The organism is Longimycelium tulufanense (assembly GCF_014645795.1).
Lineage (GTDB): Bacteria > Actinomycetota > Actinomycetes > Mycobacteriales > Pseudonocardiaceae > Longimycelium > Longimycelium tulufanense.
The window spans coordinates 24,553-81,964 of record NZ_BMMK01000026.1 but is presented as its reverse complement, the minus strand read 5'-3'; the positions used below and the strand labels follow the sequence as shown (position 1 = coordinate 81,964).

Sequence of the window (57,412 nt, the reverse complement as noted above, 5' to 3'; positions counted from 1 at the left end):
GTCGGCCTGCAGCAGGGAGGAGCCCACCTCGTGGCCCTGAGCCTTCAGGAAGGTGTAGGCCATGCCGCCGCCTACCACGAGCCGGTCGACCTTGGTCAGCAGGTTGGCGATCACGCCGAGCTTGTCCGACACCTTGGCGCCGCCGAGCACGACCACGTAGGGCCGGGCCGGGTTCTCGGTGAGCCGGCGCAGCACCTCGACCTCGGCGAGCACGAGGCCGCCGGCGTAGTGCGGCAGCCGCTGGGCCACGTCGTAGACCGAGGCCTGCTTGCGGTGCACCACGCCGAAGCCGTCGGAGACGAAGGCACCGTCGGCACCCACCAGGGCGGCCAGCTCCTCGGCGAACGCGCCGCGCTCGGTGTCGTCCTTGCTGGTCTCCCGGGGGTCGAAACGGACGTTCTCCAGCACCGCCACCCCGCCATCGGCCAGCCCGGCCACGGTCGACCGCGCCGAGTCGCCGACCACGTCGGTGGCGAAGGCGACCTCGCCGCCCAGCAGCTCGCCGAGCCGGCGGGCCACCGGGGCCAGCGAGAACGCCGGGTCCGGGGCGCCCTTGGGCCGGCCCAGGTGCGCGGTCACCACCACGCGGGCGCCGGCCGCGGCCAGGGCCCTCAGGGTGGGCAGCGAGGCCCGGACGCGGCCGTCGTCGGTGATCCGGTCCCCGTCGAGCGGAACGTTCAGGTCGGCGCGCACCAGGACGCGGCGACCCCGTACGCCGCTCGCGAGCAGGTCGTCGAGCGTCTTCACGCCGCGGCTCCCCTTCTCGTCAGAGCTTGGAGCCGACCAGCGCGACCACGTCGACCAGGCGGTTCGAGTAGCCCCACTCGTTGTCGTACCAGCCGACGACCTTCACCTGGGTGCCGATGGCCTTGGTCAGCGGGGCGTCGTAGATGCAGGACGCCGGGTCGGTGACGATGTCGGCGGAGACGATGGGCTCGTCGCTGTAGCGCAGGATGCCCTTCAGCGGGCCCTCGGCGGCGGCCTTGTACGCGGCGTTGACCTCGTCCACGGTGACCTCGCGGCTCAGCGTCACCGTCAGGTCGGTGGTGGAGCCGGTGGGCACCGGCACGCGCAGCGCGTAGCCGTCGAGCTTGCCGTTGAGGTCGGGCAGGACCAAGCCGATGGCCTTGGCGGCGCCGGTGGAGGTCGGCACGATGTTCAGCGCGGCGGCACGGGCGCGGCGCAGGTCCTTGTGCGGGCCGTCCTGCAGGTTCTGGTCCTGGGTGTAGGCGTGGATGGTGGTCATCAGGCCCTGCTCGATGCCGAAGCTGTCGTGCAGCACCTTGGCCAGCGGCGCCAGGCAGTTGGTGGTGCAGGAGGCGTTGGAGATGACCGTCTGCGAGCCGTCGTAGCGGTCCTCGTTCACGCCCAGCACGACGGTGAGGTCCTCGCCCTTGGCCGGGGCGGAGATGATGACCTTCTTGGCGCCGCCCTCGTCGACGTGCCTGCGCGCGTCGGCGGCGTTGGTGAAGAAGCCGGTGGACTCCAGGACGACGTCGACGCCGAGGTCCTTCCACGGCAGCTTGCCCGGGTCCCGCTCGGCCAGGGCCTTGATGGTCCGGCCGTTGACCGAGATGCCGTCCTCGGTCACCGTCACGTCGGCGTCGAGCCTGCCGAGCACGCTGTCGTACTTGAGCAGGTGCGCCATGGTCGCGACGTCGCCCAGGTCGTTGAACGCCACGATCTCGATGTCGTGGGAGCTGGCCTGGGCCGCACGGAAGAAGTTGCGGCCGATCCGGCCGAAGCCGTTGACACCTACGCGAACCGTCACGGTGTGTCTCCCTCGGGGCTCGACCCCGCCGATGCGGCGGGTAGGGCGTTTTCCGTTGTCACCAGTCACCCTATCGACCAACGGGAGCCGCTGGTCACACGGGATACCGGCGGGCTGAATCGAACCAGTTCACGCGCCGGGTCGCCACCCCGGTTCTGGTCTGCACCACTTACCGGGGCGGCGACCCTGCGTCTGGCTGCTGGAACCGTTCCGGCCGGTGGGGCGTGAGCGCGGGCACGCCCCACCGGTGCGGAACCGGTCATCGTGAGCAGGGCGACACTGCCCTCATGCGACCGCGGTCCGGGAACCGTGCGCGGCCAGCATCCCGGCCACTCGGTCGCGAACCTCCGGGGTGTCCAGGCCCCGCACCGAGACCGTGGTGCGGCGGCGCAGCACGTCCTCGACCTCGAAGGCCCACTCGTGCTCGATCGCGTGCACGACCTGGGCCCAGATGTCCGGGCCGTCGGGGTGCACCCGCTCCAGCAGCATCGGGTCGGCCGCACCGAGCGCGATGACCTCGTGCGCGTGCGTGCCGTAGTGAGTGGCCAGGTGGGAGGCCACGTCGTCGGGCAGCTCCGGGGCGGCGGCGAGCAGCACGCGGCTGACGTTGTCCGGCCGGGCCGCGCCGGGCAGCGGGGCGACCGGGGAGTCCAGCGCCTTCTCCAGGCCGGGCACGCCCAGCTGCTGGGCGACGCGGGCCAGCACGGTGCCGCCGATCTTGCGGAACGTGGTCCACTTGCCGCCGGCGACGCTGACCATGCCGCCGGGGCCGACGGTGATCACCGTCTCCCGCTTGGCGTTCTTGGTGTCGCCCGGACCGCCGGGCAGCACGCGCAGGCCCGCGAAGGTGTAGGCGATGCGGTCGCGGCGCAGCGCGTCGGACTCGATGCCCAGTCCGGCCTCGCCCAGGATCTGGTCGATGTCGGCCTCGGTACACGCCACCTTCGCCGGGTCGCCCTCGTAGGCCTCGTCGGTGGTGCCCAGCAGCAGCTGGCCCTCCCACGGGATCGCGAAGGACACCCGCACGTCGTCGATCGGGGTGGTCACGGCGGCGTGCCACGGCTTGTCGGTGCGCAGCACCAGGTGCGAGCCCTTGGACAGTCGGATGCTGGGCGCGGCCTTGGGGTCCTCCATGCGGCGCAGGTGGTCCAGCCACGGCCCCGTCGCGTTGACCACGACGCGGGCGTTGACGCCGAACTCGGTGCCGTCGACGAGGTCGCGCAGCTCGACGCCGGTGACCCGGCCGTGGGTGCGCCGCACGTCGCGGACCTCGGCGTGGTTGAGCAGCACCGCGCCCGACTCGGCGGCGGCGCGCGCCGACATCACGGCCACCCGGCTGTCGTTCATCTGGTGGTCGTAGTAGAGGGCGCATCCCCGCAGGCCCTTCGCCCTCAGCGCGGGGGCCAGCTCGCGCGCCTTGGCGACCGACACGATCTTGCCGGCGCCGTCGCCGAACCGGGACAGGGCGCTGTAGAGCAGCACGCCCGCGCCCAGCTTGAGCCGGGAGTGCGGGCCGCGGTCGAAGACGGGCACCAGGAACGGCAGCGGCCGCACCAGGTGCGGGGCCAGCCGGTCACCCAGCGCGCGGCGTTCGACGTGGTTCTCGTGGACCAGCCGCACGTCGCCCATGGCCAGGTAGCGCAGGCCACCGTGAACCAGCTTGGACGAGGCGCTGGAGGTGGCGCCGGCGAAGTCGCCGCGCTCCAGCAGCGCCACCCGCAGGCCCGCCCGGGCCGCGGCCCAGGCGGTGGCGATGCCGAGAATGCCGCCACCCACGATCGCCACGTCGAACGTTCCGTGGGTGAGCTGCTCCCTGGTCTGTGCGCGCCGGTCGACGAACAACGCACCCTCCGACTCGGACATCGGAGATCTCCCTCCACAAATCTTGCCGTGAACTGACGGTGCCGCCGGCGCGGTGGGTGACACCGCGCCGGCGGCCGGGCTTTACTCGTCGTCCTCGTCGATCCAGTCCATCGTGCGTTGGACCGCCTTGCGCCACTTGCGATAACCGCGGTCGCGGGTCTTGGCATCCATTGCCGGCAGCCATTCGGCCGCCCGGTGCCAGTTCTGCCGGAGCGCATCGACGTCCGGCCAGAACCCGACGGCCAGGCCGGCCGCGTAGGCGGCGCCCAGGCAGGTGGTCTCGGCGATGATCGGCCGGACCACCGGGACGTCGAGGACGTCGGAGAGGAACTGCATGAGCATGTTGTTGGCGGTCATCCCGCCGTCGACCTTGAGGGTGGACAGCTCGACGCCGGAGTCGGCGTTCATCGCGTCCACCACCTCGCGGGTCTGCCAGGCGGTGGCCTCCAGCACCGCCCTGGCCAGGTGGCCCTTGGTGATGTAGCCGGTCAGGCCGGCGATCACGCCGCGGGCGTCGCTGCGCCAGTGCGGGGCGAACAGGCCGGCGAAGGCCGGGACGAAGTAGCAGCCGCCGTTGTCCTCCACGGTCAGCGCCAGCGTCTCGATCTCCGGGGCACTGGTGATCAGGCCGACGTTGTCCCGCAGCCACTGGACCAGCGAGCCGGTGACGGCGATGGCGCCCTCCAGGGCGTAGGTCACCGGCTGGTCGCCGATCCGGTAGCCGACCGTGGTGATCAGGCCGTTGGCGGAGGTCACCGGCTCGGTGCCGGTGTTGAGCAGCAGGAAGCTACCGGTGCCGTAGGTGCACTTGCCCTCGCCGGGGGCGTAGCAGGTCTGCCCGAACAGGGCGGCCTGCTGGTCACCGAGGGCGGAGGCGACGGGCAGGCCCTGCAGGGTGCCGGTGGCCTGGCCGTAGACCTCCGCGGAGGAGCGGATCTCCGGCAGCATGGCGCGCGGCACGTCCATGGCCGCCAGCAGCTCGTCGTCCCAGTCCAGCGTGCGCAGGTTCATCAGCATGGTGCGGCTGGCATTGGTGACGTCGGTGACGTGCTTGCCGGTCAGCTTCCAGATCAGCCAGGTGTCCATGGTGCCGAACAGCACCTTGCCGGCCTCGGCCAGCTCACGGACGCCGGGCACGTTGTCCAGCAGCCAACGGATCTTGGGGCCGGAGAAGTAGGTGGCCAGCGGCAGGCCGGACTTCTCCCGGAACCGGTCCTGCCCGCCGTCGGCGGCCAGCTCGCGGACCAGCTGGTCGGTGCGGGTGTCCTGCCAGACGATCGCGTTGTGCACGGGGCGGCCGGTCTCGGCGTCCCACAGCACCGTGGTCTCGCGCTGGTTGGTGATGCCCACCGCGGCGAGGTCGTGGACGGTGATGGACATCTTCTGCAGCGCGCCGTGCACCACGTCCAGGACGTTGGCCCAGATCTCCTCGGCGTCGTGCTCGACCCAGCCCGGTCGGGGGAAGATCTGCCGGTGCTCCTTCTGCGCGACCGAGACGATGCTGCCGGAGGAGTCGAAGACGATACAGCGGGACGAGGTCGTGCCCTGGTCGATGGCTGCGATGTAGCGATGGCTCACGGGGTTCCTCGGGTTCGACGTCATTGGCGGCTTCCGGGGTCAGAAGGCGGCGGTAGCGACGAGGCCGGCGACGGTGCCACCGGCGAGCGGGGCCAGGACCGGGACCCAGGAATAGCCCCAGTCTGAGCCACCCTTGCCCGGGATGGGCAGCACCGCGTGCGCGATGCGGGGGCCGAGGTCGCGGGCGGGGTTGATGGCGTAGCCGGTCGGGCCGCCCAGGGACATCCCGATGCCGACCACCAGCAGGGCGACCATGAAGATCAGCGAGTCGGAGGCGGCCAGGCCCTCGGACCTGCCGAACGCCGCGATGACGAAGACCAGCACGAAGGTCGCGATGAACTCGGTGGTGAAGTTCTGCGTGCGGTTGCGGATCTCCGGACCGGTGGCGAAGACGCCGAGCACCTCGCCCTGGTGCTCGCGGAAGTGTCCGAGGTAGGCAAGCCAGCACAGGACGGCACCGGTGAACGCGCCCAGCATCTGGGCGACCACGTAGAGTGGTACCTTGTTCCAGTCACCGGTCTGCAGGGCGATGCCCACGGTGACGGCGGGGTTGATGTGCCCCCCCGACAGCGGGGCCGCGGCGTAGGCGCCGGCCAGGACGGCGAAGCCCCAGCCGAAGGCGATGACGGGCCATCCGGCGCCGTGCGCCTTGGACTTGGTCAGCGTGACAGCGGCGACCACGCCGTTGCCCAGGAGCAGCAACAGCGCGGTTCCGAGGAACTCCCCGATGAAGATGGACTGATCGGTCATGGCTTCCCTTGGGGGGCAGGGGGCCTCCTGTGGCCCGGCGGCGATGACGGGCGGCGTTTGGCGAACGGTAACCGAATACTGTTCGACATTGTCGTACGCCGTGGGCGAGATTCTTGGGCTCACCCGATCGGGGTGTCAAGAGTGCGTTACGAGCTCGCGGCCACCGGCCGATCACCAGGGGATGGCGCCAAGATCGCGTGATATGGCCCGGGCCGCCTCCCGGACGTAGGACACCAGCTCGGTGCGCGGCGCCCGGTCGGGGTCGCACAACCGCTCGATCGGACCGGAGATGCCGATCGCCCCGACGGTCACCCCGCGCCGGTCGCGGATCGGGGCGGCCACCGAGACCTCGCCCTCCACCATCTCCTCCACCTCGGCCGCCCAGCCCCTGGACTTGGTCTCGGCCAGCAGCTGGCGCAGCTGGTCGGGGTCGGTGCAGGTGTAGGGGGTGAAGCCGGCCAGCTCGGCCCCGGCCGGCTGGCCCAGCGGGTCGTTGGCCAGCAGCACCCGGCCCAGCGCGCTGGCGTGTGCCGGCAGCAGCGCGCCGACCTCGAGGACCTGGCTGGAGTTGTCGGGCCGGAACACGTGGTGGACGACCAGGACCTGGCCCTCGTGCAGGGTCCCGATCCGCACGCTCTCCTTGCTCCGGGCGGCCAGCGAGTCCGACCAGTTCAGCGCCCTGGTGCGCAGCTCGTTGGCGTCCAGGTAGCTGCTGCCGATGTGGAACAGGGCGGCGCCGAGCTGGTACTTGCCGGTGTCCTGGCTCTGCTCGACGAACCCGACGTGCTGCAGCGTGCGCAGGATCCCGTGCACGGTGCCCTTGGGCAGGCCGAGCGCGGTGGCCAGCTCGCCGACGCCCATCTTGCGCGCGCCACTGGCGAGCAGGCGGAGGATGGCCGCCGCCCGCTCGATCGACTGAATGGGGCCGGGCATGCGATCACCCTACAACCCGCGTTCGACATTGCCGAACACCCATCCGGTCTCGTCAGTTTCCACCCTCCGGCAGCAACCCCCCAGATTCACCCGACCAGGCGACACGCCCCCAACCCCCGAGTGCCGCTACGAAACGTGACGAGAGGCAGCCTGGACCCGGCCGCCTTACCGAGGGCTGGCGGTGGCGTGGTGAACGAGGTGGCCGGCGAGGATGGTGGCGGTACAGCGGCCGGCGCCGTGGTCGATCAGGGCGCGGTGGGGATCCGAGTCGACCGGCACGTCGAAGACAGCCAGGTCCGCGCGCGAGCCGGGGGTGAGCACGCCGAAGTCGTTGGCGCCCATGGCAACCGCGCCGCCACGCGTGGCGGCGTCGATGATCCGCCGGTCGAGATCGGAGCCCACATACCCCTGCCGCCGCGCCAGATCGCGAAGAGCACGCGCTTCCTCCAACAGATCCAGCGAAGGGCTGGAGGCAAGCGAATCCGTGCCGATCGCGATCGGGGAACCCTCCGCCAGATAGGCCGCCACTGGCGGGTCCCCAACCCCCAAGGTCGCGTTGGAGCGGGCACACAACGCCACGCTGGCACCGTACTCACGCAACAGAGCACGGTCAGCGGCGTCGCAGTGAACACCGTGCGCCACATGGGTATCCGCGCCCAGCGCCTCGAGGAAAGCCATCTGTGCGGTCGGGGTGCGTTGCGTACCGACACCGGACAGCTCGAAGGAACAGCCCGATGTCCTTGCGATATCAGCCAATGGCCCGGCACCGTCGCGCACGTACCGCACCTCGTCGGCACTCTCGGCCAGGTGCGGGTGCATCCGCAGGCCGCGTGCCCGACTCAGCTTCGCAAGCGCACGGAACACCTCGGTGCCAACGGTGTAGAGCGTGTGCGGCGACACACCCACGGCACGACCTTCTGGCACACTGTCCAGACCGCGAAGGAGCTGATCCCGTTTGGTTCGCGCCCAGCGCTCGTCGTCGGCGACGACCACCTCCAGGTAGGAGATGCCAGCCAGCCCCGAGCGCGCAGTCGGTTCCAGCACAACGGGTTCGGTGACGATGTCGGCGGCTGCCGTCGTTCCACTTCGGAGCAGCGCCTCGATTCCGCGCTGGGCGCTGGCGATCCACATCGGATCGGTGAAGCCCGTCCGCCGCTCACCGACCTGGGCCAGCCAGCGGTAGAAAGACGTCCGAAGCGAAGCCAGCCCGGCGAAATCGGTGTACTGCAGGTGCGTGTGTGCGTTCACCAGGCCAGGAGTGAGGACGCCGCGCCACTTCCGTACCACAACGCCGGGATGGGCCGCGCACAGCTCGCGCCGCTCCCCCACCGCGGCAATCCGGTCCCCGTCAACGAGAACCGCACCGTCCTGGATTGGTTCCGCCGCAACGGGTACCACCACCGGCGCGGCTTCGATCACCGCCATCCCGACCACGCACCCCCGGTGACCTGATCAAGAAGGAGCCGAGCTCAACGATCTCCGTTGCACCGGCGGGGAATCGAGGTCCGCCTCATACCTCGGCCTCGAGCATCTCCGGGGTGACCGCGGACTCGGTGTCGGGCACGCCCAGCTCGCGGGCGCGCTTGTCGGCCATGGCCAGCAGCCGGCGGATCCGGCCGGCCACCGCGTCCTTGGTCATCGGCGGATCGGCCAGCTGCCCCAGCTCCTCCAGCGACGCCTGCCGGTGGGTGAGCCGCAGTTGCCCGGCCGCAGCCAGGTGGTCCGGTGCCTGGTCGCCGAGGATCTCCAGGGCGCGGCCCACCCGGGCCGCCGCCGCGACCGCGGCCCGCGCCGAGCGCCGCAGGTTGGCGTCGTCGAAGTTGGCCAGCCGGTTGGCGGTCGCCCGCACCTCGCGCCGCATCCGGCGCTCCTCCCAGGCCAGCACGCTGGAGTGCGCTCCCAGCCGGGTCAGCAGCGCGCCGATCGCGTCGCCGTCGCGCACCACCACCCGGTCCGCACCACGCACCTCCCGCGACTTGGCCTGGATCCCCAGCCGCCGCGCCGCGCCCACCAGCGCCAACGCCGCCTCCGGTCCGGGGCAGGTCACCTCCATCGCGCTGGAGCGCCCGGGCTCGGTCAGCGAGCCGTGCGCCAGGAACGCGCCCCGCCAGGCCGCCTCGGCGTCGCACACCCCGCCCGACACCACGTGCGCCGGCAGGCCGCGCACCGGCCGGCCCCGCGGGTCGAGCAGGCCGGTCTGCCGGGCCAGGCCCTCCCCGTCCTTGACCACGCGCACCACGTACCGGGTGCCCTTGCGCAGGCCCCCGGAGGTGATCACGTGCACGTCCGAGGTGTGCCCGAACAGCTCGTGGATCTCCTTGCGCAGCCGCCGCGCCGTCGATCCCGTGTCCAACTCGGCCTCGACCACGACCCGCCCGGCGACGATGTGCAGGCCGCCGGCGAACCGCAGCAGCGAGGACACCTCGGCGCGACGGCAGCAGGTCTTGGTCACGGTCAGGCGGCTCAGCTCGTCCTTGACCGCTGAGGTCATCGCCACGGGGTGTCTTCCTCTCCTTCGGCGGTAACGGCGGCGGGGCTGGGCCCGGATAACGGGGGCGCGTCGTCGGCGCCCGGCGCGTCCGGGCCGATGCCGAAGGCCCGGTGCAGGGCCACCGCCAACGCCTCCGGATCGTGGCGTGCCGCGCTCCCGGGCGCGGTCACCGGAGCAAACACGGTACGTCCACCCAGCTCCGCGGCCGCCCGCCGCAGCCGGTCCGGGGTGGGCGCCGAGGACCGGTCGGCCACCACCGCGTCCACGCGGAGCCGGGGCGCGTGCCCGGCCAGCACGTGCAGGTGCTGCTCCGGGGAGAACCCGGCGGTCTCCCCCGGCTGCGGCGCCAGGTTCAGCACGACCACCCGGCGCGCCGCGGTCTCGACCAACGCGTCCTGTAGCTCCGGGACCATCAGGTGCGGCAGCACGCTGGTGAACCACGAGCCGGGGCCCAACAACACGACGTCGGCGTCGAGCACCGCGCGCACCGCCTCCGGGCAGGCGCGCGGTACGGCGCCGGGGTCGTCGGCACGCAGGAGCCGCACGCGCTGCACCTGCCCCGGTGTGGTCGCCACCGCGACCTGCCCGCGGATCCGACGCACGGCGGCCGCGTCCTCGTCCAGCCCGGTCACGTCGGCCTCGATGTCCAGCGGCTCCCGGGACATCGGTAGCACCCGGCCACGCACACCGAGCAGGCGACGTGCCTCGTCGAGCACCGCCACCGGGTCGCCGAGCACCTCCAGCAAACCGGCCAACACCAGGTTGCCCACGGCGTGGCCGGCCAGTGCACCGCTCCCGCCGAACCGGTGCTGGAAGACCCGCGACCACAGCTGCCCGTTGCCGTCATCGGCCAGTGCGGCGAGGGCTTTGCGCAGGTCGCCGGGTGGTAGCAGGTTCAGCTCGCGGCGCAGCCGGCCGGACGAGCCACCGTCGTCGGCCACGGTCACGACCGCGGTGACGTCGTCGGTGATGCGGCGCAACGCGCCGAGCGTCGCCTGCAGGCCGTGCCCGCCGCCGAGCGCCACCGCCCGCAGTTGCCCGTCCGTCCCACCGCGGCGCTTGTCGCCGTTCCTCACTCGCGGTTCCTCACTCGCGCCCCAGGTCGCGGTGTACGACCTTGACCGCCATTCCGTCCTCCGTGGCCAACCGGCCGGCCAGTTCCTCCGAGATCGCCACACTGCGGTGCTTACCACCGGTGCACCCGACGGCGAGCGTCAGGTACCGCTTGCCCTCCCTGCGGTAGCCGGCGCCGATGAGCCGCAGCAGCTCGTGGTAGCGGTCCAGGAACTCCTCCGCGCCCTCCTGGGAGAGCACGTAGTTGCGGACCTCCTCGTCCAGGCCGCTCTGCTCGCGCAGCTCAGGGATCCAGAACGGGTTGGGCAGGAACCGCACGTCCATGACGAGGTCGGCGTCCATGGGCAGCCCGTACTTGTAGCCGAAGGACAGCACGGTCACCCGGGTGCGGGTACTGGCCTCGCTGCCGAAAGTGTCCTCGATCTTGGCCCGCAACTGGTGCACGGACAGGCCGCTGGTGTCCAGCACCAGGTCGGCCTCCTCGCGCAGCGGCGCCAGCAGCTTGCGCTCGGCGTCGATGCCGTCGGCCAGCCGACCCTCGGCCTGCAGCGGGTGGCTGCGCTTGACCGACTCGAAGCGGCGGATGAGCACCGCGTCGGTGGCCTCCAGGAACAACACCTTGGGCTTGTAGCCGCGTGCGTCCAGGTCCTTGATCACCGCGGCCAGGTCCGCGGTGAACGCCCGGCTGCGCACGTCCATCACCACCGCGACCCGGGTGATGGCACCCCTGGAGGTGGCGCCCAGCTCCACCATGGTCGAGATCAGCTCCGGTGGCAGGTTGTCCACCACGAACCAGCCCAGGTCCTCCAGGCACTTGGCCGCGGTGCTGCGCCCGGCGCCGGACAGCCCCGACACCACGGCGACCTCGATGCCCGCCTTCTCCCCGCTCACTCACCCTCCCGGTTCCGCCCGGCCGCCTCCGGCCGGGCCCGAGCTCGCTTGCTGCGTGTCGCCGCCCGCCCCACCGAGGGCGGCGAGCACGGCTTCCGCGGTTCGCCGGCCCACCCCGGGAACCGCGCTGATCTCGTCAACGCTGGCCTGCCTCAGCTTGCGCACCGACCCGAAGTGCCGGAGCAGGGCCGCGCGGCGCGCCTCCCCCAGGCCGGGGACGTCGTCCAGCGCCGAGGTCGTCATCCGCTTCGACCGCTTCTGCCGGTGGTAGCTGATGGCGAACCGGTGCGCCTCGTCGCGCACCCGCTGCAGCAGGTACAGCGCCTCGCTGGTGCGGGGCAGGATGACCGGGTCGGCTTCCCCGGGCACCCAGACCTCCTCCAGCCGCTTGGCCAGTCCCACCACGGCGACGTCGGTGACGCCGAGGTCGGCCAGGACGTCGGCGGCCGCCTCCACCTGCGGCGCACCGCCGTCCACCACGAGCAGGTTGGGTGGGTACGCAAACTTGCGCGGCCGTCCGGTCTCCGGGTCCAGGCCGGCGCGACCACCGCTGTCGGTCCCCTCGGTCTGGTGAAGGTAGGCGGTGAAGCGGCGTCGTACGACCTCGGCGATCGAGCCTACGTCACCGCGCTCCGCGCCCTCGCGGATGGCGAAGCGACGGTACTCCGACTTGCGCGGCAGCCCGTCCTCGAACACCACGAGCGAGGCGACGACATCGCTGCCCTGGACGTGGCTGACGTCCACACACTCGATGCGCAAGGGTGCGGTTTCCAGCCCCAGCGCGTCCTGCAGCTCCTGCAGGGCAGCGGAGCGGGCGGTCAGGTCGCCGGCCCGGCGGAGCTTGTGCTGGGCGAACGCCTCGGTGGCGTTGCGAGCCACCGTCTCCAGCAGCGCCCGCTTGTCCCCGCGCTGCGGAACCCGGAGGCTGACCCGGCCGCCGCGCAGCTCCTCCAGCCACGCGGTGAGGGTGTCGACGTCCGCGGGCAGCTCGGGCACCAGTACCTCACGCGGCACCGGGCTGGACCCGCCGGTGTCGGACTGCTCGGCGAGGGTGGCCTGCTCGCCGTAGAACTGGGCGAGGAACTGGGCGACCAGGCCGGGGGTGTCGACCTCCTCGACCTTGTCGATCACCCAGCCGCGTTGGCCGCGCACCCGGCCGTCACGCACGTGGAACACCTGGACGGCGGCGGCCAGCTCGTCCTGGGCGAAGGCGACGACGTCGGCATCCGTCCCGTCGCCGAGCACGACGGCCTGCTTCTCCATCGCCCGGCGCAGCGCACCGATGTCGTCGCGCAGCCGGGCGGCTCGCTCGAACTCCAGCGCCTCGGACGCCTCGGCCATCTCCCGTTCCAGGCGACGCACCATCCGGTCGGTACGGCCACCGAGGAAGTCGCAGAAGTCCTCGACGATGTCCCGGTGCTGCTCGGCGGTGACCCGCCCGACGCACGGCGCGGAGCACTTGTCGATGTAGCCGAGCAGGCAGGGCCGGCCCATCTGGTGGTGCCGCTTGAACACCCCGGCCGAGCAGGTGCGGGACGGGAACACGCGCAGCAGGAGGTCCAACGTCTCGCGGATGGCCCAGGCGTGCGCGTACGGGCCGAAGTAGCGGACGCCGCGGCGCCGCGGGCCGCGGTAGACGTGCCACCGCGGGAACTCCTCGTGCAGCGTGACCGCCAGCACCGGGTAGGACTTGTCGTCGCGGTAGCGGACGTTGAACCTGGGGTCGAACTCCTTGATCCAGGAGTACTCCAGCTGCAGGGCCTCGACCTCGGTGGACACCACGGTCCACTCCACCGCGGCGGCCGTGGTGACCATCTGCCGGGTGCGCGGGTGCAGCGTGGCCAGGTCGGCGAAGTAGGAGGAGAGCCGACCGCGCAGGCTCTTGGCCTTCCCGACGTAGATCACCCGGCCGGCCGCGTCGCGGAACTTGTACACGCCTGGCGCGTCGGGGATGGTGCCGGGCGCGGGGCGGTAGGTCGACGGGTCGGCCACGCCTTCAGCCTACGGCGGAGGGCTGTCATCCATCGCTCGGTGGGGGTCTTCCACCGATCTTGGGAGGCACTCGCGGGCGGTGGGAGTCCGCCCTGCTGCGGCGAGTCGTGCGTCGCTCACGCTGGTCAGCCGTATCGCCCGCACCGGGTCCGTTTCGTCGGGAATCCCTGTCGTCGCCTTTTCGTGTTCTTTCTTCTGCTCCGCGCTGCAGCCTCCCTCGTGGGTTACTTACGGTCAGAGGGTTCTGAAGCGTGAGAACTTCACCAGGACAGGGACCGTGCCCGCCCCCGGCGCCCACCGCCGGCCGTCCCCGCGGCTGGCGTCAGGGCTGCCGCCACCGGCGGGAGTGTTCGAGTCCCGGCCCGGTTCGACGAGGCCACCGCACACCGCCCCTCGATGCCAGCTCGCGCCGGGAGAGGGAGACCGTGCCATGCCGAAGCTCACCAGCGCCGCCGCCGGTGCCGCCGCGGCCGTGATCGCGACCTTGTTCGTGCCCCTCGGTGTCCCCTCAGCGACCCCGGAGCCGACCGACGGGAAGGTGTACACCGACGGTCTCGACGCCGAGAGGCCGTTCGACGGCTTCATCGTCAAGTACCGCGAGCAGAGCCCGGCGGCCGCAGGGGATCTCCGAGCCGCACAGGAGGCGCTCCCCGCCAACAGCAGGGTGCCGCTGTCCGCGGTGGTCCCGCTCTCCTTGCGTCGCGTACTGGTCCGGGGCGCCGGCCCGCTCGGGCGCGCTGACGCGGTGCGCGCGATGCGGGAGATCGCGCGGCATCAGGATGTCGAGCTGGTCGAGCCGAACTTCCGGGTGCCGCCGCCGTCCCCGTGGGATGTGGCTGCGCGACAGTTCCCCAACGATCCCCTCTACCCGTGGCAGTGGCACTACCACGAGGTGAGCCTCGAACCCGCGGCGCTCAACCTGCCGCCGGCGTGGGCCGATGGGTTGTTGGGGCGTGACGTGACGGTCGCGGTGGTGGACACGGGCCGGACCCGCCACCCGGACCTGGACGCCAAGATGGTGTCGGGTTACGACTTCGTCTCCGACCCCAAGATGGCCCGCGACGGTGACGGGCGCGATCCCGACCCGTCCGACGAGGGCGACTGGCACGCGCCCAGGGAGTGCAGCCCGGACGACCCGGGTGCCCCGAGCAGCTGGCACGGTACCCATGTCGCGGGAACGGTCGGGGCCGTGACGAACGACGGCTTCGGGGTGGCGGGGGTGGCACCGGAGGCCCGGATCCAGCACCTGCGGGTGCTCGGGTTGTGCGGTGGGACGGACGCCGACGTCGCCGACGCGATCGTGTGGGCAGCCGGGGGAAAGGTGCCCGACGTGCCCAGGAACCCCGACCCGGCGGACGTGATCAACCTCAGCCTCGGTGGGAACGGGGCCTGCCCGCCGATGATGAACGAGGCACTTCGATTCGCCGCGCAACGGGACATGGTGTCGGTGGTGGCGGCGGGCAACAGCAATACCCCGATCACCAACTCGTCGCCCGCCAACTGCCCCGCGCGGAAAATCGTCGTGGCGGCGTTGAACCGGGTGGGGGACAAAGCGTCCTACTCCAACTTCGGGGCGCGCGGGCAGGGTGTCGACGTTGCGGCTCCCGGCGGGGAGACCGCTGAGGACCCACGCAACGGGGTGCTGTCGACGCTGAACACCGGCGAGACCACGCCGAAGGCCCCGGCCTGGGCGTACTACCAGGGCACGAGCATGGCGACACCGCACGTGGCCGGGCTCGCGGCGTTGTTGCTCGAGCGCTGGCCCGGCTTCCTGGTCAAGGACATCATCGAGGACTCGGTCCGTCCCATCCCGGGCTCGTGCGGGCCGGCATTCCTGCGGCAGTGCGGGGTGGGTCTGGCCGACGCGGGACGGGCCGCCGAGTGGCCGGCCCTACCGTCGAGCCCGGAACCCCAGCCCTGACGGACCCACCTCCCGCACCGGGGCCTCGCTTTCGCGACGGGACCGCCGACCCATAGGAACGTCGCGGGTCACGACGCACAGAACGCGATCGGCGCCCCGCGAACAACGGCGTGTTCCAGGCCGCGAAGAAGGCGGGAAATCGCGTCGGGTCCCGGGCGGGCGGCATGGCAGGGACCCGCCGGGTCCGGGGTCCCGGCGGGAGCCGGTTCGGCCACACCACACCTCGTGCTCCCGCCGGATCCGGCTCGGCGGCCGGCGGGGAGCCGAGGGCGTGCTCACCGTTCGGTGGCGACCATCCGGGCGATCGCCAACACCGCGGTGAACGGCGGGAACCACCGCCGGCTGGGCGTGGGCGGGTTGGCCCAGCGCACCGGCCCGTGGGTGGTCTGCGTCGGCGGCAGCAGCACCTGGTGCGGGGCACGCACGAACTGCACCTCGAAGGGGCTGGTCAGCTGGGTCGGCAGCAGGGCAACCAGCTCGGCGAGGAACACCCAGCGCGGCTGTGGCCCGGGTAGGGCCAGCACCGGCCCGGCGAGCATGCGGGCCTTCAGGCCGGCCAGCACGCCCTGCCCGAGGTGCTCGGGCATCGTCAGGGCGGTGCTCGCCGGGCTCAGCGGCAGCAGGATGCCGTTGTCGCTGACGACTACCGGCCATCCCATCAACCGCGCGTAGCTCGCCGCGACATCGGCCAAGCCGCGCTCCATGCCGGACTCCTCCGGCGTCACCGTGCTCTCGACGGCACTGGTTGCGCTCCGCATCATGGGCACCTTCCCGGTGTGGGAGTCAGGTGGTGGTCGGCGGCCGGTGACCGACAGGTCTTCCCGATCACCGTCCGCCGGCGCACAGCGTGCGCCGCAGCGGTCGCCCGTTCCACACGTCGGGTGGGTGCGTCCGATACACGGGACGCATCGCCGCCGGACCCAGCCTGGGCTGCGTTTCATGCACGACATGCATGGACACCCCCTGAGCAGTGCTTACACTGCGTACACGATCAGTTACGGGGGCAGCGCCATGCAACCGATCGGATTACCAAGGTCCAGCGCCAAGCGCGTCTGCCCGTGTGGAGCACTGATCGCCGCGGACAACCCGGACCGGCTGTGTCACCGGTGCCGGCGAAACGCGCGCCCCGAAGTGGGCGGCCCACCGAAGCTCCCGGACTCGTTCTGGGACCACCCCGCCCTCGCCGAGGCGTTCGCGGACCAGGACATGGGTGCGCTGCTCGCCGCCTACCGCCACCACCCGCACCACGTCCACCGGATCACCCAGGACCGGCTGGCCGCCTGGTTGGGCATCAGCCAGGCCCAGCTGTCGAGGTACGAGAACGGCCAGAACCCGATCGACCGGATGGACAAGCTGCGGCACTTCGCCGAGGTGCTCGGCATCCCGGCGGAGAAGTTGTGGTTCGACCGGGCGGGGGCGCCCCGTCCGGACGAGGTCTCCGCCGCGGACGTCCCCGACGTGCTCGGTGCGCCGTGGGACGCGCCGAACGTTGCTCGATCGGTCGAGGAGACGACGAGGAGCGACTTGGCGATCAGCAGACGTGCGGCGCTCACCGGAGCGGCCGCGGTGGCGGTGGGACCGGTCCTGGTGGAGTCGATGCAGCGGTGGCTCAACCCGTTGCAGCCGCTGGCCAGGTGGGCCGCGGGACCGGTGATCAACGAGGACGAGCTGGCCGCGTTGCAACGGGTCGCGGCCGGCCTGCGGGACTGGAGCCTGCGCGGCGGGCTGGGCCTGGCCCGCAAGGCGGTGCTCGGCCAGCTCAACGAGCTGGCCGACCGGCTGCGCCGGGCCCCGGCCGGGCCGACCACGGAGCGGGCGTTCTTCGTGGGCGCCGAGCTGTCCAAGATCGTGGCGACGATGTCGTGGGACGCCGGGATGCACCACGCGGCGCAGCGGTACTACGTGCTGGCCGTGCGGATGGCCAAGGCCGGCCGCAACGACCCGTTCGCGGCCTGCTGCCTGGCCGCGATGGCCCGGCAGATGTTCGACCTGGGCCGGCCCGAGGACGGGCTGGAGCTGGTGCAGCTGGGCCAGTACGGGACGCGGCGCACGGCCACCCCGACGTTGCGGGCGTTGCTGCTCACCCGGGAGGCGTGGGCGTATGCACAGATGGGCCGGGTCGCGGAGTTCCACCGGGCGGTGGGGTTGGCGCAGGAGTGCTTCGCCGCCCGCGATCCCGCGGCCGAACCGGTATGGCTGGACAACTTCGACGAGGCGGAGCTGGAGGGCGTGATCGGGGCCAGGATGCGCGACCTGGCCCGACACGATCCGCGGCAGGCGCGGCTGGCGGCGCCGCACATCCACCGGGCGCTGGCCCTGCGCCACCCGGCCAAGGTCCGCAACCGCGCCTTCGACGTGATCGGGCTGGCCAGGACCCGCGTCGTGATGGGCGAGCCGGAGGGCGCCTGCGAGCTGGTCCAGGGCGTGCTGCCCACGGCGGCGAAGCTGCGTTCGGGACGGGTGCTGCGCAAGCTGCAGGACTTCTCCCGGGAGACGAGTCGCTATCGCCAGGTGGCGGCGGTGCGCGAGACCCGGGACGCTATCCGCACCGTAGTTTCCGCATAGAGGCTCCGGGGGCGGCCCCGGACGAGCATTGAGTGGCCACGGGCCGACAACGTTGTCCGCGTTGTCGGCCCGTGGGGTCGGGAGGGTGTGGTTGGTGCGCGTCGGGATTACCGGACACTCCAACCTCGTGTCGGGCTGCCTGCCCGTCGTGCGTCGGGCGTTGCGGGACGCGTTGGCCGATCCGCCGACGCGGGAGCTGGTCGGGGTGAGCTGCCTCGCGCCCGGTGCCGATCAGGTCTTCGCCCGGGTCGTGCTGGATCTGGGCGGGCGGCTGGAGGCGGTCCTGCCGGCCAGCGACTACCGGTCCCGGCTGGCGCCGCGGCACCGGGCGGAGTTCGACTCGCTGGTGGCCGCGGCGTCGTCGGTGCGGGTGTTGCCGTTTCCCCGGTCCGAGCGGCGGGCGTATCTGGCGGCCAGCAAGGAAATGGTGTCGTCGGTCGACCGGGTGCTCGCGGTCTGGGACGGCCAGCCCGCCAGCGGCACCGGTGGCACCGCGGACGTGGTCGCCCACGCCCGGATCCGTGGCGTCCCGGTCCGGGTGGTCTGGCCGGCCGGCGCCACCCGCGACAGCGCCCGGTCCGGCTGACGCCCGGTTCCGGACCGAAGGTCCCGCCGCCCGGTCGTCCCGGCGGCGAGGTGCGCCGGCTAACCGACCCGGTCCAGCACCGCTTCCACGACGGCGTCGGGCCGCTCGTCGGGGATCCAGTGGCTCACCCCGGCCAGTTCCACGGCGCGATACGGACCGGTGACGTGGTCACCGCACCGCATCGCCCCGGCCGGACCGAGAGCGCGGTCCCCGTCGCTCCAGACATAGGTTGTCGGCACCTCGACCGGTGGCAGGCTGACCTCGTCCAGGTTGGACGCGCGGTACCAGTTCAGGGCGGCGGTCAGCGCCCCGGGTTCCCGCATGGCGGCCAGGTGGGGCGCGATCCGCTCGTCCGGGAGTGGATCGAAGGCCCGGCGCAGGACTTGGGCGTCATCGGCGAGAAGTTTCTCCTCGGCCTTGCCTTCCTGCCGGAAGAAGCTGATGTACCAGGACCGCTCCTGCTGGTCCGGGTCGTTGTGGTAGGCCCAGGAGAACGCGTTCGGATGGGGCACGGAAATCGCGACCAGGCTGCGCACCCGGTCCGGTTGGCCGATCGCGAGTGACCAGGCCACCACCGCACCCCAGTCGTGGCCGACCACGTGTGCCGACTGGATGTTCAGAGCGTCGAGGATGCCGAGGGCGTCACCGACGATGTGGTGCATCCGGTAGGCGTCGACGTCGGTGGGGCGGGCACCGGGCGAGTAACCACGCTGGTTCGGCGCGATGGTGCGCAGGCCGGCCCGGTTCAGTTCCGTCGTCACCAGATCCCAGGACTGCGCGGTCTCCGGGAAACCGTGCAGCAGTAACACGGGGTTTCCGTCTTCGGGGCCGCCGACGAGCACGTCGAAGGTGAGCTCTCCCAGGCGAATTTCCATGCCGGGCAACCTAGACCGGGTTTCCTCGCCCGTCGAGAAGGGCAGCTGGCGAAGCTGGTCCGCGGCCGACTGCTGCATGGCCGCGCAACCGGCCCGGTCAGCGGGGCGGCGGAGGGTATCGGTCGATCTTGTGGAGCAGGCGCCGGATCCGGAGACCGGCAAGTGGCGCGAGCGCGTAACCCAGGTGTGGGTGGGCGAACCAGCTGGCGCTGCCGAGGCTGACCGCGTCCGCACCGGCCCAGAAGAACTCCCGGCAGTCGTCGAACGTGCGGATGCCGCCGGTGCCGATGATCGGCAGGGTCACGCCCGCGTCCCGCAGCTCCGCGATCACTCGCAGCGCGATCGGCTTGATGGCCCGCCCGGACAGCCCGCCGAAGCGGTTCTTCAGCCACGGCTCCCCCGTCTCCGGGTCCAGCCGCAACGCCTTCACGGTGTTGATGGCGGTCAGCGCGGACACGCCATGCCGGGCGGCGAGCCGGGCGTGGGCGAGGTAGTCGTAGTCCGGGGAGAGCTTGAGGATCACCGGGTGGTTGCTGCGCGGCACGGCCTCGGCCAGCACCGACTCGATGATCTGGTTGAAGTCGAAGTTGACGTTGTGGCAGGAGACGTTGAACTCCACGGCCGCGATCTCGCCGGCCGGCACCGCCGCGTTGACCTTGTCGACCAGGGTCACGAACTCCTCGGTGGAGAACCCGCCGAGTGAAATGATCGTGCGCTGGTCGCGGGTGCGGGGGTAGTAGTCGCGCAGGTAGGCGTCGATGCCGACGTTGCACCAGCCGAAGGCGTTCAGCCAGCCGCCGTCGGTGTGCCGGAGCACCCGCAGGTACCGCCGTAGCAGGCCGGGAAGCTCGGTGAGCTTCCAGTCGTCCCGCACGGTGAAGTGGCCGTCGCGCGGCTCCACGGTGAGGGTGCGGGTGGTGACCGCACCGAACCTCGACAGCGGCACGAAGTTCGAGATCGGGCTCATTCCCCAGCGGAACACCGGCACGTTCGCGACGCCGTAGCCCAGCAGGCTGGACGAGGTCACCAGCCGGTTGCGCAGCAGAATGTCGCCGAGGCGCACCCCGTGCTCCCGATCCGCCGTCGCACCCGTGATCGCCACCATCACTCCCCTGCCCGTACCTGTACAGCCTTTCCATTGTCCCCCAGCCGCCGCTGTGTCCGGCCGCACACCCGCACGCCTGGCGGATCGTCCCTGGCGGATCGTCACGGTGCCGGCCCCGGCGCAGGGCATGCCAGCAGCCTCGCGCCACCTTCTTGGCCCGGTCCGGGCGTATTGATCAAGAAGGCTGGATAGTCTGCGGGAGACGTCCGCGGTACCTGGCTGTGGGAGGCGCCCGTGACAGTGGGGGCCAGCGAACATGCCTCGTGTCCACGACCCGGCGACCCGGGAGTCGCCGGACGGGGTCGTGGGCGAGTCGCTACGTGTCGCCGCGTCGCGAGGCGGGCGTGCTGTACCGCCGCCCCGGGCCCCGCGGTGAGCGGTTGACCTGGTCCGGCCGGTCGGGCTGGAGGCCGTCGTGATCGAGGAGGAGGCGTGATGGACGCCAGCTCCTCGGCGACCGACCGGTTCGTCCACCCGGCGTTGTTCTACCGGGACACCGTGGAGTACCTGGAGCACACCGTGCCCTTCGTCCGCGAGGGGTTGGCGGCGGGCGAGCCGGTGGCGGTGGCGGTGCCCCGGGGCAACCTGGAGCGGCTGCGCGCCGAGCTCGGCCGGGATGCCGAGCGGGTGCGGTTGATGGACATGGGTGAGGCCGGGCGCAACCCGGGCCGCATCATTCCCGGCGTGCTGCGGGCGTTCACCGACGCGCACCGGGGCAAGCGGGTACGGATCATCGGCGAGCCGATCTGGCCGAGCCGTTCCGACCTGGAGTACCCGGCCTGCGTACAGCACGAGGCATTGATCAACTTCGCCTTCGCCGGCCGGGACGTGACGATCCTGTGCCCCTACGACGCCGCGGGGCTGCACCCCCGGGTGCTGGCCGACGCCGAGGCGACCCACCCCACGCTGCTGGACGGCACGGGGCAGCGGGCCAGCGACTCCTACGCGCCGAAGGACATCGTCAACACCTACAACCGCCCTTTCCCGGAGCCGCCCGCGGCCGTGGCAATGACGGTCGGTGCCCTCCACCTCGCCCGGGCGCGGTACCTGGTGCGCGAGCGGGCCGGTGCGGCCGGGCTGACCGGGGACCGGGTCGCCGACCTCGAGCTGGTCGCCACGGAGCTGCTCGCCAACAGCATCGACCACGGCGGCGGTGTGGGAACCCTGCGGCTGTGGACCGCCGATACGTACCTGGTGTGCGAGGTCAGCGACCACGGGTGCATCACCGATCCGTTGGCGGGACGTATCCCCGTCCCGCCGAGCCGGGCCGGCGGTCGCGGCCTGTTGCTCGTCAACCACCTGTCCGACCTGGTCCGCCTGCACACCGGCGCGGGTGGGACGACGGTGCGGGCATATTTCCGGCTTCCGCGGCCACAACGCGGGGCCGGCGGAGGGTCAGTCCTGGACGGCTGAACGGTGCAGCTCGCGCAGCGCCCGCATCGCCTGGACCGCGTGGTGCCCGTCGGCGGACTGGATGGCCATCATCGGCACGTACTCGTCGTCGGGCAGCTCCAGCCGGGCCCAGGACGAGCCGTCCGGGAAGCTCACCGCGCGCACCAGCGACCACGGGTAGCGCTGGGTGTTGACGAGGTTGCGGACCTCCACACCTTCGGCGTCGGCCCGCACCCGCGGCCGGGCGAACAACATCGCGCCGGCCGCGAGCAACACCCCTACGCCGACCATGGCGACCTGGTCGGAGGTGCGGAAGTAGACGCCGGTCGGGGTGTTGCGCAGCAGCAGGGCGACCACGGTGAACACGACGAGCAGGAGCAGCGCGGCCCCGCTGGCCACCACCCGCACCCGCCGCGGCCGTACCACGAGGCGCGACGCCGTCCCGCTCATCGGTTCGCCTCCGCCCCCGACCGCAGCCCCCGGAGCACGAGCGCCGAGTCCAGGGCCGCCACGCACGCCTCGAAACCCTTGTCCTCCACCGAGTCGGGCAGGCCGCAGCGGGCCAGCGCCTGGTCCTCGGTGTCACAGGTCAGCACGCCGTTGCCGATCGGTGTCGACTCGTCCAGGCCCACCCGGGTGAGCCCGGCGATCATCGCGTCGCAGACGTACTCGAAGTGCGGGGTGCCACCACGGATCACCACGCCCAGCGCGACCACCGCGTCGTGCCGGCGCGCCAGCTCCTGGCACACCACCGGCAGCTCCATCGCACCCGGCACCCGGACAACGGTGGGCCGGGAGATCCCGGCCGCCTTCGCGGCGGCCAACGCGCGCTCCAGCAGGGTGTCGGTGATCCTGGGGTGCCATCGGGTCGCGGCGACGGCCAGGCGCAGCCCCGAGCAGTCCGGAAGGTCGAGATCGGGACGGCCCTCGCCGCTCATGCGGTGGCTCCTCCTCCGGTCCTGGGCACGCCGTCGGTGCCGTCCTGCTCCAGGTGATGCAGATCGTGTCCCATCCGGTCCCGTTTGGTCCGCAGGTACCGCAGGTTCTCCGGGTTCGGGCGGACGGGCAGCGGAACGCGGCCGGACACGGCCAAACCATAGCCTTCCAGGCCGACCCGCTTGGCGGGGTTGTTGGTGAGCAGCCGCATCGACCGCACGCCCAGGTCGGCAAGGATCTGCGCGCCGGTGCCGTAGTCGCGGGCGTCGGCCGGCATGCCCAGCGCCAGGTTGGCTTCCACCGTGTCGTGCCCGGTGTCCTGCAACTGGTACGCCTGCAGCTTATGCATCAGGCCGATGCCGCGGCCCTCGTGGCCGCGGATGTAGAGCACGATGCCCCGGCCCTCCTCGGCGACCCGTTCCAGCGCGGCGTCCAGCTGCGGCCCGCAGTCGCAGCGCAGCGAACCGAACACGTCGCCGGTTAGGCACTCCGAGTGCACCCGGACGAGGATGTCCTCGCCGTCGCCGACCTCCCCGTAGACCATGGCGATGTGCTCGATGCCGTCGAGCAGGCTGTCGTAGCCGATGGCACGGAAGGTGCCGTGCCGGGTGGGGATGCGTGCCTCGGCCACCCGCTCGACCTGCTTCTCGAACCGCCGGCGGTAGGCGATGAGGTCGGCGATGGTGATGAGCCTGAGGTCGTGGTCGGCGGCGAAGACGGCCAGCTCGTCGCGCCGGGCCATCTCACCGGGCACCTTCTCGCTGACGATCTCGCACAGCGCACCGGCCGGGCGCAGCCCGGCGATCCGGGCCAGGTCGACGGCTGCCTCGGTGTGGCCGGCGCGGCGCAGCACACCACCTTCCTTGGCCCGCAGCGGCACCACGTGGCCGGGGCGGACGAAGTCGGCGGCGGTGGCGTCGGAGTCGGCGAGCAGGCGCATGGTGTGAGCGCGGTCGGCGGCCGAGATGCCGGTGGACACGCCTTCCTTGGCGTCGACGGTCACGGTGTAGGCCGTGCCGCGCCGGTCCTGGTTGGTGTGGTACATCGGCGGCAGGTCCAGCCGGACGCAGTCCTCCTCGGTCAGCGCCACGCAGATGTAGCCCGAGGTGTAGCGGACCATGAAGGCGAGCAGCTCGGGGGTGGCCTTCTCCGCCGCGAAGATCAGGTCACCCTCGTTCTCCCGGCTCTCGTCGTCGACCACGACGACCGGCTTGCCGGCCGCGACGTCCGCCAGCGCGTCCTCGATGGTGTCGAAGTCGGTCACCGAGCCTCCTCGCTCCCGCCAACCCTTGGGCCATTGTCCCCCGCCCGCGCGGGATCGATGGTTGAGAGGTGTGGCACAGCCAGCCGCTCCACGTACTTCGCCAACACGTCGACCTCGAGGTTGACCAGGTCACCGGGCTGGCGCAGGCCGAGCGTGGTCAGCTCTAGGGTGGTCGGAATGAGGCTCACCGTGAATTCGGAGTCACCGACCTCGACCACGGTCAGTGACACCCCGTCCACGGCGATGGAGCCCTTCTCCACCACGTAGCGCGCCAGCCGGTCCGGCATCCCGATCCGCATCAGCTCCCAGTGCTCGGCGGGCTCGCGGGACCACACCACGCCGGTGCCGTCGACGTGGCCCTGCACGATGTGGCCGCCGAGGCGCTGGCCGACGGCGGCGGCCCGCTCCAGGTTCACCGGGTCGCCGGCACCGACCTTGGCCAGGCTGCTGCGACGCAGCGTCTCGGCCATCACGTCGGCGGTGAACGCACCGCCGGCGACGTCCACGACCGTCAGGCACACGCCGTTGACGGCGATCGAGTCGCCGTGCTTGGCGTCGACGGTGACCAGCGGTCCGGAAACGGTCAGCCGGGCCGCGTCCGGTAGCTGCTCGACGGCGAGCACCTCGCCGCGTTCCTCCACGATCCCGGTGAACACCCTGCCTCCCTCACCGCCGCACCGGCACGGCGCTGATGCGCACGTCCGGCCCGATCCTCGTCACGTCCTCGATCCCCAGGTCCACCGCGTCGGCGATGGTGCCCACCCCGGCGTCGGCGAGCGCGGCCGGGCCGGCGCCGAGCAGCTTGGGCGCAACATAGGCGAGCACCCGGTGTATACCGCCCGCGGCCAGGAACGCGCCCGCGAGCCGGGGCCCACCCTCCAGCAGCACGTCGACCACTCCGCGGTCGGCGAGCGCGGCCAGTACCTCGCGCGGGTCGCTCGTGCGCAGGTGGATGGTCTCGGCGGCCTCGTCCAGCACCCGCGCGTCCCGGGGCAGGTCACCCTCGCCGACCACCACGCGCAGCGGTTGCCGCTCGGCGAGGCCCCCATCGGGGGTACGGGCGGTCAGCTGCGGGTCGTCGGCCAGCACGGTGCCCCGGCCGGCGACGATTGCGTCGACCTGGGCCCGGAACCGGTGTACGTCCCGCCGCGACTCGGCGGAGCTGATCCACTTGCTGGTGCCGTCGGCGGCCGCGGAGCGACCGTCGAGCGTGGCGGCGTACTTCCAGGTCACGTGCGGGGTTCCGGTGCGCGCGTAGTGCAGCCAGGCCCGCAGCGGGCCGCGTTCGATCTCCTGCGCGAGGGGGCCGGACTCCACCCGTACGCCGGCACGGCGCAGCACGTCCGCTCCGCCGGCGGCCTCCGGGTACGGGTCGCCCACGGCGTACACCACGGTCGCCACGCCCGCGGCCAGCAGCGCATCGGTGCACGGCGGGGTCCGGCCGTGGTGGGCGCAGGGCTCGAGGGTGACCACGGCGGTGCCGCCCCGGGCCCGGTCACCGGCCGCCCGCAACGCCACGACCTCGGCGTGCGGCCCGCCGGGGGGCTGGGTCGCGCCGACGCCGACCACCGCGCCGGCCGCGTCGAGCACCACGCAGCCCACGGGCGGGTTGGGGCTGGTGGTGCCCTGGACGAGCCGGCTGGCCGTCACGGCGCGGGCCATGGCGGCGGCCACTGGGCTCGAGGGGGCGGCGACCATGGCGACGGCCCGGCCTAGACCTGGGCCCCGGCTGCACGCGCGGCCTGCTCGCGCAGCGCGCGGACCGCCCGGGCGGGGTCGTCGGCGCCGTAGACCGCGGAACCGGCCACGAAACAGTCCACCCCCGCTTCGGCCGCGGCCTCGATGGTCTCGGTGTTGATGCCCCCGTCGATCTCGATGACCAGTCTGAGGTGGCCGGTGTCGACGAGGTGGCGGGCGGTGCGCACCTTGTCCAGCACCTCGGCGATGAACTCCTGTCCGCCGAAGCCGGGCTCGACCGACATCACCAGCAGCGTGTCGTAGTGCTTGAGGACCTCGACGTAGGGCTCCAGCGGGGTGCCTGGCTTGACGGACAGCCCGGCCTTCGCCCCGGCGGCCCGCAGGTCCTTGGCGATCCTGACGGGGTCCTCGGCCGCCTCGATGTGGACGGTGACGTTGTAGGCGCCGGCCTCGGCGTAGCCGATGGCCCACCGGTCCGGGTCCTCGATCATCAGGTGGCAGTCGAGCGGGATGTCGGTCGCCGCGCGCAGCGACTTGACCACCGGCAGCCCGAGCGTCAGGTTCGGCACGAAGTGCGCGTCCATGACGTCGACATGCAGCCAGTCCGCGCCCTCGCCGGACGGGCCGGACACGGCGGCGGCCTCCTCGGCCAACCGGGCGAAGTCGGCGGACAGGATGCTCGGGGCGATCAGCGGACGAACGGAACGGGCGCCTGACACGGCCGCAGTCTAAGCGCACCACCCGGGCATGTTCCGTGTACCGGGATCGCGTCGCCCCAGGTCATCGGCTGGTACATCGCACGGCCGCGTGATCGGCATTACGCGGCTCGCGTTGCGGTGACGGGCTGGTCGGGTGCGGTCGGGGTAGCCGCGGCTGCCCAGTGCGCGCGGGTGGAACCGCCACCGGAGGTACCCGAAAGGCACTGTTGAGCGGGAACAGAAGGCGCGATCAGCGACGACGGAACAGGGCGCAGAACATGGCGTCGGTGCCGTGCCGGTGCGGCCAGAGCTGCACGTGCGCCCCATCGCCCAACTCCGGCACCCCGGGGAAGTAGGGGCGCGCGTCGAGTTGCTCCACGTCGAAGCCGGCCTTTGCGGAGCGCCGCACCACGTCGGTCACCACGCCGAGGGTCTCCGACAGGTGCGGCGAGCACAACACGTAGGCCACCACCCCACCGGGCCGGGCGTGCCGGATCCCGGCCATCAGCAGCTCCCGCTGCAGCTTGGTCAGTTCGGCCACATCGGAGGGCTGCCGCCGCCACCGCGCCTCCGGGCGCCGGCGCAGCGCACCCAGCCCGGTGCACGGCGCGTCGACCAGCACCCGGTCGTAGCCGCCTTCCGGTAGCCTGCTCTCCCGACCGTCGGCGACGTGCACGGTCACCGGCAGGTCGCCGGTCACCTTCCGGACGAGTTCGGCGCGGTGCGCCGCCCGCTCGACGGCGTCGAGGGTCCCACCGTTGATCCCGACCAGGGCGCCCAGCAGGACGGCCTTCCCGCCGGGCCCCGCGCACAGGTCCAGCCACCGCTCGTCAGCGCCGGCCACCTCGACCCGGGTCAGCGCGAGCGTCACCAGCTGGCTGCCCTCGTCCTGCACCGTGGCCAGCCCCTCGCGGACCGGGTCCAGGTCCGCCGGGTCACCGGCGCCGGGCTCCAGGTGCACGCCGTAGGGCGAGTAGGGGGCCTCCTCGCCGCCGCTCATCAACGCCAGTTCCTCGGCGGTCACCGCACCGGGGCGGGCGGTCAGGTGCACGGCGGGGCGGGCGTCGTCGGCCGCCAGGGCGGCGGGCAGCTCCTCGCGGGCGGCACCACCGAGCGCGTCGGCGAACGACTGGGTGATCCAGCGCGGGTGGGCGTGGGCGAGCGCGAGATGGCCGACGAGGTCCTCGGTCGGGTCAGGGGCCAGCTCGGCCACCCACTCGGCCTCGTCGCGCTCGGCGACCCGGCGCAGCACGGCGTTGGCGAACCCGGACGCGCCCGAGCCCAGCTCCCCCCGCACCAGGTCCACGGTGGCGGCCACGGCGGCGTGCGCCGGGATCCTCGTGCGCAGCAGCTGGTAGGCACCGAGCCGGAGCGCGTCCAGCAACGAGCCGTCGACCTGGTGCAGGGGCCGGTCGCTGCACCTGTCCAGGACCGCGTCCAGCAGGCCCTGGGCGCGGCAGGTGCCGTAGGCCAGCTCGGTGGCCAGGGCGGCGTCCCGTCCGCTGATCCGACGCTCGCGCAGCAGGCGTGGCAGGACCAGGTTGGCGTAGGCGTCGCGCTGGCGGACGGCACGGACGGTGTCCAGTGCCGCCTGCCGGGCGGGGTCGGCCATCGGGGGCCGGCGTGGTCCGGTGCGCCGCTGCGGCGGCCGAACTCGGGGCGGGTGCGCCGGGCGCCTGCGGTGCTCGCTCATGCCAGGTACTCCCCCGCCTCGATCCGGCTTCCCCGTGCCCAGTCGGTGGCGGCCATCCGCTTCTTGCCCGCCGCCTGGACCTCGCCGAGCGCCACCGCGCTGGTCGCGGTGCCCACCAGGACCCGGCGCCTCTCCACGCGCAGCTCCCCCGGGGCCAGACCGTCCACATCGGACGGCTCCACCGGACCGAGCTTGAGCCGCTCGTCCCGGAACACCGCCCACGCCCCGGGATCCGGGGTGACCGCGCGAACGAGACGGTCCACGGCGATGGCGGGTTGGGTGAGGTCGACCCGCGCGTCCTCGACGGTCACCTTGGGCGCGTAGCTGACGCCGTCGGCCGGCTGTTCCTGCGGGTCCAGCGTGCCGTCCTCGATACCGTCCATCGTGGACTCCAGCAGCCGCGAGCCGGAGCGGGCCAGCCGGTCCAGCAGCTCGCCGGCGGTGTCGCGGGGCCGGATCTTCTCGGTCACCACACCGAACACCGGCCCGGCATCGAGCTCGCGCACGATCCGGAACGTGCTGGCGCCGGTGATGTCGTCGCCGTGCCGGATGGCCGCTTGGACGGGTGCGGCGCCCCGCCAGGCCGGAAGCAGGGAGAAGTGCAGATTGACCCAGCCCTGCGGGGGAATCTCCAATGCCGAGGAGGGCAGCAGCGCGCCGTAGGCCACGACCGGGCAGCAGTCCGGTGCCAGCTCGCGCAGCCGCTGCCGGAAGTCGGGGTCCTTGGCGCGGGCCGGGGTGAGTACCTCGATGTCGTGCTCGTCGGCGAGCGCTCCGACCGGGGAGCGCAGCAGGCGCCGGCCACGGCCGGCCGGGGCGTCCGGACGGGTTACCACCGCCACCACGTCGTGCCGTGGCGAGTCGATCAACGCCTGCAGCGCCGGCAACGCAACCGCGGGCGTGCCCGCGAAGACCAGCCTCATCGTGCCTTCCCGAACAGGGGGTGGGGGCTCTGCTTGACCAACGGCGCCGGCTCGCCGAACCACTCGGCCTCGCGGATGGCGCGCAACGCGGCCTTGCGGGTCAGGGCGTCGAGCCGGTCGACGAACAGCACGCCGTCCAGGTGATCGGTCTCGTGCTGGATGCAGCGGGCGAGCAGCTGGCTGCCCTCGACCTCGACCGGCTCGCCGTGCATGTTCCAGCCCCGCGCCACCACGTGCAGGTGCCGGGTGCAGTTCCAGCTCATCCCGGGGATGGACAGGCAGCCCTCGGGCCCGTCCTGGGTCTGGTCACCGACGACGTCGAAGCTCGGGTTGACCAGGTGCCCGGCGAAACCGTCGCAGTGGTAGGTGAAGACCCGCAGGCTGACGCCGATCTGCGGGGCGGCCAGCCCGACGCCGCCGTCGTCCTCCATGGTGTCCCACAGATCCTTAACGAGCTTGCGCAGTTCCTTGTCGAAGTCGACGACCTCGCTGGCGCGGGTGCGCAGGACGGGATCGCCGAAGAGCCGGATCGGCTGGACGGCCACGAAGCTCCCTTCGACGTGGTGGGGTGCCCCAGAGTCTACGGGCGCGGCCGGCAGGACCCGATCGGCGGTTTCGCCGGCTCGTGTCTCAAAGCTCGCTGTCGCCCACGACGAAGACGGTGACCAAGGCGACCGCGAAGTGCCCGGCGAAGCGGCCGGCGGTGCGCAGCGCGGCCAGCACGCGGTTGGGCTCGGCGCGGACGGTGGGGGCGGGGGTGGCGGCACCGGTGCGGGCGGTGGCCATCGCGATCGTGGTGGCGGCCATGGGGGCTTCCTCCCTTCCTCTCCTGCTCGGTTGCCACCACTCTCCCGTTTCCGCAGGTCAACCCACATCGGCTTGCGGTGGGAACCGGGGCCAGCCAGCGGTCTGGCCCACGCCGGGTGGGCGTCATACCGCGGGATGACGCCCACCCTGAGGCGGTCCGTCAGCGGGTCGAGGAGGCGTGCCCGGGTGGCCACCACGTGGGGAACACGACGCCGGCCGCCCCGCCCCCGCCACGGGTCCGCTCGGCCGCGGCCACCCAGCGCCCGTCGGGCAGCCGCTCCACCCCGGTCGCCAGGCCGATGCTGGAGCGGACCTTGAAGCGGTGGCCCAGCGCTTCCAGCGCGGCCCGTTCCCCGCCGGCACCGAAGTCCGCCTCCGCACTGGTGACGGTGGAGTTGCGTTGGCTCGCCCTGGGCGCCGCGATCGCGTCGACCAGCGGCAGGCCACGGTCCAACCGGCCGGTGAGCACCTGCAGCACGGTGGTGATGATGGTGGTCCCGCCGGGGCTGCCGACAGCGAGCAGCGGCCGCCCGTGCTGCAGGACGATCGTGGGGCTCATCGAGCTACGCGGCCGCTTCCCGGGACCGGGCAGGTTGGGGTCGGGCACGCCAGGCGTGATCGGTGCCGAGTTGAAGTCGGTCAGCTCGTTGTTGAGCAGGAAACCCCGGCCCGGCACGACGATTCCGCTGCCCCCGGTCTGCTCGATCGTCAACGTGTAGGCGACGACATTGCCCTGCGAGTCCGCAACGGTGAGATGAGTGGTGCTGTCACCCTCGTCCGGTTTGGGCACCGCCGGGCCGGACTTCCCACAGGGTGTGGGACTGTGTGGATCGCCCGGGGCGACCGGTGCCTCCAGCGCGCGGTCGGGCCGCAGCAGACAGGAACGGGCGTCGGCGAAGTGTTGCGTCAGCAGTTCGCGGGTGGGCACGTCCGAGAACGCCGGGTCGCCCACCCAGCGGTTGCGGTCGGCAAAGGCGAGCTTGCTGGCCTCCAGGAAGTGGTGAAGGTACTGGGTGTCGTCCATGGCGCGAAGGTCGAAGCGCTCCAGGATGTTCAGTGCCTCGCCCACGGTCGTCCCGCCGGAGGACGGCGGGCCCATGCCGTAGATATCCAGTCCGCGGTAACGGATCCGGGTGGGCTCGCGGAGCACGGTGCGGTAGGCGCGAAGGTCGTCGCCGGTCATGCGGCCGGGCCGCACGATACGCGCCGCCGCCGGATCCACCGGCGGGTTCTGCACGGCACGAACGACGTCCCGGCCGATCTCACCGCGGTACAGGACATCGGGGCCGTGCTTCCCGAACAGGCGATAGGTGTTCGCCAGATCCGGGTTCCTCAGCACGGTGCCGACCGCCGGCGGTCTCCCGCCGGGCATGAACAGGTCACGGGTCGCGGGGAACGCCGCGAAGCGCGCGGCGTTGTCCTGCACCATCGAGCGAAAGTGCTCGTCGACGACGAACCCGCGCTCGGCGATGCGCTCGGCGGGCCGGAGCACGTCCGGTAACCGCATCGTGCCGAACCGGTCCAGCGCGGTCTGCCACGTCGCCGGTGTTCCGGGGACGCCCACGGACAGCCCACTGGTCACCGCTTCCTCGAACGGGATCGCTCTTCCATCCTCCAGGAAGAGGTCCTCCCGGGCAGCGGCCGGGGCCGTCTCCCGACCGTCCACTGTGTACACGTTGCCGGTCCGGGCGTTGTAGTAGACCAGGAATCCACCGCCGCCGAAGCCGCTGGAGAACGGTTCGGTGACGCCCAGTGCGGCGGCGGTCGCGACGGCGGCGTCCACGGCGTTGCCGCCGCGGCGCAGCACCTGAAGCCCCGCGGCGGTGGCATCGGCGTCCACACTGGACACGGCGCCGCCGAAGCCGACCGCGACCGGTGACGTCGGTGGCGGGTGCGGTAGGCGCGGGGCCGCCTCGGCCGGTACTGCCAGCGGGAGCAGGAGCACGGCCAGGACGACGAGCAGGGGGATGGGTCTCAGCGCCATCGGCACCTCCGGTGAGCAATCAACTACCTGCCGTCACTCTGCCTGGCCACGCCGAGATCGACAACCAGCAGAAACGTCACCGGCTGGGCCGTGCCGGCGGCCGTGGGAGATCGGCGACAGCGGCGCTGGCCGCGGGCAACAGGCTTTGGTCCACCCATGCCCGGGCGATTCGGGTCGTGGCTAGAGAATCTGCAGCGGGTCGAGGGAGACGCGCACGTGGTCGGATTCCTTGCGGGCGGTCCGGACGGCCTGTGCCTCGGCGAGTGCGGCGGCCAACGCACGACCGTCGGACCGCGGGACCCGGACCAGGGCGCGTTCCCGCTCGGCCGTGCCGTCCGGCGCGGGTGCGCCGAGCGGAACCGGGCCGAGGATCTCCGCCGAAGGCGGAAGCCGGAGATTGTCCAGCAGGTCGGCGAGCGCGTTCGGGGAGCCGTCCACGGCGGCCATCCGGACCGCAGGGGGAAAACCGAGTTCGGTCCGGCCGGCGAGTTCACCGACGGCATGCCAGACCGGGTCCCAGCGGATCAACGCCTGTACGGGGGTGAGCGCCGACTCCGCCACCACGACGACCCGGCCACCCTCGCCGGCGGGACGCACCAACGCGGCCGCGGTCAACCAGCGGCGCAGCGCCTCCTCGGCGGCGCGGAGGTCGGCGCGGGCCAGCAGGGCCCAGCCATCCAGCAGCAGCGCAGCGCCGTAGCAGCCCTCGGCCAGCGGCTCCGCGCCCGGTGTGGCCACCACCAGCGCCGGCCCGGCCGGCACCCGGGCGAGCACCTCGTTCCCGCCGGAGGTGCGCACGGCCACGCCCGGAAACGCCCGCCCCAGTTCCTCGGCGGTCCGCCCGGCACCAACCACCACGGCACGCAGCCGACGCGAACCGCATGTGCCGCACCGGAACGCCGCCTCGGTGGCACCACACCAGCGGCACGAGGCCGGCCGCGGCGCGTGGTCCGATCCCGCGCCACCAAGGGCGAGCGGCCCGGCGCAATGCCGGCACCGGGCCGCCGCACGGCAGGAGGCACACGCCAACGCGGGCACATAGCCGCGGCGCGGCACCTGGACCAGGACCGGGGCGTCGGCCGTGAGCGCCGCCCGGGCCGCTTCGAAGGCCACCGAGGGCAGCCGGGCCGCGCGCGCCGCCGGATCCCGGGCGAGCTGCCGGTCGTCCTCACCAATGGCGGTGACCCGGGGGGCGGCAGCGCGCACCGTGTCCCGGGGCGCGACGATCTCGTGCGCCCACCCGGAGTCGACCAACAGCTGTGCCTCGGCGGTGCGGGCAAAGGCGCCGAGAAGAAACGCGGCGCCGGTGGCGTGGGCGCGTTGCACGAGGACGTCCCGCGCGTGCGGGTAGGGGGCGCGTGGCTCGGCGTGCAGGTCGTCACCGTCGTCCCAGATCACGACCAGGCCGAGGTCGGCGACGGGGGCGAACGCGGCGGCGCGGGTGCCCACCACGATCCGGACGGCGCCGCGCCGCACGGCCAGCCACCGCCGGTACCGCTCGGCCGGGCCGAGTCCGGCGGCCAGCGCCACCGCACCCTGCTCGCCCACCAGGTCGACGCAGGCGGCGTGCACCCGCTCCAGGTCACGGTGGTCGGGTACGACGAGCACCGCGCCACGACCGGCAGCGGCCACGGTCGCCGCGACCTCGGCGAGCCGGCGTGGCCAGTCCTCGCCGGGTAGGGCCTGCCAGACGGCCCGTGCCGGGCGGCCGGTGTGCAGGGCGTCCAGGAACGCGTGACCGCGCGGATAGCGCTCCCACGGCTGGGTACCCGGCCGTGCCGGGGCTGGCGCGGGGTCAGCCGGTGTCTCTCCCTCGACACGGGCGTGGCGGGGCGGGATCGCCAGGCGCAGCACGTCGACGAGGGTGCCGGCGTGGCGGTCGGCCACCGCCCTGGCCAGCGTGGCGATCTCCGGGGCGAGGACCGGCTCGGCCGAGGTGATCCGCTCCAGGTAGGCCAGCCGGCCGGTGTGGTCGGACTCCTCAGCCCGGGCCAACAGGTAGCCGTCGGCCAGCTTGCCGGCGAACCGCACCCGCACCCTGGCGCCCGGGACGGCGAGCGCGTCCAGTTCGGCGGGAACGAGGTAGTCGAACGGCCGGTCCAGGTGGGCCAGCGGGACGTCGACGGCCACCCGCGCGACGGGCCGGGCCGCGGCCGGCGACCGCTCCCCCCGCCTCGACCTGCCCCTGGTCTTGCCCGCGCTGCTCACCAACGTGGTCTATCAGACCGACCCGACTCCGCACCCCGCCACACCGAACCGCCGCCGGCGGAGCGGGCTGGATCGCTGAACCCAGCTGGTGCTCCGCGACGGCGGCGGAACGGTCGAGCGTGGCGCGTGGGTGACGGTTGGTCCGGACCCCGAACGCCTCAGAGACCGGCGGCGCCGCGCAGCGCGTCGGCGCGGTCGGTGCGTTCCCAGGGCAGGTCCAGGTCCGGACGCCCGAAGTGGCCGTAGGCGGCGGTCTGGGCGTAGATCGGGCGCAGCAGGTCCAGATCCCGGATGATCGCGGCCGGCCGCAGGTCGAACACCTCGCTGATGGCGGCCTGGATCTTGGCCGGATCCACCGTCTCGGTGCCGAAGGTCTCCACGAACAACCCCACCGGCGCCGCCTTGCCGATGGCGTAGGCGACCTGCACCTCCAGCCGCGAGGCCAGCCCCGCCGCGACGGCGTTCTTGGCCACCCACCGCATGGCGTAGGCGGCCGAGCGGTCCACCTTGGAGGGGTCCTTGCCGGAGAAAGCGCCGCCGCCGTGGCGGGCCATGCCGCCGTAGGTGTCGACGATGATCTTGCGCCCGGTCAGCCCGGCGTCGCCCATGGGGCCACCGATGACGAACCGGCCGGTGGGGTTGACCAGCAGCCGCACGTCCGCGGTGTCGATTCCCAGCTCGGCGATCTCCGGGGTCACCACGTGCTCGCGGATGTCCACCGCCAGCATCTTGTCCAGATCGATGTCGGCGGCGTGCTGGGTCGAGACCACCACCGTGTCCAGCCGCACCGGCTGGTCCCCGGCGTACTCGATGGTCACCTGCGTCTTGCCGTCGGGACGCAGGTACGGCAGCACCCCGTCCTTGCGCACCGCGGACAGCCGGCGGGACAGCCGGTGGGCCAACGCGATCGGCAGCGGCATCAGCTCCGGGGTGTCGCTGCAGGAGTAGCCGAACATCAGGCCCTGGTCACCGGCGCCCTGACGGGCGATCTCGTCCTCGGCGTGCTCCACCCGCGACTCCCACGCGGTGTCCACCCCCATGGCGATGTCCGGCGACTGGGCGCCGATCGCCACGTTGACCCCGCAGGAGTTGCCGTCGAAGCCCTTGGCCGAGGAGTCGTAGCCGATGTCGAGGATCACCTCGCGCACGATGCTGGGGATGTCGGCATACGCCTCGGTGGTGACCTCACCCGCCACGTGCACCTGACCGGTGGTGACCAACGTCTCCACCGCCACGCGCGACCGCGGGTCCTTCCGCAGCAACTCATCCAGAACCGAGTCACTGATCGCGTCACAAATCTTGTCCGGGTGCCCTTCGGTCACCGACTCACTGGTGAACAACCTGCGGCTCTGCTTGGACAATGGTTCTCCCACGGCGCGGGTGCCCGACAACGACGAGTGTCAGCCTACTGGGGGAGGCTTGAAGGGTTCTCAACTAGCGAGCAACCGAGCCACAGCGTCCCACACAAAGGACGCGAAATGGACCTTCGAGCCGTGTGGAATAGCCCATTCGGAGCCGTCGGACGACAACAACCAGCCGACGTTGTCCACCGTGTCGAACGCCTGGCCATCACCGACGGTGTTCACCACCAGCAGGTCGCACCCCTTCCGGGCGAGCTTGGCCCGGGCGTACCCCAGGACGTCGCCGTCGGCGTCGCCGGTCTCTGCGGCGAAACCCACCACGACCTGGCCCGACCTGCGACGCGCCACCAGCTCGAGCAGGACGTCGGGGTTGTGTTGCAGGGCGATCGGCTCTGGCGCGCGCTCGCCCTTCTTGATCTTGTGTTCGGCGGTGGCCGCCGGGCGGAAGTCCGCCACGGCCGCGGCCATCACCACGGCGTCGGCGTCCTTGGCCGCGACGTGCACCGCGTCCCGCAGCTCGACGGCGGTGCCGACCCGGACGACGTCGACCCCGGCCGGGTCGGCCAGCTCCCCGGGGTTGGCCGCGACCAGCACCACTTCGGCGCCGCGCTGTGCGGCGATCCGGGCCAGTGCGTACCCCTGACGGCCGGACGACCGGTTGCCCAGGAAGCGCACCGGGTCCAGCGGCTCCCGGGTGCCGCCGGCCGACACCACCACCTTGCGGCCGGCCAGGTCGCGGGGCAACGCTTCGGGCCGAGCCAGCAGCAGCCGGGCCAGCTCGACGATCTCGGCCGGTTCGGGCAGCCGGCCCTTGCCGGTGTCCACGCCGGTGAGCCGGCCGGTGGCCGGCTCGGCCACCACCGTGCCGCGGGCCCGCAGCAGGGCCACGTTGTCCCGGGTGGCCGGGTGCTCCCACATCTCGGTGTGCATGGCCGGCACCATCAGCACCGGGCAGCGCGCGGTGAGCAGGGTGTTGGTCAGCAGGTCGTCGGCGAGCCCGTGCGCGGCCCTGGCCAGCAGGTTCGCCGTCGCCGGTACGACCAGCACCAGGTCGGCCCGCTGACCCAGACGCACGTGCGGCACCTCGGGGACGTCGCCGAACACACCGGTGTGCACCGGCTGCCCGGACAACGCCTCGAAGGTCGCGGCGCCGACGAAGCGCAACGCGGACTCCGTCGGCACCACCCGCACGTCGTGGCCGGTCTCGGTGAGCCGCCGCAGCACCTCGCACGCCTTGTAGGCGGCGATGCCGCCGCCCACACCGAGGACGATGCGCGGGCTGCGGTGTTCGGTGGTCCCGCCGCTCACTCGCCCTCGGTGTGCTCGAGCAGGCCGGCGTGGATCTCCCGCAGCGCGATGGACAGCGGCTTCTCCCGCGGCCCCGGCTCGACCAGCGGGCCGACGTACTCGAGCAGCCCCTCGCCCAGCTGCGCGTAGTAGTCGTTGATCTGGCGGGCCCGCTTGGCGGCGTAGATGACCAACGCGTACTTCGAGCTGACCTTGTCGAGGAGGTCGTCGATGGGCGGGTTGGTGATGCCCTCCGGGGCGGAGATCGCCGGTGCGCCCAGCGCACCCAGCTCGGTGGGGGTGGTCACTCGCTTGCTCCTGAGATCAGGGATGGAATGAGGCTCCGGGCGCCCACGGCACGCGCCGCTGGTGAAGCGTCACGAACACGCGTTGGTGCTGAGCCCAGGGCCAACAACCAAGGTTAGCAACTTCGCGGCCGCAGTCCGAACGTCGGTGTTGACCACCGTGGCGTCGAACTCGTCCCGGGCGTCCAGCTCCTGCCTGGCCACGGCCAGCCGGCGGGCCACCAGGGCCGGCTCCTCGGTGCCCCGGCCGGACAGCCGGTGCACCAGGTCCTCCCAGGACGGCGGCAGCAGCATCACCAGCTGTGCCTCGGGCATGGCGCGCCGCACCTGGCGGGCGCCCTGCAGCTCGATCTCCAGCAACGCCGGCCGGCCGGCGGCCAACGCCGCCTCGACCGGGCCGCGGGGCGTGCCGTACTGGTTGCCGGCGTACTCGGCGTGCTCGAGCAGCTCGCCGGCCAGCGCCATGCGCTGGAACTCCGCGGGGTCCACGAAGTGGTAGTGCACCCCGTCGACCTCGCCGGGCCGCGGTGACCGGGTGGTCACCGAGACGCTGAAGAAGATGTCGGGGTTCAACCGGCGCAGCTCGGCGAGCACGCTCGACTTGCCGACGCCGGACGGGCCGGAGAACACGGTGAGCCGGGGCCGACGGGTGGTCGACCCCGGCTCACCACTGGGCGTGTCGCTCACTCGCTGGAAAACTCGGTGAGCAGCGCCTTGCGCTGGCGCTCGCCCAGGCCGCGCAGCCGGCGGCTGGGAGCGATCTCCAGGCGCTCCATGATCTGCGCCGCGCGGACCTTGCCGACGCCGGGCATGGCCTCCAGCAGCGCGGAGACCTTCATCTTGCCCAGGACCTCGTCGCTGTCCGCGGCAGCAAGGACGTCCTTCAGGTTGGTGCCGCCGCGCTTGAGGCGTTCCTTGAGCTCCGCCCGGGCGCGGCGGGCAGCAGCTGCCTTCTCCAACGCTGCGGCCCGCTGCTCCTCGGTCAGCTGGGGAAGGGCCACGATCTCCTCCGTGGTGTGGGTTCTTCTAGATCGGTGCCGCGACCGTACCGACCGCGTCTGACCGGGCACAACGCGGGTCAGGTGTGTCAACGCGATGCTTGCGGTGACATACACCGCACCCGAAGCCCGGCGGCGACTCCCGCGGTGGACGGCGCTCGGCCCTCGGTGGGCCGACCGCAATTACTACCAACCCGAGCGCCGCCGCGCACCAGCCAGTCCCGGAGTTGTCACCTGCGTCAATGTGCTAAAAGCCGCTCCCTGCAAGGGATTCCGCCGACGCCCGGGTGTGCCCAGCAGCGCCACCAACCGGTTTGTGAACCGATCAAGGTCAGCCGAAACACCAGGTCAACCCGGCGAAAAACATGATCAAGAACACGTTGCCGGTAACCGGCCGTGCACCGAGAGTGCCGCACCGCGACCGGATCCGGCCCGCAAGACTGTCCACGAGATGCCACACGATCCGCCCGTTTGGCCTAACGATGCCGGGGAGAACGCACGTCCGCCCAGGTGAGGCGTGACAGCTCTCACATGACGGGAAAACGGGCAAAGCGGCCCTATTGGACGGGGTGGACGGCCTTTGGGCCCACCGAACAGCGGACGCGGCACCGCCGGAGCACAGCGTTCCAACGATGCCGCGTTCGATATGCGACCAGAAAACAGCGGTCCCCGCGGCGCTTTCATCGCGGGCCACAAGGGTTCCCACGAGTGCGGAGGAGATTCCGCATCGGGCGGCCCCGGTGGTTCGGGCCGCACCGCCCCCCGAACCACCCGAAGTCTTCCCACACCGCGGAAAATGTCCGACCGCGGCAAACGCGAATGGCGTCGGCGGTGGGAGCGCACAGCCTCCGCCTGCCGGAGATGAGCCGCGTTTTTCCCCGCGCGCGGCGGACTTCCGCCGCGACCTACCCGGTGATCTCGGCGATGGAGTCGCGAACCCGCCGCACGGCGTCCCGCAGGGCGGGAACCTCCGGGCCGTGCCGCAACACGTCGCGGGACGTCGTGGGCAGCACCCGGGGCAGTGCCGGACCGAACACCCGGTGCAGGTCGGCCACGGTCGCGCCCTGGGCGCCCAGGCCCGGGGCGAGGATGGGCCCGGCCAGCCGGGACAGGTCGAGCCCGGCCGCGGGGTCGATCGTCGCGCCCACGACCACACCGACCGAGCCCAGCGTGCCGCCGACCTCCTCCAGATCCTCGGCGTTGCGCTCGGCGGCGGCGTCCACCACGGCCTGGGCGACGCTGCGCCCGCCGGTGTCGACGGCACGCTGCACCGCACCACCCTCCGGGTTGGAGGTCATCGCCAGCACGAACACGCCCCGGCCGTTGGCCCGAGCGGCCAGCAGCGCCGGCTCCAGCGAGCCGAAGCCCAGGTAGGGCGAGACGGTGACCGCGTCGCCCGCCAGCGGGGAGCCCTCCACCAGGTAGGCGGCGGCGTAGGCGGCCATCGTGGACCCGATGTCGCCGCGCTTGACGTCCAGCAACACCAGGGCACCGGCCTGCCGGGCCTCGGCGATGACCCGCTCCAGTACCGCCACGCCGCGGGAGCCGTACGCCTCGAAGAACGCCGACTGCGGCTTGAGCACGGCGACCTCGCCCGCCAGTGCCGTCACGGCCGTCATCGCGAACCGCTCCAGCCCGGCGACGTCCTCGGTCAGCCCCCACGCCCGCAGCAACGCCGGGTGCGGGTCGATGCCGACGCACAGCGGGCCACGGTCGGCCACGGCATCGGCGAGCCGGGCGCCGAACGGGGTGAGTGCGCTCACCGGTGTGCCTCCCGCAGCGCGTGCTGCAGGGCCTGCAGCGGTCGGACGTCGATGTCGTCGCGGATCAACGCCTCGATGCCCTGGACCGCCGCGGCCGCGCCCTGCACGGTGGTGATGCAGGGGATGTCGCGGGCGACGGCCGCGGTGCGGATCTCGTAGCCGTCGATCCGCGGGCCGCTGTTGCCGTAGGGGGTGTTGATGACCATCTGCACCTCGCCGGCCCGGATCTGCTCGACGATGTTGTCCGGGCCCTCGAAGTGCTTGCGGACCACGGTGCACGGAATCCCGTTGCGGCGCAGCACTTCCGCGGTGCCGGAGGTGGCCAGCACCTCGAAGCCGAGGTCGGCCAGCCGCTTCACCGGGAAGACCATGGCCCGCTTGTCGCGGTTGGCCAGGGAGACGAACACCTTGCCGCCGGTGGGCAGCGAGCCGTAGGAGGCGGTCTGGGACTTGGCGAAAGCCTGGCCGAAGGCCATGTCGATGCCCATGACCTCGCCGGTGGACTTCATCTCCGGTCCCAGCAGCGAGTCCACGCCGTGGCCCTCGGGAGTGCGGAACCGGTGGAAGGGCAGTACCGCCTCCTTGACCGCCACCGGCGCCTCCGGCGGCAGCACACCACCGTCGCCCTCCGGCGGCAGGACACCTTCGGTGCGCAGTTCCTTGATGGTGGCGCCGAGCATGATCCGGGCTGCCGCCTTGGCCAGCGGCACCGCGGTCGCCTTGGAGACGAAGGGCACCGTCCGGGAGGCCCGCGGGTTGGCCTCCAGTACGTACAGCACGTCGTCCTTCCACGCGTACTGGACGTTGAGCAGGCCGCGCACTCCCACACCACGGGCGATCGCCTCGGTGGAGCGGCGGACCGCCTCGAGCACCTCGGCGCCCAGTGTGATGGGCGGCAGCGCGCAGGAGGAGTCGCCGGAGTGGATGCCGGCCTCCTCGATGTGCTCCATCACCCCACCCAGGTAGACCTCGGTGCCGTCGCACAGCGCGTCGACGTCGATCTCGATGGCGTCGTCGAGGAACCGGTCGACCAACACCGGGTGCTCGGGCGTGACCTCGGTGGCACGCGCGATGTAGGCTGCCAGGGACTCCTCGTCGTAGACGATCTCCATGCCGCGCCCGCCCAGCACGTAGGAGGGCCGGACCAGCACCGGGTAGCCGATCTCGTCGGCGATCTCCTTGGCGCCCTCGAAGGACGTCGCGGTGCCGTAGCGCGGTGCGGGCAGGCCGGCGGCGGTGAGCACGTCACCGAACGAGCCGCGGTCCTCGGCCAGGTGGATGGCCCGCGGCGGGGTGCCGACGATGGGCACGCCGGCGTCGGCCAGCCGCTGCGCCAGGCGCAGCGGGGTCTGCCCGCCCAACTGCACGATGACGCCGGCCACCTCGCCGGAGGCCATCTCGGCGTGCACGACCTCGAGCACGTCCTCGAAGGTCAACGGTTCGAAGTAGAGCCGGTCGGAGGTGTCGTAGTCGGTGGAGACCGTCTCCGGGTTGCAGTTGACCATCACGGTCTCGTAGCCGGCCGCGCGCAACGCCATCGCCGCGTGCACACACGAGTAGTCGAACTCGATGCCCTGCCCGATCCGGTTCGGACCGGAGCCCAGGATCAGCACCTTCGGCCGGTGCCGCTGCTCGGCCACCTCGGTCTCGGCCGCCGGGTCGGTCTCGTAGGCCGAGTAGTGGTACGGGGTACGGGCGGCGAACTCCGCCGCGCAGGTGTCCACCGTCTTGTAGACCGGCCGCACGCCGTGCTCGTGCCGCAACGCCCGGACCCCGTCCGCACCGCCGAGCTCGGGCCGCAGCGCGGCGAGCTGCCGGTCGGACAGACCGGCCCGCTTGGCCCGGCGCAGCAACGCCTCGTCCAGCTGGGGCGCGGCCATGATCTCGGCCCGCAGTTCCAGCAGCGCGGCGATCTGGTCGACGAACCACGGGTCGATCCCCGACGCCTCCGACACCTCGGCCACGCTGCCGCCGAGGCGCAGCGCCCGCTCGACGGTGTAGAGCCGGCCGTCGTGCGCGGTGCGCAGCTCGGCCAGCGTCGAGGCCAGCGTGGCCCCGTCCGGATCCGGAGTGGTCCAGAACCCGGCCGCGCCGGTCTCCATCGACCGCAGCGCCTTGCCCATCGCCTCGGCGAAGCTGCGGCCGACGGACATCGCCTCGCCGACGCTCTTCATCGTGGTGGTCAGCGTCGGGTCCGCGCCGGGGAACTTCTCGAAGGCGAACCGCGGCACCTTGACCACGACGTAGTCCAGGGTCGGCTCGAAGCTCGCGGGGGTCTCGCCGGTGATGTCGTTGCGGATCTCGTCCAGGGTGTAGCCGATGGCCAGCTTCGCCGCGATCTTGGCGATCGGGAAGCCGGTGGCCTTGGAGGCCAGCGCCGAGGACCGCGACACCCGCGGGTTCATCTCGATGACGACCATGCGGCCGTTGGCCGGGTTGATCGCGAACTGGATGTTGCAGCCACCGGTGTCCACACCGACCTCGCGCAGCACCGCGATACCCAGGTCGCGCATGTGCTGGAACTCGCGGTCGGTCAACGTCATCGCCGGGGCGACGGTCACCGAGTCACCGGTGTGCACGCCCATCGGGTCGACGTTCTCGATGGAGCACACGACCACCACGTTGTCGTGCCGGTCGCGCATCAGCTCCAGCTCGTATTCCTTCCAGCCCAGCACGCTCTCCTCGACGAGGACCTCGTGTACCGGGCTCTCGGCCAGACCGGACGACGCCAGCCGCTCCAGCTCCTCGGGCGTGTGCGCCATGCCGGACCCCAGGCCGCCCATGGTGAAGCTGGGCCGGATCACCACCGGCAGGCCCAACTCGGCGACGGTGTCCCGCACCTCCGCCATGGACTTGCACACCCGGCTGCGCGGGGTCTCGCCGCCGGCCGCGCGCACGATGTCCTTGAACCGCTGCCGGTCCTCACCGCGCTGGATGGCCTCCACGTCGGCCCCGATCAGCTCCACGCCGTACTCGGCCAGCACCCCGCGCTCGTGCAACGCCACCGCGGTGTTCAACGCGGTCTGCCCACCCAGCGTCGCCAGCACCGCGTCCGGCCGCTCCTTGGCAATCACCTTCGCCACGAACTCCGGCGTGATGGGCTCGATGTAGGTGGCGTCGGCGAACTCCGGGTCGGTCATGATCGTGGCCGGGTTGGAGTTCACCAGGCTGACCCGCAACCCCTCCTCCCGCAGCACCCGACACGCCTGCGTACCCGAGTAGTCGAACTCGCACGCCTGGCCGATCACGATCGGCCCCGACCCGATCACCAGGACGTGCTTGATGTCCTCCCGGCGCGGCATCAGCGACCAGCCCCCTTCACGCCGCCGGCCGGCGAACCGGCCGCAAGGTCACGGGCCGGCAAGCCGGCCATCAGGTCACAGAAATCGTCGAACAGCGGGGCGGCGTCGTGCGGTCCGGCCGCCGCCTCCGGGTGGTACTGCACGCTGAACGCGGGCACCTCCAGGGCACGCAGGCCCTCCACGGTGCCGTCGTTCGGGCAGTGGTGGCTGACCAGTGCCGGGCCGAACGGGGTGTCGAACCGCTCCCCCGGCTCGCCCTCGACGGCGAACCCGTGGTTCTGCGCGGTGATCGCCACCCGACCGGTGGTGACGTCGACGACCGGGATGTTGATGCCGCGGTGGCCGTACCGCATCTTGTAGGTCCCCCGGCCCAGTGCGCGGCCCAAAATCTGGTTACCGAAGCAGATGCCGAACAGCGGCAGCCGGCGCTCGAGCACCTGCCGGGTCAGGCCCACCGCGTAGTCGGCGGTGGCCGGGTCGCCCGGGCCGTTGGACAGGAACACGCCGTCGGGTTCCACCGCGAGAATGTCCTCAATGGACGATCGCAGCGGCAGCACGTGCACCTCGATGCCGCGCGCGGCCATCATGCGCGGGGTGTTGGCCTTGATGCCCAAATCCAGGGCCGCCACCCGGAACCGGCGCTCGCCGTGGGCCGGCACCACGTACCGCTCGGCGGTGGTGACGTCCCCGGCCAGGTCGGCGCCCTTCATCAGCGGGCTGTGCACGACCCTGTCGAGCATCTCCTCGCGGGTGCCGGCGTTCGGGCCGGAGAAGATTCCGGCGCGCATCGCACCGCGCTCCCGGATGTGCCGGGTGAGCGCGCGGGTGTCCACACCGGCGATACCGACGATGCCCTGCGCGGCCAGCTCCGCATCCAGCGAGCGGGTGGCGCGCCAGTTGGACGGCACCCGGGCGGGGTCACGCACGACGTAGCCGGCCACCCAGATGCGGCCCGACTCGTCATCCTCGTCGTTCCAGCCGGTGTTGCCGATCTGCGGCGCCGTCTGCACCACGATCTGCCGGTGGTAGGAGGGGTCGGTGAGGGTCTCCTGGTAGCCGGTCATGGCGGTGGAGAAGACCACCTCGCCGAGGGTGTGGCCGGCGGCGCCGTACGCCTCGCCGTGGAACGTGCGCCCGTCCTCCAGGACGAGGACGGCTGGGGTGGGTCGGGTCATCGGGTGTCCTCCCCGGAGGCCGGGGCCAGCGCCTGCACCGCGCTGACCCACTCGGAGTAGGTGGTCTTGTCGTCACCGCGGAAACCGGTGTCCAGCAGGTGGTCGCCGAGCTGCCAGGTGACGACCAGCAAACCGTCGGTGCCCATCACCTTGCCGGCCAGGGCTCGGTCGGTGCGGGCGCCGCGCAGCGCGGTCACCGGGACCCACAGCGGGCTGGCTCCCTCGCGTTCGACCAGCAGGCCGGTCGCGGTGAGCCGGAGGGTGGCGGTGGCGCGGTGGCCGATGTCGCCGACCGCGATCCGGTCCTGCCAGTCGCCGGCGGTCGTGGTGCCCACGTAGACGCCGGTGGCCGGCGGAAGCCGGTCTGCGGCGGGCCCGGCGGGCGGTTGCGGGAAGGCGGGCAGCACCGCGGCCTGGCGTCGGGCCCGGTTGCGCCAGCCCCACCACATACCCAGCGCGCACAGCACGAAGAACGCGAAAATCGCGGCGGTGAGCAGGATGCGTTCCATCAGTCCTGCACCTTTCCTTCGTGTGCGGTGACCCGGCCACGGAAGATCGTGGTCACCACCCGGGCGGGCAACTCCATCCCCTCGTAGGGGGTGTTCGCCGCGATGCTGGCCAGTTCCTCGGCCCGGACCGTCCAGCGGGCGGCCGGGTCGACCAGCACCAGGTTGGCCGGTTCGCCCACGGCCAGCGGACGGCCCTGGTCGGGCAGGCCGGCGATCTCGGCCGGCCGCTCGCTCATCACCCGGGCAACGCCCCGCCAGTCGAGCAGTCCGGTCTCGACCATGGTCGCGGCCACGATGGACAGCGCGGTCTGCAGGCCGAGCATGCCGGGGCGGGCCGCCGCCCACTCGCAGTCCTTGTCCTGGGCGGCGTGCGGCGCGTGGTCGGTGGCGACGCAGTCGATGACGCCCTCGGCCAGCGCCGTCCGCAGCGCGTCCACGTCGGAGCCGGTGCGCAGCGGCGGGTTGACCTTGTTCACCGGGTCGTAGCTGGCCAGCCGCTCGTCGGTGAGCAGCAGGTGGTGCGGGGTGACCTCGGCGGACAGCAGCGCCTCGGCGGTCCGGCCGGCCACGTCGGCCGGCCGGCGCCTGGCCCAGCGCAGCACGTCCGCGGTCCCGGCGGTGGAGACGTGGCAGATGTGCAGCCGGGCCCCCACGTGCTGGGCCAGCAGGCAGTCGCGGGCCACGATGGACTCCTCGGCCACCGCGGGCCAGCCGGCCAGGCCGAGTCGGGCCGCGGCCTCGCCCTCGTGCGCCTGCGCGCCCACGGTGAGCCGGGGCTCCTCGGCGTGCTGGGCGATCACCCCACCCAGCGCCCGGCTGTACTCCAGGGCGCGCCGCATGATCAGCGGGTCGAAGACGCAGTGGCCGTCGTCGCTGAAGATCCGTACGCCGGCGGCGGAGCGGGCCATGGTGCCCAGCTCGGCCAGCCGCTCCCCGCCCAGGCCGACCGTGACGGCGCCGACCGGGTGCACGTCGACCAGGCCGACCTCGCGGCCGCGCCGCCACACGTGCTCGACCACGACCGCGTTGTCCGCGACCGGGTCGGTGTTGGCCATGGCGAACACGGCGGTGTAGCCGCCCAGCGCGGCCGCGGCCGAACCGGTGGCGATGGTCTCGGTGTCCTCCCGGCCGGGCTCGCGCAGGTGGGTGTGCAGGTCGACGAAGCCGGGCAGGGCGATCAGGCCGTCGGCGTCGATGACCTCGTCGACCCCGGGGGTCGTGGCCGGGTTGGTCTCGGCGATGACACCGCCGCGCAGCAGGAGGTCGACGGGATCGCCCGCACCGTAGAGACGGACGCCCTTGACGAGGGTGGTTGCTGGTGTCCTCACGCGACAGTCTCCTCGGCACTCATGCGGGACACCCGCTCCCGGTTGGCGACCTTGTCGAGCAGCTGGGGCTCGGCGATCACGAGTTGTCTGGCCCGCACAACGCCGCGGAAATCACTCATCGCCGCCTCCGGTGGCCAGCAGGTGGTAGAGCACGGCCATACGGACGTGGACCCCGTTGCTCACCTGTTGCGTAATCGCCGCCCGCGAGGAGTCCGCGACCGCGGGGGCGATCTCCATGCCCCGCAGCATCGGGCCGGGATGCAGCACGACGGCGTGTTCGGGGAGCAGGCGCAGGCGCGCCTCGTTCAGGCCGTAGGCGATCGAGTACTCGCGCGCGGACGGGAAGAAGGCACCGTGCATGCGCTCGGCCTGCACGCGCAGCATCATCACCGCGTCCGATGTGGGCAGCTCGGCGTCGAGCTCGTGGGAGACCGTGACGCCCCAGTGCTCGACCCCGGCGGGCAGCAGCGTGGGCGGGGCGACCAGCACGACGTCGGCGCCGAGTGTGCGCAGCAGGTGCACGTTGGACCGGGCCACCCGGCTGTGCAGCACGTCGCCGACGATGCCGATCCGGCGCCCGGCCAGCTCGCCGAGCCGCTCCCGCAGCGTGGCGGCGTCCAGCAACGCCTGGGTGGGGTGCTCGTGCATGCCGTCGCCGGCATTGACGACACCCGTGCCGGTCCCCTCGAGCCATTCAGCCAGCCGCTGTGGGGCGCCGGAGGCCGGGTGCCGCAGGATCACGCAGTCGGCGCCCGCGGCGGACAGGGTGAGCGCGGTGTCCCGCAGCGACTCCCCCTTGCCCACCGAGGAGCCGCCGGCCGAGACGTTGATCACGTCCGCGCTCATCCACTTGCCGGCGACCTCGAAGGAGACCCGGGTCCGGGTGGAGCTCTCGTAGAACATCGTCACCACGGTGCGGCCGCGCAGCGTGGGCAGCTTGCGCACCTCGCGGCCGAGCAGGGTCGCCTTGAGCTCGGCCGCGGTGTCCAGCAGGCCGGTGGCCGTGGCGGCGTCCAGGTCGAGGGTGCTGAGCAGGTGCTTCATGCCCGGTCCTCCTCGGCGGCGGCCTGCCGGGCCGGCCGCCGCAGCACGACGGCGTCGCGCGCGTCGACCTCGTCGAGCAGCACCGCGACCTCCTCGGTGCGGGCCGTCGGGACGTTCTTGCCCACGTAGTCGGCGCGGATGGGCAGCTCGCGGTGGCCGCGGTCGACCAGCACGGCCAGCTGCACCGCGCGGGGCCGGCCGAGGTCGCGCAACGCGTCCAGGGCGGCGCGGATGGTCCGGCCGGAGTAGAGCACGTCGTCGACCAGGATGACCAGGCGGTCGTCGATGCCGGCGGCGGGCAGCCGGGTGGACTCCAGTGGGCGGGCCGGACGGCGACGCAGGTCGTCCCGGTAGAGAGTGATGTCGAGCACGCCGGTGGGAACCTCGATACCGGCAAAAGTGGCGATTCTCTCGGCCAGCCGGCGGGCCAGCGGCGCACCCCGGGTGGGAATGCCGAGCAGGACAACCGCCGGGGGCTCCGACGAGGCCGGCGACGCCGGTGCGGACCCCTTCGCGGACGCCGTGCCGGCGTCCAACGCGGTCTTCTCGATGATCTGATGGGCCATTCGGGCCACGGTGCGCGCGACGTCGCCGGCCGAGAGCAGCTCGTGCTCCCCGGCCTGGCCCGTCACGCCGCCACGGGGGCGTGGCGCCACGGGTGGACCTCCTTCCCCGCCTCGCTGGACGGGTCCTTAAAGGATGTCGGACGCCCGGTGGTGGACGTCGGGAGCCGACCCTACCTGATCGGCCGAGGGAGCAGCGTACCAGCTGCCACGCTGCGTCAACCTTCCGGGTGGTGTGGTGCCCCTCGCCCGGCTGCCGCAGCGTGATCAGCTTGACCTGGTGACGACAGCGAGCAACCATTACTCTGCGTATTGATCTGGGCTTCCCCGCAGCACCCGGATACCGGCTGACGGGGCGAACGAAACGGAGAACCGCCACATGGGCGACTACGCCAAGGCGCTGGGCGCCAAGCTCCGCGCGATCCGGCAGCAGCAGGGCCTCTCGCTGCACGGCGTCGAGCAGAAGTCCGGCGGCCGGTGGAAGGCCGTAGTGGTCGGCTCGTACGAGCGGGGCGACCGCGCCGTGACGGTGCAGAAGCTGGCGGAGCTGGCCGACTTCTACGGGGTGCCGGTGGCGGAGCTGCTGCCCGAGGGGCGGGTGCCGTCCGGTGCCGAGCCCGCCACGAAGGTCGTCATCAACCTCGAGCGACTGCAGCAGCTGCCGGCCGAGAAGGTCGGTCCGCTGGCCCGCTACGCGGCCACCATCCAGAGCCAGCGCGGTGACTACAACGGCAAGGTGTTGTCCATCCGCACCGAGGACCTGCGCTCGCTGGCCATCATCTACGACATGACCCCGGGCGAGCTCACCGAGCAGCTCATCGACTGGGGCGTGCTGCCGCCGGAGGCGCGACCGGCCAAGGAGGACTGACCGACCCGTTCGTCGGGGCGGTCGCCTCGCCACGCCGAGCACACGAAGGGGCTCGGCTCCATCGCCTGCCCGGGTGATGGAGCCGAGCCCCTTCGTTGTCTGCTCACCGCCCGGTCAGGGGCTTCCCCCGGGTCATGGTCGACTGCGCAGCGCTCACCTGATTGCGCGCGCAACACAAAGCGGCGGACCCACCGCCGTCGGCGCATTACGCCGAACGAGCGATGGGTCCGCGCGACGGTCGGTAGACGCGTCTACCGGTCTGTGGAGGTCTACTCCGAGCCCAGGGAGGCCCGCAGGTGCTCGGCGATGCCGGCGATGCGACCCAGCACGCCGTTGACGAACCGTGGCGAGTCGTCGGTGGACAGCTGCTTCGCCAGCTCGACCGCCTCGTCGATGGCCACCGCGTCCGGCACGTCGGCCGCCCACAGCAGCTCGAACAGGCCCAGCCGCAGCACCGCCCGGTCCAGCGCTGGCATCCGCGGCAACGTCCAGCCCTCGGCGTGCTCGGTGATGAGCTGGTCGATCCGGGCCCGGTGCGCGGTCACCCCCTCGACCAGGGCGATCGTGTAGTCGTTGATGGGCGGTACGTCGGGCGAGCCGATCCGTTCCGACAGCAGTGAGACCGGGTCGACCCCTCGCAGGTCGGCCTCGTAGAGAACGTCTACCGCGCGTTTGCGCGCTTTGCTCCGTGCTCCCACGTCAGCCGGTCACTTGTTCACTCGGGACAGGTAACGCCCGTCGCGGGTGTCCACCTTCACCTTGTCGCCGGTGTTGACGAACAGCGGGACCTGGATCTCGGCGCCGGTCTCCAGGGTGGCCGGCTTGGTGCCGCCGGTGGCCCGGTCGCCCTGCAGGCCGGGGTCGGTGTGCTGGACGACCAGCTCGACCGAGGCCGGCAGCTCCACGTAGAGCGGGGTGCCCTCGTGGGTGGCCACCATCGCGGTGGTGTTGTCCAGCATGTAGTTGGCGGCCTCGCCCACGGTCTCGCCGGAGACGTGGATCTGGTCGTAGGTCTCGCCGTCCATGAACACGAAGTCGGCGCCGTCCTTGTACAGAAACGTCATCTCGCGCCGGTCCACGGTGGCGGTGTCGACCTTGGTGCCGGCGTTGAAGGTCTTGTCCACCACCTTGCCGGACAGCACGTGCTTCAGCTTGGTGCGCACGAAGGCACCGCCCTTGCCCGGCTTGACGTGCTGGAACTCGACGACGCTCCACAGCTGTCCGTCGAGGTTGAGCACCATGCCGTTCTTCAGGTCGTTGGTGGTGGCCACGGTGGTGGTCTCTCTCCTGTGCTCCCTGGCGTGGCCCGGCCGTGCGGGCCATCTTCCGTGCAATGGCTTCCTGCCCGCGCTCGGCGCGGCTCCAGACCGCGGTGCGGGGCGTTGGTCAGACGACCACGAGGTCCTTCGTGGTCAGGGTGAGGAGCTCGGGGCCGCCCGCGCGGACCACGAGGGTGTCCTCGATACGGACCCCGCCGCGTCCGGCCAGGTAGACGCCGGGCTCGACGGTGACCGCCATACCGGCGGACAGTGTACCTTCGCCCGACTTGCCCAGGGTGGGAGCCTCGTGGATCTCCAGGCCCACCCCGTGGCCCAGACCGTGCAGGAAGTTGTCCCCGTGACCGGCCCGATCGATGACCTCCCGCGCGGCCGCGTCGACCTTGCGCACGTCGGCACCCACCCGCAGCGCGGAGCGGCCGGCCGCCTGCGCGGCGGCCACCAGTTCGTAGGTCTCCCGCTGCCAGTCGGCCGGCTCGCCGAGCACGAAGGTGCGGGTCATGTCCGAGTGGTACCCGTCGACCAGTGCACCGAAATCGAGCTTGACGAAGTCGCCGGCGCGCAGCACGGCGTCGGTGGGGCGGTGGTGGGGCACCGCGGAGTTGGCGCCGGTCGCCACGATCGTCTCGAAGGAGGGGCCGGCCGCACCATGGTCGAGCATCCGGGTCTCCAGCTCGCGGGCGACCTCCAGCTCGGTGCGGCCCGGCCGCAGCCCGCCGTGCTCCAGCAGGTCGGCCAGGGCGCGGTCGGCGGCGGCGCAGGCCATCCGGAGCGCCTCCACCTCCTCGTCGTCCTTGACCAGCCGGAGCTGCTCCACCAGTGCCGGGGCGCGGACCAGCTCGACCCCCGTGGCGGCCGCCGCCAGCCCGGTCAGCCCATCGACGGTGACCTTGTGGCTTTCGAAGCCGGTACGGGCGTGCGCGGCCGCTTTCCGGCCGATCCGAGCCGCCAGCGCCAGCGCGCTCGGCCGCTCGATGATCCGTTCCAGGTCGGGGACCTGCTGCTCGGACTGGGTGAGGTAGCGGCCGTCGGTGCAGAACACGGTCTGCTGCTCGGTGTTCGGCTCGTCGGCGGCGTGCACCAGCAGGGCGGCGTTGGAGCCGGTGAACCCGGTCAGGTAACGGATGTTGAGCAGGTCGGTGACCAGCATCGCGTCCAGGTCCCGGTCACGGAGCTGGGCGCGGAGCGCGGCACGGCGCTGGGCGTGGGACTCGGGCATGTTCGCAACCCTAACGACCCGGGGTAGCCGTCCAGAAGGTGCTTGCACCCGCACGGATCACCGCCAACCCCCGGTATGCCCGGGAGATTCACCCGCGAAGCCGGTCGGCGACGTGCTCCCGCGGCCGAATGAACCTACCGCGACAACGGCGCGGTGTGACTGAGTTCGTGTTGCCGTAGAACGCGGATTTCCACCAGGACTCCTCCGTCAGGTGACGAAAGCGGGCACGACCGCGGAGGAGCCACCTTCGGACCTTGGCCCGAAACCGTTGAACACCAACGGTTTCGGGCCATCAGCGCGATCGGTGAAGTGTTCCGGCCCTACTTGATCCCGGCGGCATCCATGCCGCGCAGCTCCTTCTTCAGGTCCGCGATCTCGTCCCGCAACCGGGCCGCCAGCTCGAACTGCAGTTCGCGCGCGGCGTTCATCATCTGGTCGGTCAGTTGCTGCACCAGGTCGGCCAGTTCCGCCCGGGGCATCGACTTGACGTCCTTGTCCACGAGCACGCCCGCGGTCCCGCGAGGCGCACCGGGCTCGCCGGCCGGCTTCTTGCCGCGCGAGACGTTGCGGGCCGAGCCGCCGACCGCCACCTGCTCGGTGTCGTCGGCCTCTTCGTAAACCCGGTCCAGGATGTCGGCGATCCGCTTGCGCAGCGGCTGCGGATCGATGCCGTTCTCGGTGTTGTAGGCGATCTGCTTGGCCCGCCGCCGGTTGGTCTCGTCGATCGCGCGCCGCATCGAGTCGGTGACCCTGTCCGCATACATGTGGACCTGGCCGGAGACGTTCCGGGCCGCCCGGCCGATGGTCTGGATCAGCGAGGTCTCGCTGCGCAGGAAGCCCTCCTTGTCGGCGTCCAGGATGGACACCAGCGACACCTCGGGCAGGTCCAAACCCTCGCGCAGCAGGTTGATGCCCACCAGCACGTCGAAGTCGCCGAGCCGAAGCTGGCGCAGCAGCTCGACCCGACGCAGCGTGTCGACCTCGGAGTGCAGGTACCGCACCCGGATGCCCAGCTCGAGCAGGTAGTCGGTGAGGTCCTCGGCCATCTTCTTGGTGAGCGTGGTGACCAGCACCCGCTCGTCCCGCTCGGCGCGCTGCCGGATCTCGTGCACCAGGTCGTCGATCTGGCCCTCGGTGGGCTTGACGACGACCTCCGGGTCCACCAGTCCGGTCGGCCGGATGACCTGCTCGACGAACTCGCCGCCGGCCTGTGCCATCTCGTACGGGCCCGGGGTGGCCGACAGATACACCGTCTGCCCGATCCGGTCCTGGAACTCCTCCCAGGTCAGCGGCCGGTTGTCCAGCGCGCTGGGCAGCCGGAAGCCGTGGTCGACCAGGGTCCGCTTCCGCGAGGCGTCGCCCTCGTACATGCCGCCGACCTGGGGGACGGTCACGTGTGACTCGTCGATGACGAGCAGGAAGTCCTCGGGGAAGTAGTCGAGCAGGGTGGCCGGGGCGGAGCCGGGCGCGCGGCCGTCGATGTGCCGTGAGTAGTTCTCGATGCCCGAGCAGAAGCCGACCTGCCGCATCATCTCGATGTCGTAGGTGGTGCGCATGCGCAGCCGCTGCGCCTCCAGCAGCTTGCCCTGCCGCTCGAGCTTGGCGAGCTGGTCGGCCAGCTCCTCCTCGATGCCGCGGATCGCGCGTTCCATCCGCTCCGGGCCGGCCACGTAGTGCGTGGCCGGGAAGATCCGCAGTTCGGAGACCTCGCGCACCACCTCGCCGGTGAGCGGGTGCAGGTAGTAGAGCCGGTCGATCTCGTCGCCGAAGAACTCCAGGCGGACCGCCAGCTCCTCGTAGGAGGGGATGACCTCCACGGTGTCGCCGCGGACCCGGAAGGTGCCGCGGGCGAAGGCCAGGTCGTTGCGGGTGTACTGCACGTCGACCAGGGCGCGCAGCAGCAGGTCGCGCTCGACTTCCTGACCGACCCGCACGTGGATGGAGCGGTCCAGGTACTCCTGCGGGGTGCCCAGGCCGTAGATGCAGGAGACCGAGGCGACCACGACGACGTCGCGCCGGGTCAGCAGGCTCATGGTGGCGGAGTGCCGCAGCCGCTCGACGTCCTCGTTGATCGAGGAGTCCTTCTCGATGTAGGTGTCGGTCTGCGGGACGTACGCCTCGGGTTGGTAGTAGTCGTAGTAGCTGACGAAGTACTCGACGGCGTTGTCCGGGAAGAATCCGCGCAACTCGTTGGCGATCTGCGCGGCCAGCGTCTTGTTCGGCTCCAGGACCAGGGTGGGGCGCTGCACCCGTTCGATGAGCCAGGCCGTGGTCGCCGACTTGCCGGTGCCGGTGGCGCCGAGCAGGACGACGTCCCGCTCCGCCGCCTTGATCCGCCGCTCCAGCTCGTCGATCGCCTGCGGCTGGTCGCCGGCCGGCTCGTAGTCGCTGACCACGTGGAAGCGGCCGTCGGCCCGCGGGATCGCGTTGATCGGCCGGAAGTCGGAGTGGGCGGTCACCGCCGCGGCGTCTGGCTCGGACACGTCATCGAGCGTAGGCCCGACCCCCGACACCCGGCCACGACGTTCCCACCACGGCGGCCCGGGCCCGTCCACCAGGTGTTGAACAGCAACGATGTCCAGATTCGCGTCCACCGGAGCCCGATAATCCGCCGGGGATTCGGGTCACCCGGCTCCCGCGCGGTCTTCGCTTGCTCGCCACACCTGAGCGGCACGGGTGCGCTGTGAAGCGCATGCGGCTCATCGATCATGATCAGGCATGCGTAGGGTGCGCTGCGTGACGCTCAGTGCCGCCGACAACACTGCCGCCGACCAGGAAACCGGTACCGCCGAGGACATGACGAGCCACATCCACCCGCCCAAGGTCGAGGTTTTCGACGTCGCCGCCATGACCAACGTCGACCCGAAGGGGTTCGTCCGCCGGGTCGACGAGTACCGGGTCGAGCCGTTCGGGCTCTACATGGCCCGCCGGGTGGTCGACCACCCGCGCATGGACTACGTCGAGTCGTGGCTGTTGCCCAACCTGGGCCTGCGGGTGACCGACTGGCGCTGGCTGCCGGGCCACGAGCGCGACCAGGACTACTACCTCGACGTGGTCGACGTCGCGGTCGAGGGGGACCGCTGGACCACCACCGACTACTACCTGGACATCGTGGTGCGGCACCGCAAGGACCTCACCGTCGTGGACACCGACGAGCTGCTGGCGGCGCTCACCGCCGGGCTGCTCGACGCCGGCTACGCCCAACGCGCGCTGGAGCGGGCCTACCGGACGGTGGAGGGCATCACCCGACACGCCTACGACCTACCCGCCTGGCTGGCCGAGCACGGTGTGGTGCTTCGGTGGCGCAACCAACGGCGCCGCGGTTGACAATTCACTCGACCGCGGGCAACCGCCGATCGGAGGTTTCTGGCCGCCGCCACCGGATCGATATCCGACCGCCGACGACCCGTGATGTAACGAAATGACCCGGGTGATCACCCAGCGCACACTTACCACTACCCTCGGGCCGCGTGGGCGCCGTCATCACTCCGCAGTTGGTCGACGTGGTGGACACCTTCACGGCGGAGCGCAGTTACTCCTCGGGAAGCAGCCGCCACCTGACGGTCTGCCAGGTGGAGCGATGGGGGCTCCGGTTGGAGCACCCCACCCCGGAGGATCCGTTCGCCGACTCCGAGGTGACCTGGTTGCTACCGGAGGCCGGGCTCCGGCTCACCCACCAGCGGCCGCGGTCGCGGCACGCGCGGGGTGGGCCGAGCGTGCTGACGGCCGTGCGGGTGCAGCACGACTCCCGCACCTGGCGCACCACGGACCTGCTGCTCGGGCTGGCGGTGCCGGGTGGGACGACGGCCCGCATCGTGCGTTCCGAGGAGTTCGCGGCCGCGGTGGCCGGGCAGGTGCTGCGCCCGAGTGACGCCGACATGGCCCTGCGCACCGTGCACCGGACGCTGGAAGAGATCAGCCTGCACCGGCACGACCTGGGCGCGTGGCTGGCCGCGCACGGCATCTTCGAGCCCTGGCCGCCGCTGTAGGGACGGCGCGGCAAGGACGCGACGTCCCACCGCGGCGGGGCCATACCGCCGGGCCGGATCGGCGATCAGGCGCGGTCCGGCGCCCAGCCGGTCCTGGCCGCCCACTCCTCGGCCCGAGCGCTCGCCGAGGCGAACCACGGCCCCTTGGCCTGACCGTAGTCCGGGATCGCCGCGTGCTCGCCGGCCAATCCTCGCTTGAGCCGCTCGTACTCCTCCCGCGCCGCGGTGTCGGCCCGCATCCACGCCGGGAACAACAACGCGTACCGCCAGCCCGGCGAGCCCACCACCCGCAGGTGCACGTTGGCCCAGCGCCCGGGGTCGGCGCTGACGTGGGTGCGCTTGCGCCAGTGCTCCGGGTCGGGGTCCACCGAGGGAATCGGCCCGTCCTGGTCGAAGCCGGGCAGCAACGGGAAGCCGGCCTCGGCCAACGGCTCGGCCAACGCGTCGGCGTCCGCCATCGAGGCGACCGTTACCTGGATGTCGATCACGTCCCTGGCCGCGAGCCCCGGCACGGCGGTCGAGCCGATGTGGTCGATACGCAACGCCCGGGCGCCCGCGGCCTTCCGGAGCCGGGCCCTGATCCGCTCCGCCTGCACAGTCCAGGTCGGGTCGGGTGCGACGAGCTCCGGGGCCCCGCGCTCGGTATGGCGGCGCAGTCGGAGGTTGGCCTCGAACGGCACCAGCCGATCCCGCCACAGCCGGTCCACTTCGGACCACACCCCCTCGCGAGGTCCGCTGTTGTCCAACCACGCGTCGGCCACCATGCGCCGCTTCGCATCACTGGCCTGCGCACGGATCCGCGCGCGAGCGTCGGACTCGTCCATCCCGCGACCCACCAGGCGCCGGACCCGCTCCTCGACGGGCGCGGACACCACGAGAACCAGGTGGAAGATGGGTGCCAAGCCGTTCTCGACCAACAGCGGGATGTCCTGAACCAGAATCGCGTCGGGCGGTGCGGCGGCCATCAACTCGGCGCTACGGGCGGCCACCCGAGGATGGACGATCGCGTTCAGCCGGTATCGCGCGTCGTCGTCGTCGAAGACCCGCTTGGCGAGCGCGGGCCGGTCCAGCGAGCCGTCGGCGGCGAGCACCTCCGGCCCGAACGCGGCCACCACCTCGGCGAGCCCTTCGGTGCCGGGGGCGACCACCTCCCTGGCCAGTTGGTCGGCGTCGATCACCACCGCACCCAGCTCGGCGAGCCGGCCCGCCACCGTCGACTTGCCGGAGCCGATCCCCCCGGTCAGACCCACACGTAGCACCGGACGAGTCTCCCAGGCGAAACAACGGTTTTCACGGCGAGGTCGCGGGGGCGGCGACGCTACTCCGTTCGACCGACGACACACCGCACCGCCTACACCATCTGGAGCTGCAAGCCGGCACAGCTTGTCAAGCAACCACTCGGCGGGTGGAGGAGCGATGCCGCGAAGAGACACACCGCGGGCCCGGCACCGCCTCGGTAGCCCCGGTCTGGTGCACTGCGTGGCGTACCCGGCCGTGGCCGCGGCGCTGGTCGCGCGCCAATGTGGGTGGTGGCACGCCCTGCTCGTGCCGGCCCGTCACAGCCTCGCCGGCCCGCGCCGGCGCACGGCCGTCGGCTGGACCGCCGCTCGCGCCTGAGGAGGGTCAGGCCAGCAACGCGCCGGAGGCGCGCTGACCCAGCACGGTGAGCACCCGGGTCGCCTGGTCGTCGTCGACGACGCCATGGCGCGCGGTCACCACCACGGTCGCCCGGTCCAGGGCCAGCATCAAAGTCCGCTCCTTCGGCCCCACCAGCAGCACCGCCGGTTCGGCACCGAGCCGGATCTCGTTCACCGCGGCCCCGCGCGCCCGCTCCGCATCGATCGTCGCGCGCACCCGCTGGGCCGCGGCCCGCTCGGTGGCGTAGCCGGCCAGGCCCAGTTCGACCGCACCCACCGGCTTCTTCACCCCCCCGCTCGCACCGTAGTAGCAGGCGAGCCGCTCCGTACGGCCGATGGCGGGCTCGGGGACACCGACGATCTGCAGGCTGGGCCCGAGCCGGCGGCCGGCGATCCGGTCGACCTCGGCCGCGGGGGCCACCAGCGTGCAGTCCTTCGGCACGCGGGCGGCGGGCATGCCCTGGGCCAGCAGGGTGTTGGCCGGGGTGGACGGAGGGGTGGAGGTCGGTACCGGCGGCGGTGGCACCGGGGTGGACGGGTCGCCGGAGCAGGCGAACAGGGCCGCGACGCAGGTGGTCAGCACGAGCAGCAGGACGAGGCGGTCCGCTGCCCAAGTGGGCACCCGGGGTTCGGCGGGCCCGACCCTGGGCCCGACGGGCGGGCGGCGGCGGAATCCGGCGCACGGGGTCGGGGGTCGGCGACGGGTGCTCGCCGGGACGGCTGCACGCACGAAGATCACGTTAGCGACGCCGGTGCGGGTCAACCAAAAAACACCGGGGCCCCACACCC

53 protein-coding genes (1 of these 53 cut by a window edge) are annotated in these 57,412 nt (G+C 72.1%); 8 read left to right on the top strand and 45 right to left on the bottom strand.

Translation table 11 applies throughout. The features are described from left to right. The 11 genes from IEY55_RS23015 to uvrC all read right to left on the bottom strand — a co-directional run. On the bottom strand, positions 1–747 hold the 5' portion of the coding sequence (locus tag IEY55_RS23015; RefSeq protein ID WP_189060616.1) for a phosphoglycerate kinase. 459 nt of this gene lie to the left of the window's left edge; the window shows 747 of its 1,206 coding nt (coding positions 1–747); its start codon is at positions 745–747; its stop codon lies beyond the left edge, outside the window. Between the two features lie 19 nt (positions 748–766). Further along, positions 767–1,771: a type I glyceraldehyde-3-phosphate dehydrogenase gene (gene gap / locus IEY55_RS23010; protein ID WP_189060615.1), complete on the bottom strand. Its 1,005-nt coding sequence runs from the start codon at positions 1,769–1,771 to the stop codon at positions 767–769. Between the two features lie 285 nt (positions 1,772–2,056). Then, a complete protein-coding gene (locus tag IEY55_RS23005) occupies positions 2,057–3,634 on the bottom strand; it encodes a glycerol-3-phosphate dehydrogenase/oxidase (RefSeq protein ID WP_189060614.1) in 1,578 nt (525 codons plus the stop codon). An 81-nt stretch (positions 3,635–3,715) separates the two neighbouring features. Then, positions 3,716–5,212: a glycerol kinase GlpK gene (gene glpK / locus IEY55_RS23000; RefSeq protein WP_189060613.1), complete on the bottom strand. Its 1,497-nt coding sequence runs from the start codon at positions 5,210–5,212 to the stop codon at positions 3,716–3,718. A gap of 39 nt (positions 5,213–5,251) precedes the next feature. Then, positions 5,252–5,962 carry an MIP/aquaporin family protein gene (locus IEY55_RS22995; RefSeq protein ID WP_189060612.1) on the bottom strand — a complete coding sequence of 237 codons (711 nt, stop codon included), beginning with the start codon at positions 5,960–5,962 and terminating at the stop codon, positions 5,252–5,254. 171 nt (positions 5,963–6,133) lie between these two features. Continuing rightward, positions 6,134–6,895: an IclR family transcriptional regulator gene (locus tag IEY55_RS22990; RefSeq protein WP_189060611.1), complete on the bottom strand. Its 762-nt coding sequence runs from the start codon at positions 6,893–6,895 to the stop codon at positions 6,134–6,136. Between the two features lie 165 nt (positions 6,896–7,060). After that, complete coding sequence (locus tag IEY55_RS22985) at positions 7,061–8,320, bottom strand: amidohydrolase family protein (protein WP_189060610.1); 1,260 nt, start codon at positions 8,318–8,320, stop codon at positions 7,061–7,063. A gap of 85 nt (positions 8,321–8,405) precedes the next feature. After that, the gene (gene whiA / locus IEY55_RS22980; RefSeq protein ID WP_189060609.1) at positions 8,406–9,392 is read right to left on the bottom strand and encodes a DNA-binding protein WhiA; all 987 of its coding nucleotides are present in this window, start codon (positions 9,390–9,392) and stop codon (positions 8,406–8,408) included. Next, complete coding sequence (locus IEY55_RS22975) at positions 9,383–10,420, bottom strand: gluconeogenesis factor YvcK family protein (protein ID WP_189060634.1); 1,038 nt, start codon at positions 10,418–10,420, stop codon at positions 9,383–9,385. The genes whiA and IEY55_RS22975 overlap by 10 nt, the downstream gene beginning before the upstream one ends. 52 nt (positions 10,421–10,472) lie before the next feature. Beyond that, positions 10,473–11,330, bottom strand: a complete 858-nt coding sequence (gene rapZ / locus IEY55_RS22970; protein WP_189060633.1) for an RNase adapter RapZ — start codon at positions 11,328–11,330, stop codon at positions 10,473–10,475. 21 nt (positions 11,331–11,351) lie between these two features. After that, entirely contained in the window at positions 11,352–13,343 is a 1,992-nt protein-coding gene (uvrC, locus tag IEY55_RS22965) for an excinuclease ABC subunit UvrC (protein ID WP_189060608.1), read from the bottom strand. A gap of 430 nt (positions 13,344–13,773) precedes the next feature. Here uvrC and IEY55_RS22960 point away from each other — a divergent pair, with 430 nt between their 5' ends. Further along, positions 13,774–15,264 carry a S8 family serine peptidase gene (locus IEY55_RS22960; protein WP_189060607.1) on the top strand — a complete coding sequence of 497 codons (1,491 nt, stop codon included), beginning with the start codon at positions 13,774–13,776 and terminating at the stop codon, positions 15,262–15,264. 275 nt (positions 15,265–15,539) lie between these two features. Here IEY55_RS22960 and IEY55_RS22955 read toward each other — a convergent pair whose 3' ends face one another. Further along, positions 15,540–16,022 carry a hypothetical protein gene (locus IEY55_RS22955; protein ID WP_229686653.1) on the bottom strand — a complete coding sequence of 161 codons (483 nt, stop codon included), beginning with the start codon at positions 16,020–16,022 and terminating at the stop codon, positions 15,540–15,542. Positions 16,023–16,395: 373 nt separating this feature from the next. Between IEY55_RS22955 and IEY55_RS22950 the strand changes: the two genes are divergently transcribed. Beyond that, a complete protein-coding gene (locus IEY55_RS22950; RefSeq protein ID WP_229686652.1) occupies positions 16,396–17,829 on the top strand; it encodes a helix-turn-helix domain-containing protein in 1,434 nt (477 codons plus the stop codon). A gap of 94 nt (positions 17,830–17,923) precedes the next feature. Then, positions 17,924–18,415: a hypothetical protein gene (locus IEY55_RS22945; protein ID WP_308424777.1), complete on the top strand. Its 492-nt coding sequence runs from the start codon at positions 17,924–17,926 to the stop codon at positions 18,413–18,415. Positions 18,416–18,474: 59 nt separating this feature from the next. On the opposite strand, the gene IEY55_RS22940 is transcribed toward IEY55_RS22945, so the two are convergent. Together IEY55_RS22940 and IEY55_RS22935 are read right to left on the bottom strand one after the other, a co-directional pair. Then, positions 18,475–19,290 carry an alpha/beta fold hydrolase gene (locus IEY55_RS22940; protein WP_189060604.1) on the bottom strand — a complete coding sequence of 272 codons (816 nt, stop codon included), beginning with the start codon at positions 19,288–19,290 and terminating at the stop codon, positions 18,475–18,477. A gap of 97 nt (positions 19,291–19,387) precedes the next feature. Then, positions 19,388–20,392 carry a beta/alpha barrel domain-containing protein gene (locus IEY55_RS22935; protein WP_229686651.1) on the bottom strand — a complete coding sequence of 335 codons (1,005 nt, stop codon included), beginning with the start codon at positions 20,390–20,392 and terminating at the stop codon, positions 19,388–19,390. A 438-nt stretch (positions 20,393–20,830) separates the two neighbouring features. Here IEY55_RS22935 and IEY55_RS22930 point away from each other — a divergent pair, with 438 nt between their 5' ends. Beyond that, positions 20,831–21,808 carry an anti-sigma factor RsbA family regulatory protein gene (locus tag IEY55_RS22930; protein WP_189060602.1) on the top strand — a complete coding sequence of 326 codons (978 nt, stop codon included), beginning with the start codon at positions 20,831–20,833 and terminating at the stop codon, positions 21,806–21,808. Here IEY55_RS22930 and IEY55_RS22925 read toward each other — a convergent pair. The 25 genes from IEY55_RS22925 to pyrR form a co-directional block, all read right to left on the bottom strand. Further along, positions 21,791–22,237: a PH domain-containing protein gene (locus IEY55_RS22925; protein WP_189060601.1), complete on the bottom strand. Its 447-nt coding sequence runs from the start codon at positions 22,235–22,237 to the stop codon at positions 21,791–21,793. The two genes, IEY55_RS22930 and IEY55_RS22925, sit on opposite strands and share 18 nt — an antisense overlap. Then, positions 22,234–22,725, bottom strand: coding sequence for a 6,7-dimethyl-8-ribityllumazine synthase (gene ribH, locus IEY55_RS22920; RefSeq protein ID WP_189060600.1), 492 nt, complete (start codon positions 22,723–22,725; stop codon positions 22,234–22,236). The genes IEY55_RS22925 and ribH overlap by 4 nt, the downstream gene beginning before the upstream one ends. Continuing rightward, complete coding sequence (locus IEY55_RS22915; RefSeq protein ID WP_189060599.1) at positions 22,722–23,987, bottom strand: bifunctional 3,4-dihydroxy-2-butanone-4-phosphate synthase/GTP cyclohydrolase II; 1,266 nt, start codon at positions 23,985–23,987, stop codon at positions 22,722–22,724. The genes ribH and IEY55_RS22915 overlap by 4 nt, the downstream gene beginning before the upstream one ends. After that, the gene (locus IEY55_RS22910) at positions 23,984–24,643 is read right to left on the bottom strand and encodes a riboflavin synthase (protein WP_189060598.1); all 660 of its coding nucleotides are present in this window, start codon (positions 24,641–24,643) and stop codon (positions 23,984–23,986) included. The genes IEY55_RS22915 and IEY55_RS22910 overlap by 4 nt, the downstream gene beginning before the upstream one ends. A gap of 10 nt (positions 24,644–24,653) precedes the next feature. Then, positions 24,654–25,661, bottom strand: a complete 1,008-nt coding sequence (ribD, locus tag IEY55_RS22905; protein WP_373290048.1) for a bifunctional diaminohydroxyphosphoribosylaminopyrimidine deaminase/5-amino-6-(5-phosphoribosylamino)uracil reductase RibD — start codon at positions 25,659–25,661, stop codon at positions 24,654–24,656. A gap of 38 nt (positions 25,662–25,699) precedes the next feature. Further along, positions 25,700–26,377 (bottom strand): ribulose-phosphate 3-epimerase, encoded by a 678-nt coding sequence (gene rpe, locus IEY55_RS22900; RefSeq protein ID WP_189060631.1) that lies wholly within the window; start codon positions 26,375–26,377, stop codon positions 25,700–25,702. A gap of 256 nt (positions 26,378–26,633) precedes the next feature. Then, positions 26,634–28,076, bottom strand: a complete 1,443-nt coding sequence (locus IEY55_RS22895; protein WP_189060596.1) for an RsmB/NOP family class I SAM-dependent RNA methyltransferase — start codon at positions 28,074–28,076, stop codon at positions 26,634–26,636. Then, the gene (gene fmt / locus IEY55_RS22890; RefSeq protein WP_189060595.1) at positions 28,073–28,999 is read right to left on the bottom strand and encodes a methionyl-tRNA formyltransferase; all 927 of its coding nucleotides are present in this window, start codon (positions 28,997–28,999) and stop codon (positions 28,073–28,075) included. Before fmt ends, IEY55_RS22895 begins: the two co-directional genes overlap by 4 nt. Continuing rightward, positions 28,996–29,544 (bottom strand): peptide deformylase, encoded by a 549-nt coding sequence (def, locus tag IEY55_RS22885; RefSeq protein ID WP_189060594.1) that lies wholly within the window; start codon positions 29,542–29,544, stop codon positions 28,996–28,998. The genes fmt and def overlap by 4 nt, the downstream gene beginning before the upstream one ends. Before the next feature lie 85 nt (positions 29,545–29,629). Further along, a complete protein-coding gene (locus IEY55_RS22880) occupies positions 29,630–29,806 on the bottom strand; it encodes a hypothetical protein (RefSeq protein WP_189060593.1) in 177 nt (58 codons plus the stop codon). A 160-nt stretch (positions 29,807–29,966) separates the two neighbouring features. Beyond that, positions 29,967–31,790 carry a gamma-glutamyltransferase gene (ggt, locus tag IEY55_RS22875; protein ID WP_189060592.1) on the bottom strand — a complete coding sequence of 608 codons (1,824 nt, stop codon included), beginning with the start codon at positions 31,788–31,790 and terminating at the stop codon, positions 29,967–29,969. A gap of 180 nt (positions 31,791–31,970) precedes the next feature. Next, positions 31,971–33,998: a primosomal protein N' gene (locus IEY55_RS22870; RefSeq protein ID WP_229686650.1), complete on the bottom strand. Its 2,028-nt coding sequence runs from the start codon at positions 33,996–33,998 to the stop codon at positions 31,971–31,973. A 158-nt stretch (positions 33,999–34,156) separates the two neighbouring features. Beyond that, positions 34,157–35,359, bottom strand: coding sequence for a methionine adenosyltransferase (gene metK, locus IEY55_RS22865; RefSeq protein WP_189060590.1), 1,203 nt, complete (start codon positions 35,357–35,359; stop codon positions 34,157–34,159). A 69-nt stretch (positions 35,360–35,428) separates the two neighbouring features. Next, positions 35,429–36,667, bottom strand: a complete 1,239-nt coding sequence (coaBC, locus tag IEY55_RS22860; protein ID WP_189060589.1) for a bifunctional phosphopantothenoylcysteine decarboxylase/phosphopantothenate--cysteine ligase CoaBC — start codon at positions 36,665–36,667, stop codon at positions 35,429–35,431. Further along, positions 36,664–36,954 carry a DNA-directed RNA polymerase subunit omega gene (gene rpoZ, locus IEY55_RS22855; protein WP_189060588.1) on the bottom strand — a complete coding sequence of 97 codons (291 nt, stop codon included), beginning with the start codon at positions 36,952–36,954 and terminating at the stop codon, positions 36,664–36,666. The genes coaBC and rpoZ overlap by 4 nt, the downstream gene beginning before the upstream one ends. Positions 36,955–37,023: 69 nt before the next feature. Further along, positions 37,024–37,638, bottom strand: a complete 615-nt coding sequence (gene gmk, locus IEY55_RS22850; protein WP_189060587.1) for a guanylate kinase — start codon at positions 37,636–37,638, stop codon at positions 37,024–37,026. After that, positions 37,635–37,952 carry an integration host factor, actinobacterial type gene (gene mihF, locus IEY55_RS22845; RefSeq protein WP_189060586.1) on the bottom strand — a complete coding sequence of 106 codons (318 nt, stop codon included), beginning with the start codon at positions 37,950–37,952 and terminating at the stop codon, positions 37,635–37,637. The genes gmk and mihF overlap by 4 nt, the downstream gene beginning before the upstream one ends. A 902-nt stretch (positions 37,953–38,854) precedes the next feature. After that, positions 38,855–39,712 carry an orotidine-5'-phosphate decarboxylase gene (pyrF, locus tag IEY55_RS22840; protein ID WP_189060585.1) on the bottom strand — a complete coding sequence of 286 codons (858 nt, stop codon included), beginning with the start codon at positions 39,710–39,712 and terminating at the stop codon, positions 38,855–38,857. Further along, positions 39,709–43,014 (bottom strand): carbamoyl-phosphate synthase large subunit, encoded by a 3,306-nt coding sequence (carB, locus tag IEY55_RS22835; protein WP_189060584.1) that lies wholly within the window; start codon positions 43,012–43,014, stop codon positions 39,709–39,711. The genes pyrF and carB overlap by 4 nt, the downstream gene beginning before the upstream one ends. Beyond that, entirely contained in the window at positions 43,014–44,189 is a 1,176-nt protein-coding gene (carA, locus tag IEY55_RS22830) for a glutamine-hydrolyzing carbamoyl-phosphate synthase small subunit (RefSeq protein WP_189060583.1), read from the bottom strand. Before carA ends, carB begins: the two co-directional genes overlap by 1 nt. Continuing rightward, complete coding sequence (locus IEY55_RS22825; RefSeq protein ID WP_189060582.1) at positions 44,186–44,698, bottom strand: PH-like domain-containing protein; 513 nt, start codon at positions 44,696–44,698, stop codon at positions 44,186–44,188. Before IEY55_RS22825 ends, carA begins: the two co-directional genes overlap by 4 nt. Beyond that, positions 44,698–46,026 carry a dihydroorotase gene (locus IEY55_RS22820; RefSeq protein ID WP_189060581.1) on the bottom strand — a complete coding sequence of 443 codons (1,329 nt, stop codon included), beginning with the start codon at positions 46,024–46,026 and terminating at the stop codon, positions 44,698–44,700. Before IEY55_RS22820 ends, IEY55_RS22825 begins: the two co-directional genes overlap by 1 nt. After that, the gene (locus IEY55_RS32615; protein ID WP_268239348.1) at positions 46,023–46,145 is read right to left on the bottom strand and encodes a hypothetical protein; all 123 of its coding nucleotides are present in this window, start codon (positions 46,143–46,145) and stop codon (positions 46,023–46,025) included. The genes IEY55_RS22820 and IEY55_RS32615 overlap by 4 nt, the downstream gene beginning before the upstream one ends. After that, positions 46,138–47,070, bottom strand: a complete 933-nt coding sequence (locus tag IEY55_RS22815) for an aspartate carbamoyltransferase catalytic subunit (protein WP_189060580.1) — start codon at positions 47,068–47,070, stop codon at positions 46,138–46,140. Before IEY55_RS22815 ends, IEY55_RS32615 begins: the two co-directional genes overlap by 8 nt. Then, positions 47,067–47,726 (bottom strand): bifunctional pyr operon transcriptional regulator/uracil phosphoribosyltransferase PyrR, encoded by a 660-nt coding sequence (pyrR, locus tag IEY55_RS22810; protein ID WP_229686649.1) that lies wholly within the window; start codon positions 47,724–47,726, stop codon positions 47,067–47,069. Before pyrR ends, IEY55_RS22815 begins: the two co-directional genes overlap by 4 nt. Before the next feature lie 286 nt (positions 47,727–48,012). On the opposite strand from pyrR, the gene bldD reads away from it, so the two are divergent. Next, entirely contained in the window at positions 48,013–48,501 is a 489-nt protein-coding gene (gene bldD, locus IEY55_RS22805) for a transcriptional regulator BldD (protein ID WP_073480449.1), read from the top strand. 269 nt (positions 48,502–48,770) lie between these two features. Here the strand turns inward: bldD and nusB are convergent, their stop codons facing one another. From nusB to uvrB, 4 genes are all read right to left on the bottom strand, one after another. Next, a complete protein-coding gene (gene nusB, locus IEY55_RS22800; protein WP_189060579.1) occupies positions 48,771–49,199 on the bottom strand; it encodes a transcription antitermination factor NusB in 429 nt (142 codons plus the stop codon). 9 nt (positions 49,200–49,208) lie between these two features. Beyond that, positions 49,209–49,772 (bottom strand): elongation factor P, encoded by a 564-nt coding sequence (gene efp / locus IEY55_RS22795; protein WP_189060578.1) that lies wholly within the window; start codon positions 49,770–49,772, stop codon positions 49,209–49,211. A 115-nt stretch (positions 49,773–49,887) separates the two neighbouring features. Continuing rightward, a complete protein-coding gene (locus tag IEY55_RS22790; RefSeq protein ID WP_189060577.1) occupies positions 49,888–50,997 on the bottom strand; it encodes a M24 family metallopeptidase in 1,110 nt (369 codons plus the stop codon). 320 nt (positions 50,998–51,317) lie between these two features. Then, positions 51,318–53,480, bottom strand: a complete 2,163-nt coding sequence (gene uvrB / locus IEY55_RS22785) for an excinuclease ABC subunit UvrB (RefSeq protein ID WP_189060576.1) — start codon at positions 53,478–53,480, stop codon at positions 51,318–51,320. Positions 53,481–53,793: 313 nt separating this feature from the next. On the opposite strand from uvrB, the gene IEY55_RS22780 reads away from it, so the two are divergent. Beyond that, the gene (locus tag IEY55_RS22780) at positions 53,794–54,324 is read left to right on the top strand and encodes a ribonuclease FAU-1 family protein (RefSeq protein WP_189060629.1); all 531 of its coding nucleotides are present in this window, start codon (positions 53,794–53,796) and stop codon (positions 54,322–54,324) included. Positions 54,325–54,467: 143 nt separating this feature from the next. After that, positions 54,468–54,986, top strand: a complete 519-nt coding sequence (locus tag IEY55_RS22775; RefSeq protein ID WP_189060575.1) for a ribonuclease FAU-1 family protein — start codon at positions 54,468–54,470, stop codon at positions 54,984–54,986. A gap of 65 nt (positions 54,987–55,051) precedes the next feature. Here IEY55_RS22775 and coaE read toward each other — a convergent pair whose 3' ends face one another. Further along, positions 55,052–56,245: a dephospho-CoA kinase gene (gene coaE, locus IEY55_RS22770; protein ID WP_189060574.1), complete on the bottom strand. Its 1,194-nt coding sequence runs from the start codon at positions 56,243–56,245 to the stop codon at positions 55,052–55,054. 157 nt (positions 56,246–56,402) lie between these two features. Between coaE and IEY55_RS22765 the strand changes: the two genes are divergently transcribed. Then, positions 56,403–56,603: a hypothetical protein gene (locus IEY55_RS22765; RefSeq protein WP_189060573.1), complete on the top strand. Its 201-nt coding sequence runs from the start codon at positions 56,403–56,405 to the stop codon at positions 56,601–56,603. Positions 56,604–56,609: 6 nt separating this feature from the next. Here the strand turns inward: IEY55_RS22765 and IEY55_RS22760 are convergent, their stop codons facing one another. Continuing rightward, a complete protein-coding gene (locus IEY55_RS22760) occupies positions 56,610–57,245 on the bottom strand; it encodes a hypothetical protein (protein ID WP_189060572.1) in 636 nt (211 codons plus the stop codon). Between the last annotated feature and the right edge of the window lie 167 nt (positions 57,246–57,412).

What these genes read in the sequence shown, in the direction of transcription:
- IEY55_RS23005 (WP_189060614.1), bottom strand. Translation starts at nt 3,634, where the DNA reads ATGTCCGAGTCGGAGGGTGCGTTGTTCGTCGACCGGCGCGCACAGACC.
- IEY55_RS22995 (WP_189060612.1), bottom strand. Translation starts at nt 5,962, where the DNA reads ATGACCGATCAGTCCATCTTCATCGGGGAGTTCCTCGGAACCGCGCTG.
- IEY55_RS22990 (WP_189060611.1), bottom strand. Translation starts at nt 6,895, where the DNA reads ATGCCCGGCCCCATTCAGTCGATCGAGCGGGCGGCGGCCATCCTCCGC.
- IEY55_RS22985 (WP_189060610.1), bottom strand. Translation starts at nt 8,320, where the DNA reads ATGGCGGTGATCGAAGCCGCGCCGGTGGTGGTACCCGTTGCGGCGGAA.
- IEY55_RS22960 (WP_189060607.1), top strand. Translation starts at nt 13,774, where the DNA reads ATGCCGAAGCTCACCAGCGCCGCCGCCGGTGCCGCCGCGGCCGTGATC.
- IEY55_RS22955 (WP_229686653.1), bottom strand. Translation starts at nt 16,022, where the DNA reads ATGCGGAGCGCAACCAGTGCCGTCGAGAGCACGGTGACGCCGGAGGAG.
- IEY55_RS22940 (WP_189060604.1), bottom strand. Translation starts at nt 19,290, where the DNA reads ATGGAAATTCGCCTGGGAGAGCTCACCTTCGACGTGCTCGTCGGCGGC.
- IEY55_RS22930 (WP_189060602.1), top strand. Translation starts at nt 20,831, where the DNA reads ATGGACGCCAGCTCCTCGGCGACCGACCGGTTCGTCCACCCGGCGTTG.
- IEY55_RS22925 (WP_189060601.1), bottom strand. Translation starts at nt 22,237, where the DNA reads ATGAGCGGGACGGCGTCGCGCCTCGTGGTACGGCCGCGGCGGGTGCGG.
- ribH (WP_189060600.1), bottom strand. Translation starts at nt 22,725, where the DNA reads ATGAGCGGCGAGGGCCGTCCCGATCTCGACCTTCCGGACTGCTCGGGG.
- IEY55_RS22895 (WP_189060596.1), bottom strand. Translation starts at nt 28,076, where the DNA reads ATGAGCGAGCACCGCAGGCGCCCGGCGCACCCGCCCCGAGTTCGGCCG.
- fmt (WP_189060595.1), bottom strand. Translation starts at nt 28,999, where the DNA reads ATGAGGCTGGTCTTCGCGGGCACGCCCGCGGTTGCGTTGCCGGCGCTG.
- IEY55_RS22880 (WP_189060593.1), bottom strand. Translation starts at nt 29,806, where the DNA reads ATGGCCGCCACCACGATCGCGATGGCCACCGCCCGCACCGGTGCCGCC.
- ggt (WP_189060592.1), bottom strand. Translation starts at nt 31,790, where the DNA reads ATGGCGCTGAGACCCATCCCCCTGCTCGTCGTCCTGGCCGTGCTCCTG.
- carB (WP_189060584.1), bottom strand. Translation starts at nt 43,014, where the DNA reads ATGCCGCGCCGGGAGGACATCAAGCACGTCCTGGTGATCGGGTCGGGG.
- carA (WP_189060583.1), bottom strand. Translation starts at nt 44,189, where the DNA reads ATGACCCGACCCACCCCAGCCGTCCTCGTCCTGGAGGACGGGCGCACG.
- IEY55_RS22825 (WP_189060582.1), bottom strand. Translation starts at nt 44,698, where the DNA reads ATGGAACGCATCCTGCTCACCGCCGCGATTTTCGCGTTCTTCGTGCTG.
- IEY55_RS32615 (WP_268239348.1), bottom strand. Translation starts at nt 46,145, where the DNA reads ATGAGTGATTTCCGCGGCGTTGTGCGGGCCAGACAACTCGTGATCGCC.
- IEY55_RS22815 (WP_189060580.1), bottom strand. Translation starts at nt 47,070, where the DNA reads ATGAAGCACCTGCTCAGCACCCTCGACCTGGACGCCGCCACGGCCACC.
- bldD (WP_073480449.1), top strand. Translation starts at nt 48,013, where the DNA reads ATGGGCGACTACGCCAAGGCGCTGGGCGCCAAGCTCCGCGCGATCCGG.
- IEY55_RS22790 (WP_189060577.1), bottom strand. Translation starts at nt 50,997, where the DNA reads ATGCCCGAGTCCCACGCCCAGCGCCGTGCCGCGCTCCGCGCCCAGCTC.
- IEY55_RS22780 (WP_189060629.1), top strand. Translation starts at nt 53,794, where the DNA reads ATGACGAGCCACATCCACCCGCCCAAGGTCGAGGTTTTCGACGTCGCC.
- IEY55_RS22765 (WP_189060573.1), top strand. Translation starts at nt 56,403, where the DNA reads ATGCCGCGAAGAGACACACCGCGGGCCCGGCACCGCCTCGGTAGCCCC.